This window comes from Pseudomonas sivasensis (assembly GCF_013778505.1).
In the GTDB taxonomy this organism is placed as follows: Bacteria; Pseudomonadota; Gammaproteobacteria; order Pseudomonadales; family Pseudomonadaceae; genus Aquipseudomonas; species Aquipseudomonas sivasensis.
This window is the reverse complement of sequence record NZ_JAAOWU010000001.1, coordinates 681,010-736,301: the sequence shown is the minus strand read 5'-3', so window position 1 is coordinate 736,301 and position 55,292 is coordinate 681,010. Positions and strand designations below refer to the sequence as shown.

Here is a 55,292-nt window from a genome sequence, read left to right as displayed (position 1 = left end):
AGAGTGTGGCTAGGGTTGCCCATGGTGGCGTGTCACAAAAAGAGATGGAAATACGTTAACCCAGTCTGCAACCCTTGTCTGCCGGGGTCTTGTACGATTGTGCAGGCGATTGGCGGGGTCTATGCTCCTTGCTCGTCCCTGCGCTGATGGAGCTGCCCAATGGAAGTTATCAACCCCGCCTACGTGGCTCCCCTGGTCTCGCTGGCCCTGCTGTGGACGGTGGCGGTGGTCACGCCTGGGCCCAACTTCTTCAACACGGCACAGTTGGCTGCCAGTTGTTCGCGCCGCCATGGCGTGGTGGCTTCGGCGGGCGTGTCCACCGGCACGATCATGTGGGGGCTGGCGGGTGGCCTGGGCATCAAATCGCTGTTTACCGCCGCCCCCATGTTGTACCTGGCGTTCAAGATCATCGGCGGCTGCTACCTGATTTACCTGGGGCTGAAACTGTTCAAGCGCTCGGCACCGGCGATGGGCCAGAGCCTATTGCCGGATGACACGCGACGTTCGCTGTTTTCCGCCTGGCGCCTGGGGTTGTTGGGCAACCTGTCTAATCCCAAGGCCGCGTTGTTCGTCGCCACCATCTTCGCCTCCACCATGCCGCCGTCTCCGTCGCCGATGCTTTTGACCCTGGCGGTGATCACCATGGCCAGCTTGTCGTTCAGTTGGTATTCCTGCGTGGCGTTGGTGTTTTCAAGTGCGCGCATGGCCAACCTCTACAGTCGCTCACGCAAATGGCTCGATCGTTTTGCCGGCGGTTGCTACGTGTTGTTCGGCGCACATCTGGTAGCGAATCGCTGACCGCCCGTGGTAAGAAGCCTTACTTTCAACAGTGAGGCGAGTCATGAGCAAGGTGCGGGTGGGGATTATTTTTGGTGGTCGTTCGGCTGAGCACGAGGTCTCGTTGCAGTCGGCGCGCAATATTGTCGATGCGCTTGACCGTGCACGCTTTGAGCCGGTCCTGATCGGCATCGACAAGGCCGGCCACTGGCACCTCAACGACACCTCGAACTTCCTGATCAACCAGGAAAACCCGGCACTCATCGCCCTTAACCAATCCAACCGCGAACTGGCGGTGGTGCCCGGCAAAGCCAGCCAGCAGGTGGTGGAAACCTCCGGCAACGGCCTGCTGGCACACATCGACGTGATCTTCCCCATCGTCCACGGCACCCTCGGCGAAGACGGCTGCCTGCAAGGTCTGCTTCGCATGGCTGACCTGCCTTTCGTCGGCTCCGACGTGCTCGGCTCGGCAGTGTGCATGGACAAGGACATCAGCAAGCGCTTGCTGCGCGACGCCGGCATTGCCGTGACGCCGTTCATTACCCTGACCCGCAGCAACGCCGCGCGTACTTCCTTTGAAACTGCGGTGAATAAACTCGGCCTGCCGATGTTCGTCAAACCGGCCAACCAGGGCTCTTCGGTGGGTGTGAGCAAGGTTGGCAACGAGGCCGAGTACCACGCCGCCGTTGAACTGGCGCTGGGTTTTGATCAAAAGGTGCTGGTGGAATCCGCCGTGCGCGGCCGCGAAATAGAATGCGCGGTGCAGGGTAACGAAAACCCCGTCGCAAGCGGCTGCGGCGAGATCGTGGTGAGCAGCGGTTTCTACTCCTACGACAGCAAATACATCGACGGCCAGGCGGCCCAGGTGGTGGTGCCGGCTGATATCAGCCATGAAGCCAGTGAGCGTATTCGCCGCTTGGCCCTTGAAGCGTTTGACGTGCTCGGCTGCGCAGGCTTGGCGCGGGTCGATGTGTTTTTGACCGACGACGGCGAAGTGCTGATCAACGAAATTAACTCACTGCCCGGCTTCACCCGCATCAGCATGTACCCCAAGTTATGGCAGGCGGCGGGGATGAGCTACAGCGAGTTGGTGAGCCGGCTGATTGAGCTGGCGCTGGAGCGGCATGCGGGGCGTAAGGGCTTGAAGATCAGCCGCTAACGGATGGGATAAATACCTGTGGCGAGCCCGCTCGCCACAAGGTGAGACGTAGGTTCGTCAGGGTTTACGAGCAATCCAAGAATAAATCAACGTCTTCGCTTCCGCCGGGTGATGGGTTCTCCTGCGGTAGCTGGCAAACGTCGGCGAGGTGCAGTAAGTGCATACCTCGCTCACGTCGATCTGCTCTCGCTTGATACCCGCCGCTTGCAGCAACAACAACCCATAGCCGCTCAAGTCAAACCAGGCGCTACCTGCTTGCCTTGCATGGGGCGGGCTAATTTCCGGTGACCGCAGCGGTGCCGGTTGCTCCAAGCTCCACGGTGCCAGGCCGTGTTGCCACAGGTGCCCCTGGTCAATCTGGAACTCGGCGATAAACCCTTCGCTCACCTCATAACAGCACGGCTTGATCGAAGGGCCGATACCCACTTGCAACTGGTTGGCTGGTATCCCCTCGGCGGCAAAGCGCTGCATGACGTTGGCGATAATCCCGCGTTGCAGCCCCTTCCAGCCGCCATGTACTGCGGCGACCCGTTCGCCCGTTTTCGATGCGAACAGAATGGGCAGGCAATCTGCGGTGATCACCGCGATCGGGTGAGCGTGGTGCGTCAACACACCATCGGCCTCGATCGTGTTGGGTACCTGGCCCGCCTGCCATTCAATCACTGAGGCGCTGTGCACTTGCTTGCAGATGAACACGTCATCCGGGCGCAGTGGGTCATCTATCGAACAGAAACCGTGGTCGATGCCAGGGATGGCAGCGAGATTTTCAGCCTGATGCAAGGGATCACCTCCGTTCAATAAAGTCAGTCGCCGAGCGCTTCGCCTTCGCGTCGAGGGTCGGCGCCACCGCTCAGCGATACCTTGCCCTGGGCGTCCCGCTTGAGCACGATGGCCTGTATGCCGCTGGTCATGTCGATCTCGCTCAGTGCATGGCCCTTGTCCTTCAACGCCTGCTTCAGCCCTGGGCTGAACAAACCGGCCTCCAACTCGGTAGCGCCATTGCGACTGCCGAAGTTGGGCAGGCTGATGGCGGCTTGCGGGTCGAGGTTCCAGTCGAGCATGGCCACCAGGGATTTGCTCACGTACTCGATGATTTGGGAGCCGCCCGGCGAACCGACCGTGGCCAGCAACTCACCGCTCTCGCGGTCGAACACCAGGGTCGGCGCCATGGCCGAGCGCGGGCGTTTGCCGGGTTGTACGCGGTTGGCTACCGGCTGACCGTTTTCTTCGGGGATGAATGAGAAGTCGGTCATCTGGTTGTTGAGCAAAAAGCCCTGGACCATCACATGGGAGCCAAACGCGGCTTCCACCGTGGTGGTCATCGACACGGCGCCGCCCATGTCGTCCACGGCCACCACTTGGGAGGTGGAAATGCGCAGTGGCGAACGGTCCGGCGCATAGGCCACTTGTATGCCCGCAGGCTGGCCTGGCTTGGCGATGCCCATGCTGCGCTCACCGATCAGCGCGGCGCGTTGGGCCAGGTAGTTGGGCGCGACAAGGCCGGCGGTCGGCACCGGCGTAAAGTCTGAATCAGCCAGGTACAGCGCGCGGTCGGCGAAGGCCAGGCGACCGGCTTCGGCGATCAGGTGCACGGCCTCGGGCGTCGGCTCAAACCCGGCAGGCAACGCGCTTTTTATCGGTGTCATCGGTGCGATAGCCAGGCGCGGGTCGCGGGCTTCCAGGGCCTGCAACGTACCAAGGATCTGCGCGACCGCAACCGCGCCTGACGACGGCGGCGGCATGCCACAGATTTTCCAGCGTTTGTAGTCGGTGCACAGCGGTTCGCGCTCCTTGGCGGCGTAACCCTTCAGGTCGGCCTGGGAGAGGCTGCCCGCATTGCGATTGCCCTGCACTTTGCGCGCAATTTCATCGGCAATTGGCCCGTGGTACAGCGCGTCAGGGCCCTCGTTGGCGATGCGCTTGAACACGGCGGCCAGCGCCGGGTTTTTCAGCAGCGTGCCGGTGGCTTTGGGTGTGCCATCGGCATTCAGAAAGTAGGCGGCCATCTCCGGCGATTGCGCAATAAATCGGTCAGCCGCGATCAGGCTGTGCAAGCGTGGTGAAATGGCGAAGCCCTGTTCCGACAAACGAATCGCTGGCTCAAACAGCTCGGCCCATCGCAGTTGACCGGTCTTCTTATGGGCCATCTCCAGGGCTCGCAGCACACCGGGCGTACCCACCGAGCGCCCGCCAATCTGCGCGTCGGTGAAGGTCATCGGTGTGCCGTCGGCGTTCAGGAACAACCGCTCCGTCGCGCCTGCCGGCGCCGTTTCCCGACCGTCATAGGCGTGCACCTTTTTCCCGTCCCACAGCATGATGAACGCACCGCCGCCAATGCCGGAGGATTGCGGCTCCACCAAGGTCAACACCGCCTGCATGGCGATCGCTGCATCAATCGCCGAACCGCCTTTGCGCAACATCTCGCGCCCGGCTTCGGCGGCCAGCGGGTTGGCGGCGGCGGCCATATGGCGTTCGGCGTGTTGAGTGATCAGGTCGGTGCGATAGCCCGAGCCCAGCTCCGGTGCCGGCGGCTGTTCGTTGACCGGGGTGTGACAGGTCGCAAGGGCCAGGGCTGCGGCAATAACCGACAACTGACGGCGAGAAATCGAAAGCACGTGCTGAACTCCGTTCATTTTGAGAATGATCTGTTGTCCTTGGGGCAGCGGTTTACAGGTGCGTCGCAGTGAGCACTCCGTGTGTGGGGAGGCTGGGACACTAACAGTGGCAAAGGAGGGCGTCAAAAGCGGCCTACCCTGGGATAGGCCGTGTGGCTCAAGTGATCAGAAGTCCCAGCGGGTGGTCAGCATGAAGTGACGCGGCGCGCCGTAGATGGCGGAGTTATAGAAACCCACGTTGGTGTAGTAGTACTTATCGAATACGTTATTCAGGTTCAGCGTCGTCGACAGGTTTTTGGTGAATTGGTAGCGCGTCATCAAGTCCACCACCCAGTAGGACTCCTGGGAAAACGCGTCCGTCGTTCCTTTGGGACCGTTGTAGATGTCCTGCCACACCGTGTTCTGCCAGCGCAGGCCACCGCCGACGCTGACTTTGTCCAGATCGCCCTCGAGCTTGTAGATGGTGAACATGCTCACCTGGTCCTCGGGCTCGAAAGTCGAGATTTTTTTGCCGGCATCGTCGCGCACCACTTTGTGGGTGTAGCCGCCCTGCAACTGCCAGCCGGGGGCGATTTCGCCTGACAGTTCCAGTTCATAGCCCTTGGTCGTCGCGTCGGTGCCCTTGAAGGCAAAGTTGGGCGGGGTTGGGGTCTGGTTGTTGTATGCATCGTCGGGCAGGGAGCGGTTGCTTTCCTTGACTTCGAAGTACGCCAGGCTGGCGTTCAGGCGACCGTCGAGGAATTCGCCCTTGAGGCCCACTTCGTAGTTCTCGCCTTCGTCCGGGTCGATCAGCTTGCGGTTCCGGTCGAGGTTGTAGCTTTCCTGGGGCATGAACACATCGGTGTAGCTGACATAGGCCGACAGGTTGTCCGTGAGGTCATAGATGGCCCCGGCATAGGGAATGAAACGCCCGGTCTCTCGGTAGGTGTCGGTGGTGCCGGTCAGGGTGTAGTCGACCACGCGCCCGCCGAGCAACAGTTTCAGATCGTCGGTGAGGTTCCAGCGGGTGGTGACGTACATGCCGGTCTGGCGAATGGTGTCGTCGATGACTTGTGAGGCCACGCCCCAGTCCGGCTTGGCCAGGTTGCCGTGCCAGTTGAAGTAGTCGACCAGGTTGGCCGTGGGGAAGGTTTCGTCCCAATAGCCCTTGCCCTTCCAGTGGGCGGTGCTGATGGAGCCGCCGACCACCAGGTCATGTTCGCGACCGAGGAAGTTGAACGGACCGCTGAGGTACAGGTCGGCGGAATCGCTGGTGGTCTCGCCTTTGTAGCGCTGGGCGTTAATGTCGGCAGTGCCATCCGCTGCCGGCTGGTAGAACTGGATCGCACCCATCTGGGCATCGTAGCCATTGAGCTTGTGGTCCAGTTGCAGCTTGGTGACCCAGCCGTCGCCGAGGTCGTGCTCCAGGTTCGCGAACACCGTGCGGGTGTATTGCTGCCAACTGCTCCAGTCGGTGGCATTACTGAAAGACCGCTTGGCGTCGTTGAGCGCACCCGAATAGTTGAACAGCGGGAAACTGCCGGACCAGGTCGAACCTTTGGGTTTGCTGTCCTGATAATCGGCGCCCACGGTGAGCAGGGTGTCGGGCGATAGATCGAATTCGAGGATGCCGTAGAACACTGAGCTTTTGTTGGAGTAGCGGTCGATCCAGGACTTGTTGTCCTGATATGCCGCTACCGCCCGCCCGCGCACATTGCCGGTTTCGGTCAGTGGGCCGCTGACGTCCACTTCCGTGCGGTAGTGATCCCAGGTGCCCGCCGCTGTGGTGATATGGCCGAGGAATTCCGATGTGGGTTTCTTGCGTACCAGGTTGATGGTGCCGCCCAGGGAACCGGCGCCGCTGAGCAGGCCAGAGGCGCCTTTGAGTACTTCGACACGGTCATAGATCGCCATGTCGCTCAGGGTGTTGCCAGCCGAATAGGCCACGTTGCGCACGGCCGAGGGGATGCCGTCGTACTGGAAATTGTTGATCGAGAAACCGCGCGAATAGTAGTTGCTGCGGTCGGTGTCGTAGGCCGAAACGGTGATGCCGGGCGTGTGGCGCATCACGTCGTCAACGCTGTCGAGGGCGAAGTCATCCATGTGCTGGCGCGTGACGACGCTGATGGACTGTGGTGTTTCCCGGGGCGTCAGTACCAGGCGCGTAGCCGTGGCGATGGTCCCCGGGGTGTAGGAGCCAGTGCCTTCGGTGACGGTGCCCAGTTGGTTGCTGATCACCGTGGTGGTGCCCAGTTGCAAGGCCGCGCCGGGTTGTTCGGTGCGGTTCAGTATCACCGCGTTGGGGCCGTTGGGCTCGAAGCTCAGGGGCGTGCCTTTGAGCAGTTGGGCCAGCGCTTCCAGGGCGGTCATGCGGCCGCTGACGCCGGGCGATTCGACGCCCTGAGCGAGGTCCGCCGCGTAGGCAATTTGCAGCCCGCTCTGCACACTCAATTGATCCAGGGCATTGACCAGTGACTGACGCGCTATCGCGAAGCTGCGGGTGTCCGCCGCTTCGCGAGTGGCTGGCTGGCCTGCTGGCTCCACCGCAACCGCCGGGCTGCACGCCAGGCAGATGGCGAGCGCGAGCATGCTGCGGGCATGGGTCGGATTGAGTGTTGGAAAGTGCATGTGAGCCCCGTTAGAAATAGGAATGATTTGCAAAGGCAAAGTTCTTGACGGGTTGAACCTTCGAAAGCCGTAAAACTTTTCGAAGGTATCGGGGGCTCTGTGTCAGCGAATCACCAGGATGCCACCGGGCAGTCGCTGGGCGTGGGTGGACGTGACTTTACTCAACGCCTGTACGATCGCCAGGGGATCGTCCAACTGGTAATTCCCGCTGACCCGCTCACCGGCGGCGGCATCGTTGAATAACAGGATCGGCGCCGGGTAGTAACGCTGGATCTCTTTCAGCACCTGCACCAGTGGCGCGTTCTGGAATGACAGTCGCCCGTTGATCCAGGCCATCTGCCGTTCACTGCCTTCCAGGGACAGCGGTTGCAGTTGACCATCTCGTAGCTGTTGCCAGTTACCCGCCTGCAGCAGGCTCTGCTCGCCCTTGCGGTTGGCGAAGCGCACCTGGCCTTCGCGCACGGCGACAGTGACCTCCGAGTCTCGCTGGCTGACGCTGAATTGCGTGCCGACCACGGTCACGCTGGCCTCGTTGGTCTCGATGCTCAGTGGGCGTTTAGAGTCGTGGGCGGCCTCGACGTAGAGCTCGCCACGCAATAGCTTGATGCGCCGCTGGGCGCCGTCGAAGGTGGTGCTGATTGCGCTGTGGCTGCCCAGCACGATGTGAGAGCCATCTTCCAGGTCAAAGCGTTCCAGCTGCGCGACGTCGGTCATGTGATCGGCTTGCAGGCGCATCGGCACGTCGGCCATCCAACCGATGCCCAGTGCGAGCAACAGGGTCGCGGCGGCAGCCACAAAACGTGTCTTGGGAGGCTTGGTGGTTACCGGGGAAGGGGGCAATTCAAGGTCGACGGCGAGGTCTTTCAAGGCTTGTTCGAAGGCGCGGTTTTCCCACAGCGTCTCCACTTCGGCATAGGCGGTGGCGTGCAGGGGATCGGCCGCGCGCCACTGCTCAAAGCGCTGACGGGTGATGAGGTTGCGCGCACTTTCATCGCGCAGGGCGAACCAATCAGCCGCCTGCTCACGTACTGCTTCGGGAATGACGGGACGGTCAATCATGGTAGGTCGTTTGCTTGACGCAGGCAGTGAGGGCTTGGCGCAGGTCTTTTTCCACCGTACTCAACGACACCTGCAGGCGCTGGGCGATCTCGCCTTGGGACAGGTCGTGCAGTCGATGCAATACCAGGATTTGTTGCTGGCGTTTGGGCAAGGTAGCGAGCACCTGTTGAAACCGCTGCAGTTGCTGCTGGCCCTGAGCCTGGCTCTCCGGTCCGGGTGCCATTGTGGGCACCTCGACAACCAGGCTTTCGGCCAAGTGGCACTCGTAGCGCCTTTTACTGCGCACACTGCGCAAATGATCAAAGGCCAGATACTGCGCAGTTTGATAAAGAAACGGCTTCAAGTGTTCGATCGGGCGGGTGTACAGCGCCTTAGCTACCTTCAGATAGGTTTCCTGGGCCAAGTCCTCCGCCTGGCTCGAACAGCCGACGACGCGCGACAGCATACGGATTAACGCACTGCGCTGCCCGATGAAAACGGCGCTGAGTTTTTCCTGATCCCCTGGCGTCCCTGTCTCCATGGCCCCTGATACCTTGATGCTGCATTGCGCGGATAGCGGGCATACTAATGAGAAGCTGTCTCATTTGATAGGGTGATGGAAGATTTGTTTGTCTACGCGTCAGCCCAGTCGCAACACCATCGCCCCGGCGGCAATGATGCACGCGGCCACGATGCGGGCGCGGGTCAACTGCTCTTTGAGCACCAGCGCCGAGATCACCACGCCAAACAGAATCGAGGTCTCCCTGAGCGCCGCAACCGTGGCAATGGGGGCCGCGGTCATAGCCCACAGCGCCAGGCCATAGGACGCGACGGTTCCGAAGCCACCTATCACGCCGGGGCGCCAGTGACGCGCCAGATAGCGGCTGAATTCGCGTCGACGGCGGGCCAATGCCCATGCGCCGAGTGGGATGCCGGTCAACAGGAATATCCACAACGTGTAGGCCGCTGGGGCGCCGGATTTGCGCACACCTATTCCGTCGATGAGGGTGTAGCCCGCGATGACAGCCGCGTTAAGCAGCGCAAGGAGTATCCCTTTACGCTGACCGGCTGAAGGGGCTGCTGCCATGCTCAAAATACCGATGCAGATCACGGCAATGCCGAGCCAGGCAAATGCGGACAAGGATTCGGACAGCAGCCCTAAGCTCGCCGTCGCCACCAGCAACGGCGCGGTGCCCCGCATGATCGGGTAGGTCTGGCTCATGTCGGCAACGCGGTAGGTCGAGGCGACCAGTACGAAATACAGCACCTGGAATATCACCGACGCGCCGATGAAGGGCCAGCTTTGCGTCGCAGGCACTGCCAGGAACGGAATGACCGCCAGCGCGATCAGTGAAGCGAAGGACGCGATCATGCACGTGGTCAGCAGCTTGTCGTCACCCCCCTTGACCACTGCATTCCACGTGGCATGCAGCGCAGCGCCCAGCATGATGATTACGAACACATCAAGGCTCATGAAGGGATGTCCTGTGGGGTTCAGCGCCGCGTCGTGGAGGTAGACCGTTGCGAGTATGCCTCAGCACTTTTCTACAGGCATAAAAAAACGGCCTACCTTTCGGTAAGCCGTTTTTAGTACTTGGTGGCTACACAGGGACTTGAACCCCGGACCCCAGCATTATGAATGCTATGCTCTAACCAACTGAGCTATGTAGCCAAGTGGCGCGCATTATTCGCGCAGAACGGGAATGCGTCAAGCATTTTTATTAAGATTTTTTCTACGCTTTCAATTGTTTATCGAAAATGGCCGTGTTGGCTGGCCGTAGGCGGCGTCTACACAGGTATGGGGCTGGGCAACGTGCGGATGATTGCCGGGGGATTGCTCGGGCGGATGTTTGGTTTTACCGGAATGGCGGCGCTGCTGGGACACCGGGCGGATGCTCATGACATCAAGTGGGTTTACACACTGGGCTCGGTCTTTGCGCTGTTTGGGAGGTTGGCGCTCTTTCTTGCGCGCATGCAAGAGGTCTGATTCGGTTGGGCAAATATCCCTGTCGCCCAACGTTTGGCTAGTCAGCCAGATTTAAGGTTGAAAAGGGTTGTGGGTGGCGCGCTTGAGCTGTTCGCGTGCACGCGACAGACGGGAGCGAACGGTGCCGATAGGGATATCCAATACGTTGGCCGTATCCTGGTAACTGCCGTCGGTTTCCAGCGAGGCGTACATCGTCTTTCGCATTTCCGTCGGCAAGTGGTCGATGGCGCTCAGCGTGTTCTCCAAGCGGCGGTTGATCTCAAATTCCCAATCCAGGTTGTTGGTTTCCTCGTGGCCATGCCACAACGACTCATCAAATTCGCAATGTACGGGTTTGGCGTACATGCGCCTGAAGTGATTGCGGATCAGGTTCTGTGCGATGCCGCACATCCAGGTGCTAAGCGAAGCATTCCCGCAGAATCGCTCGCGGTTGCGCCAGGCTTCCAGGTACGTGAGTTGCAGAAGATCATCCGCATCTTCCGGATTGAGTACGCGCTTGTGAATGAAACGTTTGAGTTTTTTTTGCTGGTCGTCTGTCAGGTGAAGCATGAATTGAGGTGAGCTGCCAACGAGCTGAGCTAAAGCTCCGATAGGGATATTCATGATTTTTTTCCTTAGGGTAGACGCAGTCGAGCGGGAGTCGACAGCACCCTTTAGCACTCCCTGTGCCAAAAGAAAAAAATCGTAAGTTATTGATTTATTTATATAAATATTTTGAATCGTGACGATTTCACGCAGTACTTTGCATGGAGCACGGAAGGCTCGTGCAAATTTTTTCACACGCTGTGTGCGATCAGATTTCGATGGAACCGTATGCATAGGCACTGCCACAGAGGGACACACTCTCTCCCTGTACTGGCGTGCCCATGAAAGTTGAATCCAACAACGATGTGCAAACAATCCGCCCCTTGGATCAAGCGGTTACCAGCCCCTCCTCAGTGCCTGTGCCCGCGAAGGGCGTTGATGAGATGGGACATATTTTCAATCAGGAGGTGGAGCTCAATAGCCGGGCGCTGAGCGGGCGGAAGATGGGGTTGCGTGTGTCCCCGGTTGAGCAGCTTGTGCAGCTTTATAATCAGTTGGGCCATCCGGCCCAGAAGAGCATGGCTTCCATTTCACGAAGCATCATTGAGCAGTTGCGCAAGAGCGTCAGTACTGAGGAATTGGTCAGCCTCGCGGGAGGTGACCCAGCACGTGCGTTCGTAGTGCTCAACTACGTGACGGCCCAGGCAGACAGCGAAGTGCGTCCGTCCGAGGCTGCATTGGCACGCGATGCCATTGCCCAGCTGCAACTCCGGTTCAAAGGGGAAATTCAGGCAGGCCTGAACATTGCTACGGCGTTGCAGGCAGCTGTGGCCGACCCGCATGAGCGCCAGAAACTGCGCCAGCTTTACTACGCCAGTGTGGTCACGCGCCAGTCCTTGGCAACCATGATGCAGGCTTTGCTGGGTGATTACGGTGGCGAGCGGTTTCGCGACGTGCTCAACGCGATGCGTAAGGCCTTGGCGGATGATCTGGCGGCCCTGGTGTCGTCAATGCCCACACCTTTGTTGCGCACTTTGCTGCTGGGTCTGCAAAGCTGCGGGCAGTTGAGCGCGGTGTTATCCGGTTGTCACACGTTGATCCAGCGTTTGAGTATTGAGCATGACGCCGTGAGCTTGCTGCAACGCATACTGGGGTACGCCGGCGGCGGTATCTCTGTCGATGAAATGCTGCGGTTGGGAAACGATTTGGGTGGCGGTCCGGTTGACCGACAAATGGCATCCCTCAATGCGCTCTACCCGCTGTTTCAGCAGTTGCCCTTGGCCTTGTGGCCCGACAAGCGGGTCCGTCAGGAGTCCCTGCAGATTCTTTTGACGCTGATCGGTGAGTTGGACCGAGCCGTGCGTGGCCCCTTACGGTTTTCCGGTGAGCCGAGGCCCATGACGTGACGGCTGTGTCAGCCGTCAACCGTATATTGCTCAAAGTGGCACAGCGCGCCGAGGTGTTGGGCGCTGTGGTGGTCATGGCCATCGTATTTATCTTTATCGTGCCGCTGCCCACCTGGCTGGTGGACATTCTGATTGCCCTCAATATCTGCATATCGTGCCTGTTGATCGTTCTTGCGCTCTACCTGCCGGGCCCCCTGGCATTTTCGTCCTTCCCGTCGATCCTGTTGTTGACCACCATGTTTCGATTGGCACTGTCGATTGCAACCACGCGTTTGATCCTGCTGGAGCAAGACGCCGGCGACATTGTCGAGGCCTTCGGCAATTTCGTGGTGGGAGGCAACTTGGCGGTGGGGATGGTGATTTTCCTGATCCTTACCCTGGTCAACTTCCTGGTGATCACCAAGGGCTCGGAGCGGGTTGCCGAGGTTGCGGCGCGGTTCAGTCTGGATGCCATGCCGGGCAAGCAGATGTCCATCGACAGCGACTTGCGTGCCGGTCTGATTGACGGCGCGCAAGCACGAGACAAGCGGGAGCAGTTGTCCCGTGAGAGCCAATTGTTCGGCGCCATGGATGGGGCCATGAAGTTCGTCAAGGGTGATGCCATCGCGGGGTTAATCATCGTTGTGGTCAACCTCTTGGGCGGCTTCTCTACGGGCATGTTTCAGCACGGTTTGAGTGCGGCTGATTCGATGGCGTTGTATTCGGTCCTGACCATCGGCGATGGCCTGATTGCGCAGATTCCGGCGCTGCTGATCTCCCTGACTGCCGGCATGATCATCACCCGTGTTGCACCGGAGGGGCGCAAGGGCGTCAGCAACATGGGCGCTGAAATCGCCCGGCAAATGACCAGCGAGCCCAAGAGCTGGATGATCGCTTCGGTGGGGATGCTCGCGTTTGCGATAGTGCCCGGCATGCCTACCGGGGTATTTGTCTTTATTTCGCTCATAACCGGCAGCCTTGGGTATTACCTGATGCGCCAGCGTCAACGACAAGCGCAACCCGCGTCCGAAACCAGCGAAGCCGTGCGTCCTGAGGAGAACGGAAAAGAGGACTTGCGCGGGTTCGACCCGTCGCGCCCCTACCTGTTGCAGTTTCCGCCAGTTTTGCGTGGAACGCCGGAGGTGATGGAGCTGATTCACGGGATCCGCCAGTCTCGAAATGCTCTGGTTGCCAATATCGGCCTGACACTGCCGCCCTTCGAAGTCGAACTCGATGACTCGCTGGCCATCGACGAGATGCGTTTCTGTGTGCATGAAGTGCCGATGGTCAAGGCGTCGGTTGTCAGCCTGCTTGCCGTTGATCGTAACGCGTTGAAGGGTGAGCATGAGCACGGAGTACGGGGGCTGGCTGAGCGTGATGAGCAGGAATGGATCTGGCTGGAGCCGGATGATCCATTGCTTGATGATCCGCAATTGGAGCGTTTCACGGCGACAAGCCTGATCCTTGAACGCATGAAGCAGGCCATGATGCTCAGTGGGCCTCAGTTCCTGGGGATCCAGGAGAGCAAGTCGATCCTCAGTTGGCTGGAGCACAACCAGCCGGAACTGGTGCAGGAACTGCAGCGAATCATGCCGCTGTCACGGTTCTCGGCAGTGTTGCAACGCCTCGCCAGCGAAGGGGTACCGCTGCGGGCTGTGCGACTGATCGTCGAATCGCTGATCGAGTACGGCCAGCATGAGCGTGAGCCGGAAGCATTGGCTGACTATGCGCGAATTGCACTCAAGGCGCAGATCTTCCACCAGTACAGCGAGGCCGACGGTCTGCATGCCTGGCTGCTGTCACCACACACTGAAAACATCCTGCGTGAAGCATTGCGACAGACTCAGACGGGTGTGTTTTTCGCGCTTGACGACGACAACAGCGCCGCGTTGATCAACCTGCTCAATCAAGCTTTTAGTTTGAGGGCCAAGAGCAAGAGCGTGATGTTGGTGGCGCAGGACCTGCGCAGCCCCTTGCGGACGTTGCTGTTGGAAGAGTTCAACCATGTCCCGGTGCTGTCGTTTGCCGAGTTAGGGAGTACCTCAAAGGTCAAAGTGCTGGGGCGCATCGATCTGGGCCAGGACGAACTGATGCGTGGTGCGGTGGCATGAGTACTTGGCCATGGCCAGCGTGGAGGTTTTGAAGATGTTTGAGCTACGTGTGCTTGACGGGCTGCGCCAGGGCGCTGCGTTGCCGTTGTTTGGGGAGCAGTGGAGCATTGGTTCCCATGCGGACGCTGACCTGGTTTTAAACGATCCGGGCGTAGTCGATCAGCATGCGCGCTTGCGGTTTATGGACGCCGAGTGGTTGGTGCAGGCCGAAGCGGGGTTGCTGCAGGGGCCTGAGGGGCAGCTACTGGCCCAGATCGCGAACCTGGAGCTGAACTCACCGTTTTCAATGGGGGGCGTGCGCCTGTGTGTCACCTTGGCCGAGCAGCCCTGGCCCCCGGTAGCAGCACCAGTCGCAGCACCTGAACCGGCACTGATACCGACCGAAAATGCGCCGGAGTGGGAGCTGAAGTTATCGTCGATCTCCCACTCGCAGCAAAAGCGTTTGATCAGCCTGGTGTTAGTGCTGGCGGTCATCATCATTGTGGTTGGCATGGTTTCCACTGGGGAGCGCGAGGCACAGGCGTCCTTGAAGGCTCCTGTGGTTCAAAAGCACGAATTGGCATCGCCCTTCGAGGTGCGCCAGCAGTTGCTGAAGATGCTCAGCGAGCGGGAGTTGGGTCAGCGCGTCAGCTTGCAAGTGATCAATGGCCAGGTCGCGCTCAATGGCGATGTCTCCCAAGACGAAGTGGAACTGGTGACGCGCATGCTCAGCCGTTTTGGTGAGCAGTTCGACAGCTCGGTGCCGGTGATCAGCCGTGTGCGTGTGCGTGATAACGCACTTCCATTCAGGATTGTTCAGATCGTCGGAGGGCCGAACGGTCACGTTCTCTTGGAAGAGGGCATTCGACTGTTTCTTGGGGACGAAGTGGAAGGGTTGCGACTGGTGCAGATCGATAACGGCAAGGTGGTTTTCGATGGCGAGCAGCGTTACGAGGTGCGCTGGTGAGTGAAGATATGCAGGCACGTCTCCACGCCTGGCAGCAGCGCCAGGCCCAATCACTGATCAGCTTTGCTCCGGTGACGATGCGTGGCCGAATCCAACGCGTCAACGGCATGCTGCTGCAGTGTCGGCTGCCCCACGCGCGCATCGGTGACTTGTGCCAAGTGGAAAAAAATCCAGGCGACTCCATGCTCGCCGAAATCATTGGTTTCGATCAGCAGGACGCGGTGCTCAGTGCCCTGGGAAATTTGGAAGGCGTACGGGTAGGTGCCAGCGTGGAGCGCCTTGGGGTATCGCACCGTGTGCGCGTCAGCGAGGCACTGTTGGGCCAAGTGTTGGATGGGTTCGGACGGCCGATTACAGGGCAGGGCGTGAGTGCGTTTGTCGAGACTGACTTACCGGATACCAGCGCGGTGTTGTGTGAAGCGCCATTGCCCACCGAGCGACCGAGGATCAGCCGGGCGCTGGCTACCGGCGTGCGTTCGATTGATGGGTTGTTAACGCTTGGCGAAGGTCAGCGTGTCGGTCTATTCGCTGGTGCGGGCTGCGGCAAGACCACTTTGCTGGCCGAAATCGCCCGTAACGTGGAGTGCGATGTCATCGTCTTCGGCCTGATCGGTGAGCGGGGGCGGGAGCTGCGCGAGTTTCTCGACCATGAACTGGATGAGCAACTACGTGCCAAAGCCGTGCTGGTGTGCGCCACCTCCGACCGATCCAGCATGGAGCGCGCTCGTGCCGCGTTCACGGCCACGGCGTTGGCCGAGGGGTTTCGGCGCAAGGGGCAGCGGGTATTGCTACTGATTGATTCGTTGACTCGTTTTGCCAGGGCGCAGCGCGAAATCGGCCTGGCTGCCGGTGAGCCCTTGGGCCGTGGAGGTTTGCCGCCGTCGGTGTACAGCTTGTTACCACGGTTGGTGGAGCGCGCCGGGTTGACCCGTGAGGGCGTGATTACCGCGATCTATACCGTGCTGATTGAGCAGGACTCGATGAATGATCCGGTCGCTGATGAGGTTCGCTCGCTACTCGACGGGCATATCGTGCTGTCGCGCAAATTAGCCGAGCGTGGGCATTACCCGGCGGTGGATGTACTGGCAAGTCTTTCGCGGATATTGAGCAACGTCGCGCAACCCATGGATATCCAGGCGGGTACGGCATTGCGTCGTTTGTTGTCGGCGTACCAGCAGATCGAACTGATGCTCAAATTGGGGGAGTACCAACCAGGCAGCGATCCTTTGACCGATTTGGCGGTGGACAGTCGTCAGGCGGTCGATGGCTTCCTGCGCCAGGATCTGCGTGAGCCGACACCCATGCAAACGACACTGGAGCAACTCAAGGATCTGACCACTCATGTCCCCTTCTGATGTGCACCTTGGTGAAGTCGAAATGCTGCGGCGCCTGCGCAGGCATAGGGCTGACCGGGCCGAGCGCGCCCTGCGTGAGGCGAAGCGAGCCCAGCAGGCCCTGCTCGCACATATCCAGCGGGCTCAGGATGCGCTTGAACAAACGCGGCAAGAGGAAGCCCGCAAGAGTGCTCAATTGTTCAGTCAACATCAGGGTCAGGTGCTGAGCCTGAAGGCTCTGAAATCGTGGGGTGCGAAGGAGCGATCCCTCTCTGCTAGCACCCAACGGGACATGGGCCAGTTGGAGGCGTTACGCAGCCAGCAGGGTGAAAGAGAAAGTCGCGTTGGCAGCGCCCAGAAGCAGGTCACCGAGTGCCTGCGGCAGGTAGAAAAACTTCAGGAATTGTCCCGTTTACTTGCTGAGGAACCGACATGACCCAGGTTTCAAATAAACCCACGGAGCGCCCACGTCCCCGTGAGCCACGCGAAGATGTTGAGCCACGCGCGACAGGAGGTGTGCCTCTGGAACTCGGGCGAGTGTTCGCCCAACTCTTTACCGACGACGGTAATGCTTCTGGGGCGGGGGCTTCCTTGTCCAGCAAGAAGGCGTCGTCTGACATTGCCATGATCGTGGCACTGACCGAGCAACTGGCGCCTCGTGTGCAGCTCGCTTCGCATTGGCCGTTGCAGGCGGTTTTGTACTTGCCTCGCTTGGGGCGAATCAACGCCAGCGTGCGCCGTGAGCAGGGGGGCTGGGCGATCGAGTTGGAGGCGGAACAGGACGCTACGGCGCGCTGGCTCAGTGGCGTACGCCAGCAGTGTGAGGGTCGCCTCGCAGGAGAGCTGGGCCTTGCGGTGAGCCTGCGTCTGCCTGTCGTCGGTTGCGCATGCTGATGCCGGCACTGACAGTTCCCTTGATGAATGGCGATACGGTTGCCGCCCGCCGTCGATTGGGGCGCGGGCTAAGCCTGCCGTTTCAGGTTGCCGGGCAGGCCGGCGAGTTGCGGCTTGAGCCGGGGCGTGCGCCTGCTGGCGGTGGCAAGCCTGTGTGCTTTGAGACGGCGTGTGGTGTGCTGGCGCTCGATGAAGCAGGGCCGTTGCTCAGCCTGATGAGTGAGTGCCCGATGACCTTGGCCCAGTTTGGCAACGATCCGGATTCCTGGTTCTGGGCGTTGTATCAGTACCACCTGAGCCCCGAGATACGGTCGTTGCTGGGTTATGTGCGCTTGCTGGAAACGGATCGCCCCACGGAGTTTGGCTGTCGGCTCAGCGTGACCCTGGGAGGCTCCCGGGTCGGCGGTTACGTTTGGCTGAACTGTGAAAGCTTTCTGGCCTTGTGTGAGGCCGGACCTTGGCGTGCCATTGCTGCGCCGATGCCGGCGTCTTTTCAACTGGCCATTGCCGTCACCCTCGGGTGCATGAAGTTACCAATTGCACAACTACGCAGCCTGCGAACCGGTGATGTGTTGGTGTTTGAGCAGAGTTTTTTCCAAGCTCAGGGCACCGGTTATGTACAGGCTGGCAGGCAGCGGCTGCATGGCTGCATTGACGACGACACCAGGCAGTTGTGTCTGACTGTTACATCTATCGAGGACACGTCTGTGGACGAAGATTTTGCACCCCCCCACCACTCGGGACATGAGGAAGAGGAGCCCGTGATGGATGTATTCGGCAATGAGCCGTTCGATGAGTTAAGCATGGCACTGAACGTACGCTGCGGAACACTGAACCTGACCTTGGGGGAACTGCGTAACCTCGCGCCCGGCTCGGTGCTGGGCATTGCCGGTTATGCTCCCGGTATGGCCGGTCTGTATTACGGCGATCGGCCCATTGGCGTGGGCCAGTTGGTGGAAGTCGACGGGCGCCTGGGGTTGCAGTTGTCCCGTGTGATGTTCGGCCCATGACGCTTCAGGGGATAGACCCCCTTATCCTGGCGGTATTTCTGGGGGCATTGGCGTTGATGCCCATGCTGCTGATCATCTGCACATCGTTTTTGAAGATCGTCATCGTGCTGATGATCACCCGCAACGCTATCGGTGTGCAGCAGGTGCCGCCAAGCATGGCCATCAATGGTATTGCGCTGGCGGCCACGCTGTTCATCATGGCGCCGGTTGGCTATGAGATTGCCGAGAGCGTCAAGGTCTCACCCCTGGACATGAGTAACGTGCAAACGTTTCTGCAGACGGGCAGTGAGGCCATCCAACCGTTGCGCGCATTTATGCTGCGCAATGTGGATGCAGATGTATTGACGCATCTGCAGGAAAACACCACGCGCCTGTGGCCTGAGCAAATGGCGCGGGAGGTGCAGCGCGAAGACCTGATCCTGCTGATTCCGGCGTTCGTACTGTCGCAGCTGCAGGCAGGGTTCGAGATCGGCTTCCTGATCTACATTCCCTTCATCGTGATCGACCTGATTGTCTCCAACCTGCTGCTGGCACTGGGCATGCAAATGGTCTCGCCAATGACCATTTCCCTGCCACTCAAATTGCTGTTGTTCGTGCTGGTGTCCGGCTGGTCGCGGTTGCTCGACAGCTTGTTCCTTTCCTATCTATGAGTGGCGTATGGAACCGATCGTGCTGTTCAAGCAGGGCATGTTGCTGGTGGTGGTGCTGTCGGCGCCACCGTTGATTGTGGCTGTGGTGGTGGGGGTGCTGACATCCCTGGTGCAAGCACTGATGCAGATCCAGGACCAGACGCTGCCGTTTGGCATCAAGCTGGTGGCAGTAGGGATCACATTGATCCTGACGGGACGCTGGATTGGCGTGGAGTTGATCCAACTGATCAATTTGACCTTCGACATGATTGGCCGCTCGGCCCTGAACTGAGGTCTCGCCTGTGTTGCTCTATCTCGACTACCTGCCCAGCCTGGTCATCGGCATGGCACGTATCTACCCCTGTTGCATCCTGGTGGCTGCGTTCTGTTTCCAGCATATACGCGGCATGCTCAGGCACGTCCTTGTGATGGTCATGGCGCTGATGCCGGCGCCGGGCATTCACGCAATGTTGGAGGGCCAGGACTACTCGGCGATGATACTCGCGGCGCTGATAATCAAGGAGGTAGCGCTGGGTTTGTTGCTGGGGGTGCTGCTGGCGATGCCGTTCTGGATGTTCGAAGCGGTGGGCGCGCTATTGGATAACCAGCGCGGGGCCTTGGCGGGTGGTCAGCTCAATCCTTCACTGGGTCCGGACGCCACACCGATTGGACATCTGTTCAAGCAATTGGCGATTTTTCTATTGATGGTGACGTTGGGCTTAGGCGCATTGACCCAGGTGATCTGGGACAGTTACCTGATCTGGCCACCCACCGTGTGGTTTCCACTCCCTGCACCGAATGGCATGAGCGTATTCCTCGGCCTGCTTGGGGACACCTTCATGCATATGATGCTCTACGCAGCACCCTTTATTGCGGTGCTGCTGTTGCTGGAGTTCGGCATTGCGCTGCTGGGGGTCTACAGCCAGCAGTTACAGGTGAGTACGCTGGCACCTCCCGTGAAGTGTCTGGCGGGTATCGGTATTCTGCTGTTGTACTTTGCGCTGCTGCAGGACCTGATCGTTGGACGTATGAGCCAGTTGGGTGATCTGAAACACTCGCTGGGCCTTTTATTTAAGGCCTCAATGCCATGAGTGATTCGGGGGAAAAAAAGCACCCGGCTTCAGCCAAGAAATTGCGCGATCAGCGTAAAAAAGGCCAGGTTGCTCAAAGTCAGGATGTGGCCAAGTTGCTGGTGCTGGCCGCCATCAGTGAAATTGCCTTATTCACCGCCGAGAGCAGCTTGCAGCGTTTCCAGCAATTGATGGTGTTGCCGATCTCACGTCTTGATCAGCCCTTTGTGCGGGCGCTGGAAGAAGTGCTGTTTGAAGGCCTGGTGGTGTTTTTCTCATTCGGCCTGTTGATGGCCGGCGTAGCGATTGCCACCAAGCTGATCAGCAGTTGGATGCAATTCGGTCTGCTGTTTGCCCCGGAAACACTGAAGCTCGATTTCAATCGCCTCAACCCGATCAGTCAATTCAAGCAATTTTTTTCTGCCCAGTCGCTAATGACGCTGTTGATGAGCATCGTCAAAGCCGTGCTTTTGGGTGTGATCGTGTATGTAGTGGTCTGGCCTTCTCTTGGGGCGTTGATCAACCTTGCCAACAGCGATCTGCAAAGTTACCTCCTGGCACTGATCGCATTGTTCCGCTACCTGCTGCATGCCTGTCTTGGGCTATTGCTGATACTGGCAATTCTCGACTTTACATTGCAGAAGCACTTCTTCGCCAAGCGCATGCGCATGACGCAAGTCGAGGTTGTCAAAGAGTACAAGGACATGGAAGGCGACCCCCATGTGAAGGGCCAACGTCGTGCATTGGCGCAGCAATTGGCCCAGGAAGAACCGAAGGTCAAGCTGCCCAAGCTGGAAGAGGCCGATATGTTGGTGGTCAACCCGACCCACTTTGCAGTCGCCTTGTATTACCGCCCCGGCAAGACACCGCTGCCGTTGTTGGTGAGCAAAGGTACGGATGCCGTGGCCCGCCAATTAATTGCGCAGGCGAAGGCCGCCGAGGTGCCGGTCATCCAATGTGTATGGCTGGCCCGGTTGCTCTACACAAAGGAGTTGGGCGCAAGCATTCCCCGTGAAACCTTGCAGGCTGTGGCGCTGATCTACCGCACCTTGCGTGAACTTGATGATGAAGCCAAACGCGAAACCTTGGAGTTGCCAGAGTTGGAGCGGCGCTGATCAGCGACCGGAACTTGAGTCCAAGGCTTCGAGATTGGCCAGCGATAGCATCCGGCTGAGGATCCTGTCGAGCGCGTTACGCGGTGCGGACAGTGCGTGCCAGATCACCAAGGTGTGTTGGGCGTCGAGGTAGATAAAACAGCCATCAAATACGACGGCCTGCTCAAAGCGCCGCTCCAGCATCCGCTGCAATTGCCCGGCCTGCAACGCTTCACGCGCCACCTGCAAAGCCAGGCCCGAACGCTTGCCTGCGTGCAGTGCACAGGCCGTGATACCGGGAGCGAGTGCCAGGTGAGCGGCAGCGCCGCTCACCAGGTTGTCCAGAAATACCTGGCGTTGAGTGTCGGGCATTTCTTGGCGACTCACCGTTCCAGCGAGATGGTCTGGTAGTCCGCCCGTTCCCCGGCGGGGCCAGGTTCGGCGCGCATCTGAGGTGGCCACCAGATCACCATCTTGTCTTTGCTCGATTGAGGGCGTGAGCAGGAGTCGCCCTTGCAGGTGGGCGTGCAGCCGGCGACGAGCAGTGCCGTGCCGATCAGGGTGACGCACAATAGGCGATGTTTCATGGTGTGGCCTTCGGAGCAGGAGTGATCAAGGAGGGGCGGGGCACGCTGAGGTGTTCATCCTTCACCACTGGGCGCATGGCGATAAATACCTCGGCTTCTTCACCCGGCTTCAGCCAGGCACGCGGCCACACGCTCACAGCCAGGGTCTGCGGCGTGCTGCACTCATTTTCGTCAATACGGGCATAGCGCTTGGACTGGTTGCTCAGCACTACCACCGCCACGTTGTAATCCGGGCCGGTGTACCACTGGCTGCGTTCGTTGTTCAGTGCCAGGATGTCGCGGGTGCTGCACAAGGTGTTCAGCCCCAGTGGCATTGGCGCAGACTTGAAGCCCTTGGGGATTTCACCACTGACCATATGCGCCAGTGTGCTGATGATATCGCTGCGCTTTATCACGGGCGGGTGAGGGGCATCGCGCCTGGCCAGAGGTGCAAGGGCCGCTTGCAATTCGACCTGGTCCGCCTGGGGCAGGTAGCGAGAAGGGTCTGCTTGATCGCCAATGACGCGCGGAGTGAGGATGAACAAGCGTTCACGCCGGTTGTTCTGCCGTTCGGTCGACGAAAACAGCGCCTTGCCTATGAATGGAATATCGCCCAGCAAGGGCACCTTGTTGCGCTGGTCACTGCTTTCGGTGACGTGGAAGCCTCCGACCACCAGCGAGCGTTTTTCCTCCATGACCGCCTGGGTGCTGACCTTGCCTCGGCGCACATCCAGATTGCCGGGGGACGGGTTGGTTTCGTCGAAATTACCGTCTTCAATATCCACCGCCAGGTGGATCTGGTGACCGCCACGGCTGGTGATGACACGGGGAACAACCTGGAAACTGGTGCCCACAGTGACCGGTAAAATGGTGGCATTCTCTCGACCCGGTGTCAGGTATTGGGTGCGATTGAAGTCAATTACCGCCGGTTGGTTTTCCAGCGTGAGAACGGAGGGGTTGGACACCATGCTTGCCAACCCTTTGGCTTCCAGCGCGCGTATATCCGCGTAGAAGCGCTCGCGGTTTTCAATCGACAGCTGCGACGAAGTGCCCGGAGCCATATTGACGCCGCCGCGGAACCGACTGTTCTGAAAGCCCCAGTTCACCCCGAACTCTCGCAATTGCGTGCGCTCGATATCGAGAATAATCGCGTCGATTTCCACCAGCTTGCGCGCGACATCGAGTTGGGTGATCAGCTCGCGGTACATGGCCAGGCGTTCAGGCAGGTCGTAAATCAGCACGGCGTTGTTGCGCACATCGGCTTCAACGCGAATTCGGCTGCCAGGCGCCGCAGCGCGCGGTGTGAGTGCGGGGGGAGCGTCCAACGGCGCGGTATGGCCGTTTGCACCCAGCATTTGCCCCAGCAACGGATTGCCCAATCTTGGGATGTTCGGCACGAGGGGCGCAGGCTGTGACGTGGAGCTCTGATTCAGTCGATTGAGGGTCGAGTTGGCGCGCGGCTCCAGTAACCCTCGCAAAATGCTCGCCACCCCCGGAATGTTGAGTTTCTCACCGCGATAATCCACTTGCCGGTCCGTTGCATTGGCAAACTTGAGCGGGAAGCTCAACACACTCTGTTTTTCATCCGGCGAACGACGCTGACTGCTGAACTGTTTGATTTGCTCGATATAGCGACGAGGGCCAGATACGAGTACTACGCCGTCTTCTGGTAACTCACCCCAACCGAAGCGGCTATCGAGCAAGCCGATATCCGTGAGCGCTTGCTTGAGATCGGCAATGGTCTCGGAAGAGACTTCCAGGCGCGCAGACTCTTGCTGGTCCAGCGTGCTGATATAGAGGGTGTTGTTGTACATGTACCACTGGAAACGGTGTTCCACCCCCAACCTGTCGAGCATCGATTGCGGGGTATTAGCGCGGATCTTGCCATTGACGTTGCCCTCCAGCAGCCCCTCGACTTGCAGTTGAGTACCAAAGGCTTGAGCGAAATCGACGAGCACGTCACGCAAGGGCTTATGTTCTGCCTCATATGCGTAAGCGGTGTTTTTCCAATCGGAAGGGATGGCGGCCAATGCGGTGTGTGCCGGGATCAGCAGCCAGGAAAGCAAGATAGCGTTACGCCAGGGAAATTCTTTGGGCGAAGCACGGCGTAAGCGACTGTGCTCATGGTTCTTGTTATGCATTGTCGGTTCTCGGGTTAGTACGACAGTGAGCGTAGCGAGGTGGGTTTGAGGTTTTGAGTCGGGCGAGCAAAGCGCGCGACTGTGGCGCGCCAGGTGTCGCGTTGGTTCAGCAGGGCCTCAAGGCAACCGAGCACGTAAGCCTCTCCCTGCACACCTGGCAGTTTCTGAATCAGCCATAACGCGCCGCTGTCAGCTTTTTGAGCCAGTGCGCCATGGAAATGATTCAGGCTGGCCGCGCCCAGGCGCATCCAGTGCTGCAAGGTGGTGGTGTCTGCGCGGATTGAGGTCAGTTGAGCGCTAAGTAACAACGCGTCTCCCTGACGTTTCAGCATGATTTGGTCATCACCCTCAAACAAACTGAGTTGTTCTTTACAGCCGCTTAACCAGTCACGGACTAGCGATTGCATGTTATTGGAAACTCTCAAAAGTACTTTTGAGCAACATATGCGAAACGCGGTTATGTTCCAGATACGCCATTTGGGAAAGGGTGTTCTTGACGGCAAGTTCATAGAATAATTCAGCGTCAGCCCCATCTTTAGAACCGTTGCTTGAACTCTGCTTATACAGCTTGTGGGCAATACTGCTGCTTCTTGAAAGTTCTTGTGAAAGATTGTTGGAAAGACTCATGGGCGTTCCTTTGTCTTGGGTGGACGTGCATGGGTGGATCAATTGTTGTTAAGTAGCGTTGTGCAGGACGCCAGGCGGATGCAATTAAATGTCTATCCGGTATTCCTTTGCGTGATTGAAAAAAGCATCGAGCATCGAGTGCCAGCTAATACGGAAATCACCCTCATCGGTTTTCAATACAAGGGTCTGCGCAGGGATTGTTTCGTCGGGCTGAAGCTTCCAGAGTGTTGCCTGTTGATTGGCGAGACACTGTTTTATCTCCTCAATGTCCTGTGGGTGACAGAGCAGCGAGGCGTTGATCTCATGAATCTGGTTTGCCAGTAGTTGCCTCAGAAGGGCGGCCAGCCGCTCGGGGGGCACCGTGTCGTCAAGCAGGCGGCGAATCGCCTGGTTGGTGATTGATGTTGCATACACCTCCAGGTTGTCACACATCGCTTGACGGTCACGCTCCCAGCGCTTGAGTTGGGCGTCTGCGCGTTGCCAGACATCCAGGGACGCCTTTTCCAGCAGCATTTCGCATCGCTTCTCTGCCTGGATTACCAGTTCATCGGCCTGTGCCTTGGCGCGACTGATGAGTTGGTTAGCGTGTGCCCAGTTTGCAAGCTCTTCCCGGGGGATCAGGCAACGTGGCAATTCCGAAGCATCCTTGAGCAACTCAATGGTGTGTCGGCATAACATCGCTGTTTTCCTTACGCGTTCGGGTCAGGTGACAGGGGGGCGTTTGCCAATGTCGTCACGCGCCAGACTACGGCTTGCCATAGCGTGTTCAGTCGACTGCTTGCGTTTTCGAGTGAGACGGTACTTTTCTCAACCGCCTGTACGCGGTTACGGGGGAATCTCAGTCGAAGGCGCCGCCAGGTATCGGGCTCTACCCAGCTGGAGAGCAATTGCAATGGATCAGCATCGCGCGACAGCATGGTAGGGGGCAGCGCCTTGGATAAACGCATGCACCACAGGTGCTGACTCTCGCTCAACGGCGTCGCCGCTTCAGGGTTGAACGTGTCGTGAACCAGTGTCAGCGCCAGGTTGAGTTGTTCCGTTGAAGCAAGGGCCAGGCGAAGTACCGTCGGGTGAGGGGCAGGAGGCAAGCACGCAACAATGCCAGTGAGGTCGTCCGGCGCGGACCGCCTGTTGCGATAAAGCACTTTAATTGCGGGGTACTTGTCGCCCCTCCAGTCCTCGTGGGCGTGCCTCCAGGGGAACGCCCACCATTGAGCCCAGGCCAGATGTTCACTCATGGAGTGATCCAGCTCAGGTGTCATGAGAGGTGCCATCCTGTTCGCGGGCTATGCGCGGCTCTTGCGGAGGATGTTGGCGGCGGCTGAACAGGAATAGCCCGGCAACCAAGGAGGACGCCACGCCAAGCAGTACCGCGATAACACTGCCTCGCCAAAACCCAAGATCATCGCTTGGCACCAGGAAAGGGCCGAAATACACCAGCCGCTGCTGCTCTTGGTAGGTGGTGGCAGGTACAAAGATCACGCTGAGTTTTTGCAGGTTATCCACTGCAGTGGTCATGCCTGGAATGCTGCTCGCCACCATCCTGCGAACGCGCGCGCGAATATTATCGGGATCCAGCCGTGGGTCATGCTTAATGAATACTGACGCTGAAGCGGGCTGGACTGGTTCTCCCGGTGCGATGCGTTCGGGCAATACCACGTGCACCCGGGCAATAATTACCCCGTCAATGTTGGATAAGGTGGCTTCAAGCTCCTGGGATAAGGCGTAGATATAGCGTGCTCGTTCTTCCAGTGGAGTGGAAATAACCCCTTCCTTGCGAAAGGTATCGCCCAGCGTGGTTCGTGCCACTCTAGGTAATCCTGCGGCTTCCAATGTACGTACGGCACGCCCGATATCGGCGGTGTTAACCGCCACGACGACACCGTCTTTGGACGGGATTTTTTGGGCGCGAATATGTTTGTCTGCCAATTCCGCTACCACTTCATTGGCTTCTTGCTCAGAAAGCTGTCGATGAAGTTCAACGCGGTCGCTGCAACCGTTTAGCATGAATGCAAAAGTCAGAAGTAGGGCGGCAGGCAGGTATTTAGTCATGTTCACTATTGCAGGTTACAGATTTTGTCGATGCATTGGCTTGTCTTGCCAAGGCTCTTTACTAAAAGTTGGGTCGTTAGCGCTACATTAGAAAGTTCCTGCGGATACTCTCTGAACTTGTCAGCGTCCATCCCTTTACTTGATGATTTCAACGCGCGTGCAAGGCGATCTTTGGCATCTACGATATGTTTTGATGGCTCTGTCAGCATGGCCAATACAGTATGGTTGGCGGAGGCAGGCGTGTTTGATATCGAACCTTCGAGCATTGAGGTGAAGAAACCAACATCCGTACTAGAAGCCGAAGGTTCCCGAGTGACGCCCGTGTTGCTGTGAAGTTTGTTTGGCGTTGAAAAGTCAAATGCTTCTATCTGCATATAGGGCCTGCGGTGAGGTGTCTGAAGCAGGTTCTTGATAATGGCTGATGCCGCATTTATTACATCGACTCATATGACAACCTCCCCGGCTAATGAGCCAGGGAGGTAATCATGTTACGAGCGAATTTCTTTAGCCGCGGCGTACAAGCCCGAAATCATCTTTGATTTCAAACTTTCTTGGAACGTAAGCTCGGCGACTTCCTCTGCGCGTTCAGAAGCGGAACGGGAACCAATGCCACTCTGTACTCCATCGAGTTCACTGGACATCATGCTGTTGCCGTATGCGTATCCACCGTATGAACTGCTACCGGATATACCATTCATAATAAGACTCCGATTTGGATATTTTGAACGTTGATTCACGTGTCGTGAACCAAGCCCTGATGTCTGGAACTTTTTGTAACTTGAACCAGGCTTTGAATATGTGGCTCGCAACGCTAAAGCGTTCCTGATGTGTCTATGGCTAGATATTTCTGGATGATTGGAGTGCTGAGGGTAGAAGCATGGCCCCCTTACTTAGCCTTTAATGAGCTCTGTGTCCTCAAGCCAATGAGATGTCCAATTGTTTCATCCTGTAGTACAGCGTGCGCTTCGCAATACCCAACTCAATCGCCACGGTATCCACGCAGTAGAGATGGCGGCACAAGGACTCTTCAATCAATGCCCTTTCAATGTGCTGCAGGCGTGCCTTAAGGTTCATTTGGTTATCCTGCAACTGGCTCGACGACGTCGAAAGCGGTGGCAGGCCCAGCACGAATCTTTTGGCCGTCGAGCGTAGTTCACGAACATTGCCTAGCCAGGGGTGGCACAGCAGCTGTTGCAACAGCCCACCAGGCGGTGGCGGGGCATTGCATTTGAACTGGGCAGCTTCTTGTTGGATCATTTCCAGAAACAGCGGGATGATGCGTTCTCGCCTATCGCGCAGCGGCGGGAGCTGGATGTTGACGACATTCAGGCGAAAGTACAGGTCACGCCTGAAAGTGCCGTGCTCGACCATCTGATAAAGCGAATGCTGTGCGGACGCGATGACGCGCATGTCCACCGGTATAAAACGGGTTGAGCCCAAGCGCTCCACCCCACGCGACTCCAGCACCCGTAGCAGTTTGGCTTGCAAGCACAATGGCATGCTGTCGATTTCGTCGAGGTACAGGGTACCTAGATGGGCGGCTTCGACAAATCCGGCCCGTGATTGCATTGCCCCGGTATAAGCACCGCTGTTGACTCCGAACAATTGGCTTTCTGCGAGGCTTTCAGGAATAGCTGCGCAGTTCACGGCAACAAAATTACCCCGTCGTCCCGATAAGCGATGAACCCGTTGTGCCAATGTATCTTTGCCAGTACCGGTTTCCCCCAGTAGTAAAATGTCAATGTTGAGGGATGCCGTACTGTTAAGTGTATTTTCAATATCCGGGCCATCATTGAGTAAGATGGTCGATTCATTTTCCCCATTAGAGTGGGCCGGCATTAACTGGGCGCTCCATTGTTGCGAGTGTTTCACTGTTTAACGGCGTTATCCAGACGCCGATCGCTAAAGTGAAGCGTATAAGGATTATGATGTGCGCTTAAAGCGGGTATGTACTGCAATGGTGTAGGAAAACATCGTTGGTTATAGCTATTTAGTTGTTTGAGTGTTGTTGTATCTATAAGCCTGGGAAGTGAGTAGGGGGAATCTGATAATTGAGCGTGGGTGTTTTCTTTGTCTGAGTTTTAATCGTCGCCCACTAAAAAGCCGATGCATTGCATCGGCTTTTTTATTTGCGGCGGCTGCTTACACGTTAAAGCGGAAGTGCATCACGTCGCCATCCTTGACGATATATTCCTTACCTTCCAAGCGCCACTTACCGGCTTCCTTGGCACCGGCTTCACCTTTAAATTGGATGAAGTCGTTGTAGGCGATCACTTCTGCGCGGATAAAGCCCTTTTCAAAGTCGGTGTGGATCACGCCAGCAGCTTGTGGCGCGGTGGCGCCGACCTTGACGGTCCAAGCGCGGACTTCTTCGACACCAGCGGTGAAGTAAGTCTGCAGGTTGAGCATTTCGTAGCCGGCGCGGATCACGCGGTTCAGACCTGGTTCTTCCAGGCCCAGGGCCTCGAGGAACATGTCTTTTTCTTCGCCGTCATCAAGCTCGGCGATTTCCGCTTCGATCTTGTTGCAAACCGGCACCACGATGGCGCCTTCTTCGTCGGCGATGGCCTTGACCACGTCGAGCAACGGGTTGTTCTCGAAACCGTCTTCAGCCACGTTGGCGATGTACATCACTGGCTTGGTGGTCAGCAGGTGGAAGCCCTTGATCACGGCCTTCTCGTCAGCGCCCATGCTTTTCATCAGGCTGCGTGCCGGCTTGCCCTCGGTGAAGTGCGCGATCAACTGTTCCAACAGGCCTTTCTGGACCACGGCGTCTTTGTCGCCTCCCTTGGCGTTGCGCGCGACTTTCTGCAGTTGCTTCTCGCAGCTGTCGAGGTCAGCGAAGATCAATTCCAAGTCAATGATCTCGATGTCGCGTTTCGGGTCGACGCTATTGGAGACGTGAATCACGTTCTCGTCTTCAAAGCAGCGGACCACGTGGGCGATGGCATCGGTTTCGCGGATGTTGGCCAGGAACTTGTTGCCCAGGCCTTCACCTTTCGATGCGCCGGCTACCAGGCCTGCGATGTCGACGAACTCCATGGTGGTCGGCAGTACACGCTTCGGGTTGACGATCGCTGCCAGAGCGTCCAGGCGTGTATCCGGCATCGGCACGATACCGCTGTTAGGCTCGATGGTGCAGAAGGGGAAGTTCTCAGCCGCAATACCGGACTTGGTCAAAGCGTTGAACAAGGTGGATTTGCCGACGTTGGGCAGGCCGACGATGCCGCAATTGAATCCCATGGTGTTTCCCCTCGGAAAAAAGTCAGGCCTTCTGGCTGTGCAGGTTTTTCATCGCGCGGTTCCATTCACCGGCGAAGATATCCGGCAGCACGCCGAGGGCAAAGTCGATGCTGGCATCGAGTTTTTCCTGTTCGGCGCGTGGCGCACGACCCAGGACGAAATTTGAAACCATACTCGCAACGCCTGGGTGGCCAATGCCGAGCCGCAGACGGTAAAAATTATTCTGATTACTCAACTGCGCGATGATGTCGCGCAGGCCGTTGTGCCCGCCGTGCCCGCCGCCAAGCTTGAGCTTGGCTACGCCGGGTGGCAGATCCAGTTCGTCATGGGCCACCAGGATTTCTTCGGGTTTGATTCGAAAGAAGCCCGCAAGCGCCGCAACAGCTTGGCCGCTGCGGTTCATGTAGGTGGTGGGAATCAGCAGACGAACATCCTGACCCTGGTGCGAAAAGCGCCCGGTCAGGCCAAAATATTTGCGATCGGCCGCCAGGTTTACACCTTGGGCATGGGCGATACGCTCAACAAAAAGGGCCCCCGCGTTATGCCGGGTCTGTTCGTATTCGGCGCCTGGATTTCCCAGGCCAACGATCAGTTTAATGGCAGTCACGACAGGGGCCCTTCCTTTGGAGTTGTGGATAACATCGCCTGACCGGAGTGCGGCGAAAGTGGACGACAGGAGCTCACTTATCCAGAGATAAACTTCGCGTTATCGCCCGCTTTCTCGCTACGTTTCGGTCCGCGATGTTTCCTCAAGCTCCGATGCCGCAGAGAGCATTACTCTGCAGCGGTTTCGCCTGCTTCATCTTCTGCTACAACACGTGGCGCGTGGACGTTGGCAACAGCCTTGTCGTCGTTGTGAGCCAGTGCAACGAACTCAACGCCTTTAGGGGCCTTGAGGTCGGACAGGTGAATGATGGTGCCGATTTCAGCAGCCGACAGGTCGACTTCGATGAACTCAGGCAGATCTTTCGGCAGGCAGCTTACTTCCAGCTCGGTAGTGGTGTGGGAAACAACGCCACCTTTCTTGACCGGAGCTTCTTCACCAACAAAGTGCACAGGCACGATAGCGGTCAGTTTCTGGCCGGCTACGACACGTACGAAGTCAGCGTGCAGGACGTGACCCTTGGATGGGTGACGTTGCAGAGCTTTGATGATGACGTTTTGCTTTTTGCCGCCAACGTTCAGTTCGATAACGTGGCTGTAGGCAGCATCGTTTTCGAGCAGTTTGGCAACTTCTTTAGCCAGCATGCTGATGGATTCAGGGGCTTTTTCGCCACCGTAAACTACAGCTGGAACCAGGCTTGCGAGACGACGCAGGCGGCGGCTCGCACCTTTCCCCAGGTCGGAACGCACTTCAGCATTCAGAGTAAAATCGTTCATGTTGTATCTCCAAAATAACCACATTCGCCCCAGCGTTTGCGACCAGCGCTAAAGGCGATATGGGCAAAAAAGCCCCGCCCCAGCAGAATGCTGGGGCGGGGCGCTTTTCGTCAGTGAGGTGATCCGAAGGTTTGACCCTTAGCGGAACATCGCGCTGATCGATTCTTCATTGCTGATGCGGCGAACCGCTTCGGCAACTACCGGTGCGATATCCAGTTGACGGATACGCGCACAGGCTTGTGCAGCAGCGGACAACGGGATGGTGTTAGTCACCACCAGTTCGTCCAGCACAGAGTTCTCGATGTTCTCGATCGCGCGGCCCGACAGCACAGGGTGTGTGCAGTAGGCGAACACTTTTGCAGCACCGTGCTCTTTCAAGGCTTTCGCCGCGTGGCACAGGGTGCCGGCGGTGTCGACCATGTCATCAACCAGAATACAGGTACGCCCTTCGACATCACCGATGATATGCATCACTTCAGAGTGATTGGCTTTCTCGCGGCGTTTGTCGATGATCCCGAGATCAACGCCCAGGGATTTGGCAACAGCCCGTGCACGCACGACGCCACCAATGTCCGGGGACACGATCATCAGGTTTTCAAAGCGCTGGTCTTCGATATCGTCCACCAATACTGGCGAGCCGTAGATGTTATCTACTGGAATATCGAAGAACCCCTGGATTTGGTCAGCGTGCAGGTCAACCGTAAGAACACGATCGATACCTACCACGGTGAGCATGTCAGCAACGACTTTCGCACTGATAGCCACACGTGCGGAACGCGGACGGCGATCCTGACGGGCATAACCAAAATAAGGGATTACAGCTGTGATTCGAGTCGCTGAGGAGCGGCGGAAGGCATCAGCCATCACGACGAGTTCCATCAGGTTATCGTTGGTCGGAGCGCAGGTCGGCTGAATAATGAATACGTCTTTACCGCGGACGTTTTCATTGATCTCGGCTGTAATTTCGCCGTCGGAAAATTTACCGACAGAGATGTCACCGAGAGGGATATGCAGCTGACGTACGACACGTCGAGCCAGATCGGGGTTGGCGTTCCCCGTAAAGACCATCATCTTGGACACGCGCAGTACCTAGAGGCTGAGGGTAACCTGGATGAGTATTAGAAAATGGCAGGGGCGGCTGGATTCGAACCAACGCATGGCAGGATCAAAACCTGCTGCCTTACCGCTTGGCGACGCCCCTGTATCTGTTGCAACGAGTACCCAGTACTCGGTTCCTTTTAGAGCAGACTTTGCAGCTTGCGATGCAACATCGAAACGTTGCTTCCCTTTGCTACAAACCCTGTAAGGGTCTCTGTAAGAAGGGCCGAGACTTTATCAGCTTCAGCTTTGCTTGGGAAGCCCCCAAACACACAACTTCCAGTTCCGGTTAATTTTGCTTCGGTAAATTTACCTAACAAATTCAAAGCGTTACGTACCTCTGGATAACGCCTTGCTACAACCGGTAAGCAGTCATTTCGACTGTTTCCCTTGGGAACGGGGCGCACTTTAATGGGAGAAGAGTTACGTGTCAACAACGGATCTGAAAAAATTTCTGCTGTACTTACAGATACTTGCGGCACAAGCACGACATACCACGGCTCTTCGGGGTATTCCGGGGTGAGTTTCTCCCCTACACCCTCAGCAAAAGCGGCGTGTCCGTGCACGAAAACCGGGACGTCGGCCCCCAGCGTAAGGCCCAGCGCTGCTAAGCGATCATGGTCCCAACCGAGTTGCCATAAGTGATTCAAGCCCAGCAATGTCGTCGCGGCATTTGAGCTGCCACCACCGATTCCGCCGCCCATGGGCAAAATTTTATCGATCCAGATATCGATGCCCAACGAACAACCGGATTGTTCCTGAAGTTTTTTTGCTGCCCTCACGATGAGGTTGCTGTCGTGGGGCACGCCTTCGAATTCGGTGTGCAGTTGAATCACGCCGTCGTCGCGTACGGCGAAGGTGAGTTCATCGCCGTAGTCGAGAAATTGGAAAAGCGTCTGCAACTCGTGATAGCCGTCTTCACGACGACCGAGAATGTGCAGCATCAGATTGAGTTTTGCGGGGGAGGGCAGGGTCAGTTTTTCTACAGTCACGTTATTGCCCCAGCTTGCGCGGTTGCCAGTCCTTGATCACCAGCGTGACGTCAAGGTCAGTGCCATGCAGCTTGATACGCTCCGGCAGCCAGTAACCGCCCTGTTCGGTATAGCTGAGGTATTCGACCTGCCAGCCATCCTGCTCCAGCGAGGCGAGGCGGCTGTCGCCATTAAGGCTCAGTCGACTCTTGCTATCGGGCGCGGGCAAGCCACGCACCCACCACACAAGGTGCGATACGGGCAGCTTCCAGCCAATCTGTTCTTCAAGCAGCGCTTCCGGCGAAGTCGCCTCATAGCGACCTTGGTTGGCCACTTCGAGGCTGACCTGACCCGGGCGACCCGTCAGGCGAGCGGCACCACGGCCCAGCGGGCCCGACAAACGAATGTCGTAGTAGTCCTGGCGTTGCAGCCAGAACAAGGTGCCGCTGCCCGAGTCCTTGGGGGCGCGAACGCCGACTTTGCCTTCGATCTGCCAGCCATCGATGCTGCTGAGCTGATCCTTATGCTGTTTCCATTGCGCCGGGTTGCCCTGGCCTTCAACGGATTCACGGGTGCCTACGCCCGCGCAACCGGCGAGCAGGGCAATAAGACTGAAGACTACAACGTGGCGCAAGAACATAAGCTTAAAGGGTCTCGGATCCGGTCAGGCGCTTGATGGTGCCGCGCAGGATGGGGCTTTCGGGTTGTTCCTTGAGGAATTTTTCCCAGATTTGACGTGCTTCGCGCTGCTTGCCGTTGGCCCACAGCACTTCACCCAGGTGCGCCGCGACTTCCTGATCGGGGAAGCGCTCCAGCGCTTGGCGCAGCAAGCGTTCGGCCTCATCCAGGTTGCCCAAGCGGTAATTCACCCAGCCCAGGCTGTCGAGTACGGCCGGGTCTTCCGGGTTGAGTTGGTGCGCTTGTTCGATCAGCACCTTGGCTTCGTCGTAGCGCGTGGTGCGGTCAGACAACGTGTAGCCCAGGGCGTTGAGAGCCATGGCGTTGTCGGGGTCGCGCTTGATGATCAGGCGCAGGTCTTTTTCCATCTGCGCCAGGTCATTGCGTTTTTCCGCCTGCATGGCACGGGTGTACAGCAGGTTCAAATCGTCGGGGAATTGCAACAAGGCTTGTTGCAGCAGTTTCCAGGCGCGCTCGCCCTGATTGTTGGCCGACAAGGTCTCGGCCTGGATCAGGTACAGCTGGATCGCGTAGTCCGGCTCGGCATCGCGGGCCGCGGTCAGGCGTTTTTCCGCCTCATCAGTGCGCCCGTTACTCATCAGGATGTCGGCCTGGCGCAATTGGGCGGGCAGGTAGTCGTTGCCGGGGCCAACCTGAGCGTATTCGAGCAGGGCAGCTTGTGGGTCGTTGCGTTCTTCCGCGATACGGCCCAGGTTCAAGTGTGCGGAGTCCACATGGCTTTCACGCTCGATCAGCTCTTCCAGATAGCCCTTGGCCTCATCCCAGGCCTTGGCCTCCAGGCATACCAGCGCCAGGGAGTAACGCAGCTCATCGTCGTCCGGGTATTGCTGGACCAGATTGGCGAACTGCACTTTGGCGTCCTCCATACGGTCCTGCTCAACCAGCATGCGCGCATAGGTCAATCGCAGGCGTTTGTCGTCCGGGTACTTCTTGATGCTTTTTTCCAGCAGCGGAATGGCTTCCTTGCCGCGATTGAGATTTTGCAGCAGGCGCGCACGCAGCAGGATCGGCGCAATCTCGCCATCGTCCGGCGGGTTCTGTTCCAGCAGCTTTAGCGCGGCGTCAGGCTCGTCGTCCTGTTGCAGCAACAGGGCCTTGCCGAAAATCAGTTGGCTGTTCTTGGGATGCTTTTGAAGCAGGCGGTCGAAACTCTTCATCAGGCCATTGCGCGTGTCCTGGTCGGTGTCGGCAGCCGACAGCGCGAGGAAGTCGAAATGGGTATCACCCTTGCCTTGCAGGACTTTCTCCATATAGACCATGGAGTCGTCATAGCGCCCGGCCCGCGCCAGTTGAATGGCTGCGGCACGTTGCGCCTCCAGATCGTCCGGTGCGTTTTTTGCCCAGATCAGCGAGGTATCCAGCGCAGCCTGATCGGCTCCCAGATACTCGGCGATGCGAAATGCGCGTTCGGAGATGCCTGGATCCTGGGTGTTGATGGCCTGGGTCACATAGTTATCCAGCGCAATATCGAAGCGATTGCGCTGGCCAGCCAGTTCCGCACTCAGCAGGCTGAACACCGTTTCTTCACTGAACGAGGAATAAACCTTGGGCTTTTCAGGGGCGGGGGTGCTGTCTTCTACCGGCGGCGTACCGTCCGACGACACGGGGGCCAAGGCCTGGCAGCCGCTGAGGAAGACAAAAGCAAGGAGCAACGCGGAGGATCTATTCATATAGGAAGAGGACGACTAACCTGCGGTCGGATCATCATGACACAAGCCTTCGGCCAAACATAACCGAGTCTCAGTTGATGCCTTTATAGACACAAGGCATTAGGACAATAGACGACGGTGGTTGTTCTGAATCTTTCGAAGTAGGACAATTGTCGGCTTCCCGACATCATCAGCGATATTGAATGGCCTTCCTCGCACTCGGTATTAACCACAAGACTGCCTCCGTAGACGTGCGCGAGCGCGTGGCGTTTACGCCAGAGCAGTTGGTTGAGGCCTTGCAGCAGCTCTGCCGGCTCACCGACAGCCGCGAAGCTGCGATCCTTTCGACCTGCAATCGCAGCGAGCTTTATATAGAGCAGGAACATCTTTCAGCGGATGTCGTCCTGCGCTGGCTGGCCGATTACCACCATTTGAGCCTCGACGACCTGCGCGCATGCGCTTATGTGCACGAAGAGGATGCGGCAGTTCGTCACATGATGCGTGTGGCCGCTGGTCTCGATTCGCTGGTGTTGGGCGAGCCGCAGATTCTGGGCCAGATGAAGTCCGCCTACGCCGTGGCGCGTGAGGCCGGTACCGTTGGTCCGTTGCTGGGTCGGCTGTTTCAGGCCACGTTCAATTCCGCCAAGCAAGTGCGCACTGATACAGCCATCGGCGAAAACCCGGTGTCCGTGGCATTTGCCGCCGTCAGCCTGGCCAAACAGATTTTCAGCGACTTGCAGCGCAGCCAGGCCTTGCTGATTGGCGCCGGCGAGACCATCACCCTGGTCGCCCGTCATCTGCATGACCTGGGTGTAAAGCGCATCGTGGTCGCCAACCGTACCCTGGAGCGGGCCAGCATCCTCGCCGAACAATTCGGTGCCCACGCCGTGCTGCTGGCGGATATTCCGGCTGAACTGGTGCGCAGCGATATCGTCATCAGCTCCACTGCCAGCCAATTGCCGATTCTGGGCAAAGGCGCGGTGGAAAGTGCGCTGAAGCTGCGCAAGCATAAACCGATTTTCATGGTGGATATCGCCGTTCCCCGGGATATCGAGCCCGAAGTCGGCGAGTTGGACGACGTTTACCTCTATAGCGTCGACGATCTGCACGAAGTGGTCGCCGAAAATCTCAAGAGTCGCCAAGGGGCTGCCCAGGCTGCCGAGGAGATGGTCAGCACCGGTGCCGAAGATTTTATGGTGCGCCTGCGTGAACTGGCGGCGGTGGATGTGCTCAAGGCGTATCGTCAGCAGGGCGAACGCCTGCGCGACGAGGAACTGCTCAAGGCCCAGCGTTTGCTGGCCAACGGCGGTAGCGCTGAAGAGGTGCTGATGCAACTGGCCCGTGGGTTGACCAACAAGTTACTCCACGCCCCCAGCGTGCAGCTTAAAAAATTGACTGCCGAAGGCCGCCTCGATGCGCTGGCTATGGCCCAGGAACTCTTTGCCCTCGGTGAGGGCGCGTCAGATAGCTCTTCGGATAAAAAATCGCAATGAAAGCGTCACTGCTCAATAAACTGGACGTGCTCCAGGACCGTTTCGAAGAACTGACCGCCTTGCTCGGCGATGGCGAAGTCATCTCCGATCAGACCAAATTTCGTACCTATTCCAAGGAATACGCGGAAGTTGAGCCGATCGTAAGCACCTACGGACAATGGCTGAAGACCCAAGCCGACCTTGAAGGCGCCCAGGCGCTGCTCAAGGACAGCGACCCGGACATGCGCGAAATGGCCGTCGAAGAAGTCCGCGAAGCCAAGGACAAGCTGATCGCGCTGGAAGGCGACCTGCAACGCATGCTGCTGCCCAAGGATCCCAACGACGGACGCAACGTGTTCCTCGAAATCCGCGCCGGCACCGGTGGTGACGAGGCGGCGATTTTCTCTGGCGACCTCTTCCGTATGTATTCGCGCTATGCCGAGCGACGTGGCTGGCGTGTGGAGATCCTGTCCGAGAACGAGGGCGAGCACGGCGGCTATAAAGAAGTCATCGCGCGGGTTGAAGGCGAGAATGTCTACGGCAAGCTGAAGTTCGAATCCGGCGCGCACCGCGTACAACGTGTACCAGCGACCGAATCCCAAGGCCGTATCCACACCTCCGCGTGCACCGTGGCCGTACTGCCTGAGCCTGACGAGCAGGAAGCCATCGAGATCAACCCCGCGGACTTGCGCGTGGACACTTACCGCTCGTCGGGTGCCGGGGGGCAGCACGTCAACAAGACCGACTCGGCGATCCGCATCACCCACTTGCCGTCGGGCATCGTGGTGGAATGCCAGGAAGAGCGTTCCCAGCACAAGAACCGTGCACGGGCCATGTCCTGGTTGTCGGCCAAACTCAACGACCAGCAAACCAGCGCCGCCGCCAATGCGATTGCCAGTGAGCGCAAGTTGCTGGTGGGGTCGGGCGACCGTTCAGAGCGCATTCGCACCTACAACTTTGCCCAGGGCCGGGTCACCGACCACCGGGTCAACCTCACCCTGTACTCCCTCGACGAGATTCTCGCCGGTGGCGTCGATGCGGTGATCGAGCCCTTGCTCGCCGAATACCAGGCCGATCAACTGGCCGCGATAGGTGAATAAATGACCATCATCGCCAGCCTGCTGCGTGCCGCTGATTTGCCAGACTCGCCCACTGCGCGCCTGGACGTGGAATTGTTGCTGGCGGCTGCCCTGGGCAAATCCCGCAGCTACCTGCACACCTGGCCGGAAAAAATCGTCAGCAGCGAAGACGCTCTGACCTTTGCCGACTATCTCCAGCGCCGCCGCGGGGGTGAGCCGGTCGCTTATATTCTCGGCCAGCAAGGCTTCTGGAAGCTGGACCTGGAGGTCGCGCCTCACACGCTGATCCCGCGTCCGGAAACCGAACTGCTGGTGGAGGCGGCCCTGGAATTACTACCGGCCACGCCAGCCAAGGTTCTCGACCTCGGCACCGGCAGCGGCGCCATCGCCCTGGCCCTGGCCAGTGAGCGCCCGGCCTGGCAAGTCACGGCCGTCGACCGTGTGCTTGAAGCCGTGGCCCTGGCCGAACGCAACCGCCAGCGTCTTCACCTGAATAACGCCACAGTGCTGAGCAGTCATTGGTTCAGCTCACTGCAAGGTCGCAGCTACGATCTGATCATCAGTAATCCGCCTTATATCGCCGACAACGACCCGCATCTGGTCGCAGGCGATGTACGTTTCGAACCGGCCAGTGCGCTGGTGGCGGGCCATGATGGTCTGGACGACTTGCGGTTGATCATCAACGAGGCCCCGGCCCACCTGAATGCGGGTGGCTGGCTGCTGCTCGAACACGGTTACGATCAGGCCTTGGCCGTACGTGATCTGTTGCTGAGCCAGGGTTTTGACGAAGTGCATAGCCGTCTCGACCTCGGTGGTCACGAACGCATCACCCTGGGACGTCGCCCGTGCTGACTGATCAGGAGCTGTTGCGCTATAGCCGACAGATTCTGTTGCAACATGTCGACATCGAGGGCCAATTACGCCTGAAAAACAGCCGTGCTCTGATCGTCGGGCTCGGTGGCCTGGGCGCGCCGGTGGCGCTGTATCTGGCCGCTGCGGGCGTGGGCGAGCTGCATTTGGCCGACTTCGACACCGTCGACCTGACCAACCTGCAACGCCAGATCATCCATGACACCGACAGCGTCGGGCAGACCAAGGTCGACTCGGCGTTGCGCCGCCTGACCGCCATCAACCCTGAAATCACGTTAGTTGCCCATCGCACCGCGCTGGACGCCGACTCCCTGGCGGCCGCAGTGGCGGCGGTAGACGTGGTGCTCGATTGCAGCGACAACTTCTCCACACGCGAAGCGGTCAACGCCGCCTGCGTCGTCGCAGCCAAGCCGTTGATCAGCGGCGCGGCAATTCGGCTTGAAGGCCAATTGTCTGTCTTCGACCCGCGTCGCGCTGAAAGCCCGTGTTACCACTGTTTATATGGGCATGGCAGCGACACCGAGCTTACGTGCAGCGAAGCGGGGGTGGTCGGGCCGTTGGTGGGGCTGGTCGGTAGCCTGCAAGCCTTGGAAGCCTTGAAGCTGCTTGCCGGTTTTGGTGAACCGCTGGTGGGCCGCTTGTTATTGATTGATGCCTTGACCACGCGCTTTCGTGAATTGCGGGTCAAGCGTGATCCCGGTTGCAGTGTCTGCGGGACGCAACATGGTTAAGGACGCGCCGATCGGTGTGTTCGATTCCGGGGTCGGCGGCTTGTCGGTGCTGGATGAAATTCAGCAACTGTTGCCCCACGAATCGCTGCTGTACGTGGCCGATTGCGGGCATATCCCCTATGGCGAGAAAACCCCCGAATTTATTCGTGAGCGTTCACGGCGGGTCGCTGAGTTTTTCCGCGAACGGGGCGCCAAGGCGTTCGTGATCGCTTGCAATACCGCGACCGTCGCCGCCGTAGCCGACTTGCGCCAGGACTATCCCGATTGGCCGCTGGTGGGCATGGAACCCGCCGTCAAACCTGCGGCTGCCGCCACGCGCAGTGGCGTGGTCGGTGTGCTGGCCACCACCGGTACTCTGCAAAGTGCCAAGTTCGCCGCGTTGCTCGACCGTTTCGCCACCGATGTGCAGGTGATCACCCAGCCGTGCCCGGGCCTGGTGGAGCTGATTGAAACCGGTGATCTGCACAGCCCGGCCCTGCGTCAGTTGTTGCACGGCTACATCGAGCCGCTGCTAAGCGCCGGTTGCGACACCCTCATCCTCGGTTGCACCCACTATCCCTTCCTCAAGCCGCTCCTGGCGCAGATGCTGCCCCCCAGCATCATCCTCATCGACACCGGCGCCGCCGTGGCTCGCCAGCTCAAGCGTTTATTGGGCGAGCGCGACCTGCTTGCCCACGGTGATCCTGAGCCTGCGCAGTTCTGGACCAGCGGTGATGTGTATCACCTAAGAAATATCCTACCGACACTGTGGAAATATTCCGGAGTTGTGCGAAGCTTTGGCGCGTGAAAATTTCGTGAAATATCGCCATTAGACGCTGAACTTCTGGCACTGCGTAGGCTTCTATAGCCAGATTGCTTGTACAAAACCATATAACTTCGTTCGGAAAGGATGTTTCTTATGAAGCGCTTGTTCTGTTTGGCTGCGATTGCGGCCGCTGTGGTGGGACACTCTTTTTCGGCGCAGGCCGCCGGGCTTGAGTTTGGCCTGGGGGCCACCAGTGATTCGACGCTCACCTATCGATTGGGGCTGACGTCGGATTGGGACAAGAGTTGGATGCAAAGTGATGTCGGTCGCCTGACCGGCTATTGGAGCGGCGCCTATACCTATTGGGAAGGTGATGACCGTGCAGGCGCCAGCAGCCTGTCGTTCTCGCCTGTCTTTGTGTATGAATTTGCCGGTCAGTCGGTCAAGCCCTACATCGAAGCCGGGATCGGCGTGGCGGTGTTCTCCCGTACCAAACTGGAGGACAACAACATCGGCCAGGCTTTCCAGTTCGAAGACCGCTTGGGTTTCGGCCTGCGCTTCACCGGTGGGCATGAAGTGGGCATTCGCGCCACGCACTACTCTAATGCCGGGATCAGCAGCAATAACGACGGTGTAGAAAGCTACTCACTGCACTACACGATGCCGCTGTAATTCAAAACCTTGTGGGAGGGGGCTTGCCCCGATGGCGGAGTGTCAGTCGCGGAATTTTCCAACTGATCCACCACTATCGGGGTCAAGCCCCCTTCCACATTGAGGTCGTCACTGGCCTTAGATCAGCGGTACGCCGTGGCGATTCCTTCGCGTTCGGTCAGGCACTCCGGTGCGCCCATCTCGAATTCCCGACAAATCAGCGGCCGACGCTCATAAATCGTGCACATCATCGTGTCCCGATCCAGCGCCGCGCACCAGCCGTCGTCCAGGCGCAGCATCACTTCGCCGCCCCAGTCGTCGGTGTCGATATAGCGCTCCGGCACGCCGGTGTCGGTGATCAACATGACTTCCAGCTGGCAGCAGCAGGCCGCGCACGTCGAGCAGGTGACGGTGGGCTCAGTGATTTGGGTGTGGGGGATGTTGGTCATAGGCGAGCAGTGTAAGGCAAGCCGGTCATTTGCGTATGAATGCTCTGACGGACGTCAGCGTGCCAGCCGGTGCAGCCCGACAAAAAGCACTGCCCAAAGCACGGCCAGGCCGGCCATTGTAGGGCCCAGGCCATAGCCAAATTGAACATCGGTCAATTGGCTCCCCGCGTAGTAGGACAACGGCCCGCCCATCGCGCCCAGCAGTGCGGCACGCCACCACGGCCGCGCGCTCCAGGCCAGGCAATGGCGCAGGGTGGTCGCCAGCAATGCCCATAGCAGCATCAACCAGAACGGAATCAATGGCCCCGGCTCGCTGAACTGGAAAACCCCAACGGCGCGCAGCAGCGTGTCCACTGCGGTGCCCACCAGCATCACGCTGATGATCAGTACACCGTCCTCGGCCCACGCACTTATCCACAGCAGGTGAACGGCCAGCACCGCCAGGCCAACCAGCAGCCATAGGCTGTCGCCGCCCAGCACACAGGCAAACCAGCCGCACTGGAACAGCGCGGCATTGGCCAGGGTTTTAAGCATTGAAGCGCCCGAGCAACGGCGGGTTGATGGCTGCCGGTTTGGCCAGCAGCAATTGCGCGGTGCCGATAGTGCGCTCCATAAAGCCACCTTCGCAGTAGCAGAGGTAAAACTCCCACAACCGCAAAAAGTATTCGTCATAGCCCAGCTCCGTCAGACGGCCGTGGGCGCGGCGAAAGTTCTCATGCCACAGGCGCAAGGTTCGCGCGTAGTGCAGGCCAAAGTCTTCCATGTGCAGCAGGTTCATATCGGTGTCGCGGCTGACGATCTGCAACATGTTCTGCACACTGGGCAAGGCGCCGCCGGGGAAAATGTAGCGCTGGATAAAGTCCACGCTGTTCTTGGCCTGCTCAAACCGTTGCTCACGGATCGTGATGGCCTGCAGCAGCATCAGCCCATCGCTCTTGAGCAAATGCGCGCACTGCTTGAAATAGGTGGGCAGAAAGCGATGGCCCACGGCTTCGATCATCTCGATGGATACCAGCTTGTCGTATTGGCCGGTGAGGTCGCGATAGTCGCTCAGCAGCAGCGTGACCTTGCCTTGCAAACCGAGGGTTTCGATGCGTTTTTCGGTGTAGGCGAATTGCTCCTTGGACAAGGTCGTGGTGGTGACCTTGCAGCCATAGTGTTGCGCCGCGTATAGCGCCATGCTGCCCCAGCCGGTGCCGATTTCCAGCAGGTGGTCGGTGGGTTTGAGCGCGAGTTTCTGGCAGATGCGTTCAAGCTTATTCAGTTGCGCCTGTTCCAGGGTGTCGTCGTCGCTCAGAAATTGCGCCGCCGAATACATCATGGTCGGGTCGAGGAATTCTTCGAACAGGTCGTTGCCAAGGTCGTAGTGCGCGGCGATGTTTTTCTGCGAGCCCTTGCGCGTATTGCGGTTGAGCCAGTGCAGACCTTGGGTGAACGGGCGTGCCAGCCGCGCCAGGCCACCTTCCATGGCGTCGAGCACGTCCAGGTTGCTGACCATCACACGTACCACCGCGGTCAGGTCCGGACTGCTCCAATAGCCGTGAATAAACGCCTCGCCGGCGCCGATGGAACCGTTGGCCGCCACCAGGCCCCACACCGCAGGGTCGAGGATTTGGATTTCCCCCAGCAAGTGCGCTTCCCGTGCGCCGAACACCTGCCGTTCGCCGTCCTCGATCACCACCAATTGGCCATGGCGCAATTGGCTGAGTTGGCGCAGTACGCCCTTGCGCAGCAGCGCACTGGTCACGCCGTTGACGTTCAGGCGGCTGGTCTTGACCGATAAGCTAGGGGATTTCATGGCGGCGATCCTTGGTATACCCGACTGCTGTACGAGAGGCGCCATCGGCGGCCCGGTGGGAAAAAATCGGTGTGCGTTTAAGAAACAGGCGTATCGCCTGCCAGTAAATGGCCAGGCAAGTCTTGGCGGTCATCCACGGAAATCGCCACAAGTAGCGATGCAGGCTGGCGCGGGTCAGCGCTTCCTTTTGCAGGCTCAAGGTGGCGTCGAAGACTTTCAGCTCGCCCTGCCAGTCGGCCATGTGCACGCCGAGCCTGTCTGCGGGCGGGCTGAAGCTCATGCGGTATTCCAGGTCGCGAGGCAGGAACGGCGACACATGGAAGGCCTTGGCCACCGCGAAATGCTGGTGCTCATCAGCGCCCAGGGCTTGGGCCGGCAGTACGTAGTGGTAGCGCTCGCGCCACGGGGTGTTGGTCACTTCACACAAGATCGCGGCCAGTTGCCCATCGGCCTCGAAACAGTAGAAGAAACTCACGGGATTAAAAGCCAGGCCCCAACTGCGGGCCTGGGTCAGTAGGCAGATAACGCCCTGAGGCGTATGCCCCAGAGCCTTGCCGACTTCCTGGCGCACGGCATCGCTCAAGCTCATGCCGTGACGCGTGAATTCACGCAGATAGTCCTGCTGACGAAAGCCGAAGGGCGCCAGGCGACTTGGTCCGGCCAACGGTGACAGTCCGAGGACTTCGTCTTGTTCGCTCAAATCCAGGTACAGCAGGCCGATGCGGTAGCGAAAGGCATGGGCCTTGGGCGCAAACCGTCGATGGGCAATCCAGCCGCTGTACAGGGCGCTGTTCACAGGGTTTCCCCAAAGGCCTGGGCCACGCGCAGCGCACTGACCACGCCGTCTTCGTGGAAACCATTGGCCCAGTAGGCGCCGCAATAAAACGTGTTGCGCACGCCGGCCAGTTCTTCCCAGCGGTTTTGCGCGGCCACCGCCGCCAGGCTGTATTGCGGATGCGCGTAGGTGAAGCGCGCGAGGATCTTCAGCGGGTTGATCATCGGCGTCTGGTTGAGGCTGACGCAAAAGGTGGTGGCGCTGTCGATGCCTTGCAGGATGTTCATGTCATAGGTGACGGCGGCCTGAGTCTGGATGTTACCGCTCAGCCGGTAATTCCAACTGGCCCAGGCCAGTTTGCGGTCGGGCAGCAGGCGCGTGTCGGTGTGCAAAACCACGTCGTTGTCGGCGTAGGGCAGGGCACCGAGAATCTCTTGTTCGGCCTGGCTTGGGTCGGCGAGCAATGCCAGCGCCTGGTCGCTATGACAGGCGAATACCACCCGATCAAATGCCTCGCTGCCGGCAGGACTGTGGATAACTACGCCTTGCTCGGTGCGCTCGACGTTATGCACAGGGCTGTTGAGGCGGATCTGCTCGCGAAAGCCGCGGGTCAGCGGTTCGATATAGCTGCTGGATCCACCTTCGATCACACACCACTGCGGCCGGTTGTTCACCGACAGCAAGCCGTGGTTCTTGAAGAAGCGCACAAAGAATTGCAGCGGAAAACTCAGCATGTCCGCCAGGGACATCGACCAGATCGCCGCACCCATCGGCACGATGTAGTGCCGCACAAAGCGCTCGCCGTAGCCGCCGGCCGTGAGGTAATCGCCCAAGGTCATCTCGGCACTGATGCGTTGCTCCTGCAGGTCCAGCGGTGCCTGGCGGTTGAACCGCAGGATGTCGCGCAACATGCCCCAGAAGCCCGGCGACAGGATATTGCGGCGTTGGGCGAACAGGCTGTTGAGGTTATTGCCGTTGTATTCGAACCGGGTTTTTTCGTCACACACCGAAAAGCTCATTTCGGTGGGTTTGAACGAGACACCGATCTGCCCCAGCAGGCGGATGAAGTTGGGGTAGGTCCAGTCGTTGAACACGATGAAGCCGGTATCCACTGCGTAGCTTTTGCCGTCGACGCTGACGTTGACCGTATGGGTATGCCCGCCGATACGGTCGCCCGCTTCGAACACGGTGACTTCGTGACTGCGGCTAAGCAGGTAGGCGCTGGTCAGGCCAGCAATGCCGCTGCCGATAATGGCGATCTTCACAGGTCGTCCTTTTTCGGTGGCGGGCTGCGCAGCATGCGTTTGCCGATGATCAATTGCGCGCGATTAGGCAGTTTCGACAGCGGCCACAGGGTGGCGATAAACAAGGCCGGGAAGGCGATTTCCAGTGGGCGTTTGTCCAGCTTGGAGAATATATGCCGAGCAGCCTTGTCGGCCGGCCAGCTCAGGGGCATCGGGAAGTCATTGCGCTCGGTCAGTGGTGTATCGACGAAGCCCGGGCTGATCACGGTGACATCGATATTTTCCGGCGACAGGCTGATGCGCAGGGACTCGAACAGATAACGCAGGCCGGCCTTGGACGCGCCATAGGCTTCTGCGCGGGGCATCGGCAGGTAGGTCACGGCGCTGGCGACGCCCACCAGATGCGGTGCACGCCCGACACGCAACAACGGCAGGGCCGCTTCGATGCAATAACTGCTGGCCAGCAGGTTGGTGCGCACCACATGCTCGATGATCGATGAATCAAACTGCTTGGCGTCGACATATTCACAGGTGCCGGCGTTAAGGATCACGGTGTCGAGCGAGCCCCAGACGTCACCGATGTGCTCGCCAATTTCGCGCACGGTCTGGCTGTTGGTCAGGTCACCGGCCACCACCAACACTTGGCCGGGGTAGCGTAGAGCCAGCGCATCCAGCGGTGCCTGGGTGCGAGAACTCAAGGCGACATGGGCGCCGCTGTTAAGCAGCTCCACGGCCAAGGCGGCGCCTATCCCACTGCTGGCACCGGTCAGCCAATAACGACGTGGCGACACTGCGTTCATCCCACTCTCCTTTTGAGCCAACTGACGACTCTGCCCAGCACGGGCAGGTGCTCGTAGAGCATGGCGCCGGCATCGAAGTAATCGCAGTGGCGGTACACCTTGTCCCGCCACATCAGGTGCGAGCATCCTTCCACCCGGATGACTTGGCCGTTGGCCAGGCGTGGGTGGCAAAAACTCATTTTCCAGCGCAGGTAGCCTTCGCCTTCGGCCACTTGGTCGAAACCGTGGAAGTCGAAGCGCAGTTGGCTGACGTTGCTGTACAACTCGGCGAAATAACTGTGCAACGCGGTCAGCCCATGGACCTCGTGCAGCGGGTCGGTAAAGGCAATGTCCTTGCTGTACAGGCTGTCGAGCAGGTGCAGGTTGTGCTTGTCCAGCGTGGCGAAGGTTTGGGCGAAGCGTTGCAGGAAGTCACTCATGTTCGACGACCGATTGACGTGAAGGCAGGCTACGGAAGGCGGCCAGGGCGCGCTCGCGGGACTTCTTCAAGTCGACAATCGAGCGCGGATAATCTGCCACGCCAAACAGACCACCGGCGGCTTCGGGGTTATGCACTTCCTTTTTATTCAGTGCGGCCAATTCCGGCAGCCAGTGCTTGATGAACACACCTTCGCTGTCGAATTTTTCTGACTGGCTCAGCGGGCTGAAAATCCGGAAGTAGGGCGCCGAGTCGGTACCGGTGGACGAGCTCCACTGCCAGCCACCGTTATTGGCGGCCAAGTCGCCGTCGATCAGGTGACGCATGAAGAAGCGCTCGCCTTCACGCCAGTCGATCAGCAGGTTTTTGGTCAGGAACATTGCCACTACCATGCGCAGGCGGTTGTGCATCCAGCCGGTTTCCAGCAATTGACGCATGGCGGCGTCGATGATCGGCAGGCCAGTGCGAGCTTCTTGCCAGGCTGCCAGATCCTTGGGCGCATCACGCCAGGCCACGTCCTCGGTCTCGGGGCGGAACGCACGGTGACGGGACACCCGTGGGTAGCCCACCAGAATGTGTTTATAGAACTCACGCCAGAGCAGTTCGTTGATCCAGGTGATGGCGCCGATGTCGCCACTTTCGAATTCGCCTTGGTTGCTCTGCAACGCTGCATGCAGGCACTGGCGCGGCGAAACCACGCCGGCAGCGAGGTAGGCCGACAGCTGGCTGGTACCGGGCTTGGCGGGGAAGTCGCGTTCGTCTTTGTAGTAGCTGATCTGCTGGTCGGCGAATGCATCGAGGCGTCGCCGGGCTTCGTCCTCACCGGCTGGCCATAGGGCACGCAGGGTGTCGCTGGGCGGCTCGAAGCCTGCGACGGTGGTCGGGACCGGATCGCTTTTAAGGTCGAGTTTGGCCTGGGCCTTTGGCGTGGGCACTAACTGTGGAAGCGCGCTGTGCAGCCGTGTGTAGCAGACCTTGCGGAACTGACTGAAGACCTGGAAGTAGGTGCCGGTCTTGGTCAGCACACTGCCCGGTTGGAAGAACAATTGATCAAGGTAACTGTGGAAGGTCACGCCCTCGGCTTCCAGCGCCTGGGCCACGGCGGCGTCACGACGGCTTTCATGAATGCCGTACTCCTCGTTGACGTGCAGCGATTGCGCCGACAGGTCCCGGCACAGTTCGCTGAGCACGCTGGGCGCCTGGTCCCAGGTGGCAGCTGTGCGGATCAGCAGGGGAATGTTCAGCTCGCCTAAGTCTTTGCTCAAGTGCTGCAGGTTGCGCAGCCAGAAGTCGACCTTGCACGGAGCATCATCGTGGGCCAGCCATTGCTCAGGCGTGATCAGGTACACGGCGGCAACCGGGCCTCGCTGGGTCGCGGCGGCCAAGGCGGTGTTGTCGTGTAGGCGCAGGTCGGTGCGCAGCCAGATCAAGTGCATTTAAATAAGTCCACGCTGTATCAGTAGCTGGTGGGCCGACAACACATCTTCGGCCACGAATAATTCAGGAGTGTCATGGGTTAATACGGCTAACTCCGCCTGATGGATGCAGACCGTTGGTCCGACGAGCAGCGTCGGGCGGCTGACGCCCGTGAGCAGCTTGGTCAGGCCCGGCAGGTGCAGGGCTTTGCTCGAATACAGCAAGACCGCGCGCGGTTGCAGGTGCTCGACTGCAAGGGCGAGCTCGCCGGCGGGCAGCGGCCAGTCAAACACTTCCACGGGGCAGTCGGCGCTGCTGGCCAGCCAGGCGCTGAGCCACAAATGCGGCTCCAGGGGCAGGTCGGACTGGTTAATCAGCAGCAGCGGCGCACCGTGCAACTGGCGATTGTTGTGGTAGATGCGCGCACCGAACTTGCTGCGCAGCCAGGACAGGAAAAATACCCGCTCCATCTGCGCGCCGAACTGGCCCTGCCAACGCTGCTCCAGCTCCTTGATCAGCGGCAGTAGCAGTTGCTCACACAGGGTGCGCGGCGGGTACAGTGCCATGGCCTGGTTGAAGGCATCGTCGACCCGGCGTTCGGTCAGTTCGCTGATGGCCTGTACCAAGGTCTGGCGCAGGGTGTGCCATTCATTCTGCGACGTATCGGTGTTGGCCTGGGCAGAGTCGATCAGGTGCTTCACCTGGCTGACCGGCACGCCGCGATTGAGCCAGGTGAGGATGGCGTGGATGCGTTGTACATGGTCGGCGCTGAACAGCCGATGGCCCTTGGGTGTGCGCTGGGGCACGATCAGGCCATAGCGACGCTCCCAGGCGCGCAGGGTCACAGCGTTGACGCCGGTCTGGCGCGCCACTTCGCGGATCGGCAGCCAGCCGTCTTCCAGGGCTTGAGCGATGTCTTCGCCGGGTTCGTCTTGCAGGGCAGCTTTCATGGTCTAGATCGCATTACGCAGGCTGAGATTTTCCGGGTGCGGTTGCAGGTACGCCTGCTGCGCGATGTAGCGGTCCGGGTGTTGGCGAAAGTGATGCTTGAGCAGCGTCAGCGGCACCACCAGCGGCACGATGCCGTGGCGGTATTGGCCGATGACGGTTTGCATTTCCTGCTTGTCATCGGCGCTGATCACTTGCTTGAGGTAGCCGCTGATGTGTTGCAGCACATTGGTGTGGGTGCCGCGAGTGGCGCATTTGGTCAGGCCGGTCATCAAATCGCTGAAGTAAGACTCGGCGAGTTCATTGAGGTCGGTGCCTTTGCCCATGCTGCCCAGCAGGTGACCCAGGCTTTTGTAATGGGCGGGACTGTGGGCCATCAGCAGGTATTTGTAGCGCGAGTGAAAGGCCAGCAGGCGGTGACGGGTCAGCCCTTCGGCCAGCAGCTTTTGCCAACTGGCGTAGACGAAAACGCGGGTCAGGAAGTTTTCCCGCAGCACCGGGTCGTTAAGTCGGCCGTCTTCTTCGACCGGTAGGTTGGGGTGGCGCGCGCAAAACGCCTGGGCATAGATGCCGCGTCCGCCACCGTCGACCGGTGTGCCGTTTTCGCGGTACACCTTGACTCGCTCCAGTCCACAGGACGGCGACTTCTGCATGAAGATGTAGCCGCACAGATCGGTATGTTCTTCAGCCATCTGCTGGCCGTATTCGTTCAGGGGCTGGGTCACGTTGAGTTCGCGGCGCACAGTGCCCACGGCCTGCGGATGGGCAGGGTCGCCAACCAGGCGGATCGGTTCGCGGGGGATGCCCAGGCCGATCGCAACTTCGGGGCACAGGGGCACAAAGTCGAAGTAGTCGGCGAGGGTTTGGCTGCAGAGCAGGGACTGTTTATGGCCGCCATTGAAGCGCACGTTCTCGCCTAGTAGGCAGGCGCTGATAGCGATCTTCGGTTTTGCGCTGCTGGACATGGCCAAACCTCTGCAAGATTCTTGTACAAGCGTTGATTTCTGTACAACTAATCTCATCATAGGTCTGAAGCTGTACAAGTCAAATTATTTGTACAGGTTTTTTTGCGGGGGACTATTTCCAGCCCATTTTCCATGCCTCGGCATTCTGCAAGGTCTGCCACGGAAGGCGTTCGCCGCGTTTGGTCATGATGGCTTGCAGCTCGATTTCCAGCACCGTGCCTTCTTCATCCCGAAACAGCTCGGTGACCAAAAAGTGTTTTTCCTTATTAAGGGGATGGGCTGCTGTCCACTTTGACAGCAGCAGCTTGGCGGGGTTGATGCGGTTCATTGCAGGTGCTCGATCAGGCGTCGCGCGGCTTCCTGGCCACTGAGCCAGGCGCCTTCCACTCGACCGGACAGGCACCAGTCGCCACACACGTACAGACCCAGGTCGGCATCGGCCAGCACACCGAATTCATGGCTGCTGGACGGCCGCGCATAGAGCCAGCGGTGCGCCAGGCTGAACGACGGCGCAGGCATGGCGCTGTGCAGTAACTCGGCGAAGGCGCCGTGCAGGTGTTCGATCACGGCTTCCTTGGACAGGTCCAAGTGGGCTTTGCTCCAGGCGCTGGTGGCGTGCAGCACCCAGGTGTCGAGGGTGGTGTCGCGTCCAGGTTTGCTGCGGTTACGCGCCAGCCAGTCGAGGGGGCTGTCCTGCACGAAGCAGCCTTCCATTGGCGTATCAAGGGGGGTGTCGAAGGCCAGGGCGATGGCCCAGGTGGGGTCCATTTTTACCCCTGCGGCGGCGCTGGCCAGCTTTGGCGCAGCAGCGAGCAGGGCGGTGGCTTGTGGCGCTGGCGTGGCGATGATCACGTGGCTGAATGGTCCATGATTGCCACCGTCAGCGTCGAGCAGGTTCCAGTGTTGAGTCCCTTGGAACACCTCGGTAATGCGGCAACCGAACTCCACCGGCAAGTCATCGAGCAGGGCACGGGTGATGGCGCTCATGCGCGGTGAGCCTACCCAGCGGATCTGCTCGTCGGGGGAAGGGGTGAGCTGGCCGGATTTGAAGTTGTACAACTGCGGTTTCCACTGCTCGGCCCAGCCGTTGCTTTGCCAGCGTTGCACTTCATTGACGAAGCGTCGGTCGCGGGCGGTGAAGTATTGGGCGCCCATGTCCAGCGCACCGGCATCACTGCGCTTGCTGGACATGCGGCCGCCACTGCCGCGGCTTTTATCGAAGAGTTGCACAGCGTGCCCGGCGTCTCGTAACGCTCGGGCGGCGGAGAGACCGGCGATGCCGGTACCGATGATCGCGATGGGGACAGTCATGGAGGGCCTCGTTCTACCGTTGGGTACAGACTACGCCGACACCAATAGCTGTACAATATTGTTTTTTGGTATAAGTTTTGGCGTACCTGAACGTGTGGCGTGGCCTATGGTTAAAGCTGAGGCTTAAACAACAGTCACGCACGATTACAAATTGATCCCTGCTTATAAAATAGACCAGTGATCGGCGGCGAACGTTACATGAGGAAGATCCCATGCACATTTTGCTGACCGGCGGTACCGGCTTGATCGGCCGCCAACTCTGCCAACACTGGCTCGGTCAAGGCCATCGCCTGACCGTGTGGAGCCGTCATCCCGAAGAGGTTGCCGCCTTGTGTGGCGCCGAGGTGCTGGGCGTTGCGCGCCTGGAAGAGGTGATCGGCGTCGTGGACGCTGTGGTCAACCTCGCCGGCGCCGCCATCGCCGATCGTCCCTGGACCCACAAACGCAAGGCGCTGTTGTGGAGCAGTCGCATCGGTCTTACCGAAACCCTGTTGGCGTGGCTGGAAGGTCTTGCGCAAAAGCCGGCGGTGTTGATTTCCGGCTCGGCGGTGGGCTGGTACGGCGACGGTGGTGAGCGCGAACTGACCGAGGCCAGTGGTCCGGTACAGGACGATTTTCCCAGCCAGCTCTGTATCGCCTGGGAGGAAACCGCCCAGCGTGCCGAAGCTTTGGGCATGCGCGTGGTTCTGGTGCGCACCGGTTTGGTATTGGCGGCCGAGGGCGGCTTTTTGTCGCGGCTGCTGCTGCCGTTCAAACTGGCGCTGGGCGGGCCTATCGGTAATGGTCGGCAGTGGATGCCATGGGTGCATATCAAGGATCAAATCGCCCTGATTGATTTTCTTCTGCACAAGGATGACGCCAGCGGTCCTTATAATGCCTGCGCCCCACACCCAGTGCGTAACCGCGAGTTCGCCAAGACCCTGGGCCAGGTACTGCACCGCCCGGCGTTCATGCCGATGCCAGCCTTTGCGCTGAAGGTAGGCTTGGGTGAGTTGTCGGGGCTGTTGCTGGGCGGGCAGAAGGCGATTCCCGAACGCTTGATGGCCGCCGGTTTCACTTTCCAGTTCACTGAGTTGCATACGGCTTTGGATGACTTGTCCAGCCGCCTCTAGAAATAGGATGTTGCATGACGGATCACGCGTTGTTACTGGTCAACCTGGGTTCACCGGCGTCCACTTCGGTGGCGGATGTGCGCAGCTACCTTAACCAGTTTTTGATGGACCCTTATGTGATTGACTTGCCGTGGCCGGTACGTCGATTGCTGGTGTCGCTGATCCTGATCAAGCGCCCCGAGCAGTCGGCCCATGCCTATGCGTCGATCTGGTGGGATGAAGGTTCGCCGCTGGTTGTGCTCAGTCGTCGCCTGCAACAGCAGATGACGGCGCAGTGGACACAAGGCCCGGTGGAACTGGCCATGCGTTATGGCGAGCCGTCCCTGGAAACGACACTGACGCGCCTCGCCACCCAGGGTATTCAGAAGATCACCCTGGCGCCGTTGTACCCGCAGTTCGCCGACAGCACCGTGACCACGGTGATCGAAGAAGCCCGGCGCGTGGTGCGAAGCAAGAAACTGAATGTGCGACTCTCGATTCTGCAGCCGTTCTACGACCAGCCGGAATACCTTGATGCCCTGGCGGCGAGCGCACGGCGTTATGTCGAGCAGGATTACGATCACTTGCTGCTGAGCTTCCACGGTTTGCCCGAGCGCCACCTGACTAAGCTCGACCCGACTGGCCAGCATTGTTTCAAGGATGCCGACTGCTGCAAGAAAGCCTCGCCTGAAGTGCTTGCCAAATGCTATCGCGCACAATGTTTCAGTGTTGCCCGCGATGTAGCCGCCCGCCTGGGTTTGCCGGATGGCAAATGGTCGGTGGCGTTTCAATCGCGTCTGGGCCGTGCGAAGTGGATCGAGCCCTACACTGAAGCTCGCCTGGAGGCGCTGGCCCAGCAAGGCGTGAAAAAGCTGCTGGTGATGTGCCCGGCGTTTGTGGCCGATTGCATCGAGACCCTGGAAGAAATTGGCGATCGGGGGTTGGAGCAATTCCGTGAGGCGGGGGGCGAGGAGTTGGTGTTGGTGCCGTGCTTGAATGATGATCCGCAGTGGGCGGCGGCGCTCAATACTTTGTGCGAAAGAGCGCCGTTGTCCCTATAGGCTGAGGCTCAAGCTGACGGTGAGATTGCGCGGTTCGCCGGGGCTGATCCAGTAGTTGCTGTAGGACCGCTCGTAGTACTTCTCGTCAAACAGGTTGTTCAGATTCAGGCCCACAGTCACGTTCTCGGTGGCTTTGTAGTGCGCCAGCAAATCCACGGTGTGGTAGGCCGGCAGTTCAAAACTGCTGCCGGCTTCACCCGAGCGGTCACCCACATAGGTGAACGCCGCGCCCACGTCTGAGCCGCGCAAGGCGCCGTCCTGGAATTCATACACCCCCAACAGACTGCCGCTGCGCTTGGCCACGCCGAGAATGCGGCTGCCCGCCGGAATGGCCTTGTCGCCCTTGGTCACCTCGGCGTCAATGTAGGCGAAGGCGCCGATCACTCGCACCGCGTCGGTCAGTTGCCCGGTCAGTTGCAGATCAAAGCCCTGGCTGCGAGCCTTGCCCATTGCACGGTTGGTGTTGGTGGCCGGGTCCAGGGCCAATACGTTTTCCTTTTCGATATGGAACGCCGCGAGGGTAGCGCTGAGGCGGTCGTCGAACAGCTCGCTCTTGATCCCAACTTCATAACCTACGCCTTCTTCGGGCTTGAAGGTTTTACCTGTCGCGTCCAGGCCGCTGTTGGGTTTGAACGAAGTGGAGGCATTGGCGAACACGCCGACTTCGGGGGTGAGTTGATAAAGCAGGCCGGCGCGCTGGGTAAGAGCGTCGTGAGTTTGCCGGCTCGGTGGGACATTTCGAGTGAAGTCGTCGACGGTTTGCTGGAAATGCTCGAAGCGTGCGCCGACCATGCCGCGTAGGCGATCGGTAAAGACGATTTGGTCTTGCAGGTTAAGCGCGTGGCTTTTGGTGTGCTCGAAAAAGTCGGTGCCGGAGCGTATGCCATTGGGTTTGGTTTGGCCGTAGACCGGGTTGTAGATGTCGATGGCGTACGAGCTACCGGGGCTGCCGGCGATGGCCGTCACGCGTTCCTTCTTGCGGTAGTCCTCGTATTCAGTGCCGATCAACAGTTCATGCTGCCAGCTGCCGACGTCGAACAGGCCGCGCAGTTCCAACTGGGTGATGCTGTCGTGCCAGCCCATGGCGCGTTCGCGGTAGCGGCGGTTTAGGGTATGGCCATCTGCATTGAGAGCTCGGTTTTCCGAGGCGTCGCCCCACAGGCTACCTTGTTTGTAGTGGCTGGCCAGGCGCAGTTTCCAGGCGTCGTTTAGGTGATGTTCGAGGGTCGCCTGGATGCGATTGTTGTGGTTGTCGATGTCACCGTCGTTGGGTTCGCCGAGGAAGGTTTCGCGTGACAGGCCGGGGGCGTCGACGATGCCACGGTCGAAGGTTGAGCTGTGGCGCACGAATTCACTTTCGACGAGCAGGCTGGTGTTTGGGTCCAATTGCCAACTGAACGAGGGCGCGACGAACACGCTCTTGCTCTGCACGTGATCGCGGAAGCTGTGGTTGTCTTCGACTGCCAGGTTGACCCGCGACAGCACGTGGCCTTCGTTGTCCAGCGGCGTGTTGACGTCGAGAGCGGTGCGATAACGGTCCCAACTGCCGGCACTGGTTTGCAGGGTAGTGAAGGCTTCTGGCTGAGGTTTTTTGGTCACGATATTCACGGTGCCCCCTGGGTCGCCACGCCCGTACAAACTGGCCGCGGGGCCTTTGAGCACTTCGATGCGTTCGATAGTGGCCGCGTCCGGTGTGCTCGGGTAACCACGGTTGGCGCTGAAACCGTCTTGATAGAATTCTGAGGTGGTGAAGCCGCGCACGCTGTATTCGTAGAGTGTCAGGCCGCCAAAGTTATTTTGCTTGGATACGCCGCCCGCGAATTCCAGGGCGCGTTCCACGTTGGTGCTGCCCAGGTCTTTG

Annotated in this window: 60 protein-coding genes and 2 tRNA genes (2 of these 62 only partly in view); 22 read left to right on the top strand and 40 right to left on the bottom strand. The window is 59.0% G+C overall.

Annotated features, from left to right (window positions below):
* Window positions 1-23 carry the start of an AraC family transcriptional regulator gene (locus tag G9Q84_RS03390; protein WP_122764703.1) on the bottom strand. Its footprint begins 787 nt before the window's first position, so 23 of the gene's 810 nt are visible here — the first part of the coding sequence; its start codon is at window positions 21-23; the stop codon falls past the left edge of the window.
* Window positions 24-159: 136 nt separating this feature from the next.
* Here G9Q84_RS03390 and G9Q84_RS03385 point away from each other — a divergent pair, with 136 nt between their 5' ends.
* Window positions 160-798 (top strand): LysE family transporter, encoded by a 639-nt coding sequence (locus G9Q84_RS03385; RefSeq protein WP_095183754.1) that lies wholly within the window; start codon window positions 160-162, stop codon window positions 796-798.
* 43 nt (window positions 799-841) lie between these two features.
* Window positions 842-1,936, top strand: coding sequence for a D-alanine--D-alanine ligase (gene ddlA, locus G9Q84_RS03380; protein ID WP_181642886.1), 1,095 nt, complete (start codon window positions 842-844; stop codon window positions 1,934-1,936).
* A 57-nt stretch (window positions 1,937-1,993) separates the two neighbouring features.
* Here ddlA and G9Q84_RS03375 read toward each other — a convergent pair whose 3' ends face one another.
* The 7 genes from G9Q84_RS03375 to G9Q84_RS03345 all read right to left on the bottom strand — a co-directional run bounded on the left by G9Q84_RS03375 (window position 1,994) and on the right by G9Q84_RS03345 (window position 9,868).
* Window positions 1,994-2,716 carry a purine nucleoside phosphorylase YfiH/LACC1 family protein gene (locus G9Q84_RS03375; RefSeq protein WP_181642885.1) on the bottom strand — a complete coding sequence of 241 codons (723 nt, stop codon included), beginning with the start codon at window positions 2,714-2,716 and terminating at the stop codon, window positions 1,994-1,996.
* 23 nt (window positions 2,717-2,739) lie between these two features.
* Window positions 2,740-4,569, bottom strand: a complete 1,830-nt coding sequence (ggt, locus tag G9Q84_RS03370; protein WP_181642884.1) for a gamma-glutamyltransferase — start codon at window positions 4,567-4,569, stop codon at window positions 2,740-2,742.
* Between the two features lie 147 nt (window positions 4,570-4,716).
* The gene (locus tag G9Q84_RS03365) at window positions 4,717-7,158 is read right to left on the bottom strand and encodes a TonB-dependent siderophore receptor (protein ID WP_181642883.1); all 2,442 of its coding nucleotides are present in this window, start codon (window positions 7,156-7,158) and stop codon (window positions 4,717-4,719) included.
* 102 nt (window positions 7,159-7,260) lie between these two features.
* Entirely contained in the window at window positions 7,261-8,217 is a 957-nt protein-coding gene (locus G9Q84_RS03360; protein ID WP_181642882.1) for a FecR family protein, read from the bottom strand.
* A complete protein-coding gene (locus G9Q84_RS03355) occupies window positions 8,210-8,737 on the bottom strand; it encodes an RNA polymerase sigma factor (protein WP_099601919.1) in 528 nt (175 codons plus the stop codon). Before G9Q84_RS03355 ends, G9Q84_RS03360 begins: the two co-directional genes overlap by 8 nt.
* Before the next feature lie 99 nt (window positions 8,738-8,836).
* Window positions 8,837-9,658, bottom strand: a complete 822-nt coding sequence (locus G9Q84_RS03350; RefSeq protein ID WP_338104068.1) for an EamA family transporter — start codon at window positions 9,656-9,658, stop codon at window positions 8,837-8,839.
* A gap of 133 nt (window positions 9,659-9,791) precedes the next feature.
* Window positions 9,792-9,868 (bottom strand) — tRNA-Met (locus G9Q84_RS03345).
* Here G9Q84_RS03345 and G9Q84_RS29690 point away from each other — a divergent pair.
* Window positions 9,836-10,183, top strand: a complete 348-nt coding sequence (locus G9Q84_RS29690; RefSeq protein WP_181642881.1) for a hypothetical protein — start codon at window positions 9,836-9,838, stop codon at window positions 10,181-10,183. The two genes, G9Q84_RS03345 and G9Q84_RS29690, sit on opposite strands and share 33 nt — an antisense overlap.
* Before the next feature lie 51 nt (window positions 10,184-10,234).
* On the opposite strand, the gene G9Q84_RS03335 is transcribed toward G9Q84_RS29690, so the two are convergent.
* Window positions 10,235-10,786 carry an RNA polymerase sigma factor gene (locus G9Q84_RS03335; RefSeq protein WP_032886085.1) on the bottom strand — a complete coding sequence of 184 codons (552 nt, stop codon included), beginning with the start codon at window positions 10,784-10,786 and terminating at the stop codon, window positions 10,235-10,237.
* A gap of 263 nt (window positions 10,787-11,049) precedes the next feature.
* Here G9Q84_RS03335 and G9Q84_RS03330 point away from each other — a divergent pair, with 263 nt between their 5' ends.
* The 11 genes from G9Q84_RS03330 to sctU are packed head-to-tail and all read left to right on the top strand — an operon-like array spanning window position 11,050 to window position 21,202.
* Window positions 11,050-12,114 carry a TyeA family type III secretion system gatekeeper subunit gene (locus G9Q84_RS03330; protein ID WP_181642880.1) on the top strand — a complete coding sequence of 355 codons (1,065 nt, stop codon included), beginning with the start codon at window positions 11,050-11,052 and terminating at the stop codon, window positions 12,112-12,114.
* Window positions 12,111-14,204, top strand: coding sequence for a type III secretion system export apparatus subunit SctV (sctV, locus tag G9Q84_RS03325; RefSeq protein WP_032886088.1), 2,094 nt, complete (start codon window positions 12,111-12,113; stop codon window positions 14,202-14,204). Before G9Q84_RS03330 ends, sctV begins: the two co-directional genes overlap by 4 nt.
* A gap of 34 nt (window positions 14,205-14,238) precedes the next feature.
* On the top strand, window positions 14,239-15,150 hold the full coding sequence (locus G9Q84_RS03320; protein ID WP_032886478.1) for an FHA domain-containing protein: 912 nt from the start codon (window positions 14,239-14,241) through the stop codon (window positions 15,148-15,150).
* The gene (locus G9Q84_RS03315; RefSeq protein ID WP_032886089.1) at window positions 15,147-16,505 is read left to right on the top strand and encodes a FliI/YscN family ATPase; all 1,359 of its coding nucleotides are present in this window, start codon (window positions 15,147-15,149) and stop codon (window positions 16,503-16,505) included. The genes G9Q84_RS03320 and G9Q84_RS03315 overlap by 4 nt, the downstream gene beginning before the upstream one ends.
* Window positions 16,492-16,920 (top strand): type III secretion system stalk subunit SctO, encoded by a 429-nt coding sequence (sctO, locus tag G9Q84_RS03310; protein WP_032886091.1) that lies wholly within the window; start codon window positions 16,492-16,494, stop codon window positions 16,918-16,920. Before G9Q84_RS03315 ends, sctO begins: the two co-directional genes overlap by 14 nt.
* On the top strand, window positions 16,917-17,378 hold the full coding sequence (locus tag G9Q84_RS03305; protein WP_032886092.1) for a type III secretion system HrpP C-terminal domain-containing protein: 462 nt from the start codon (window positions 16,917-16,919) through the stop codon (window positions 17,376-17,378). The genes sctO and G9Q84_RS03305 overlap by 4 nt, the downstream gene beginning before the upstream one ends.
* Window positions 17,372-18,388 carry a FliM/FliN family flagellar motor switch protein gene (locus G9Q84_RS03300; RefSeq protein WP_179179547.1) on the top strand — a complete coding sequence of 339 codons (1,017 nt, stop codon included), beginning with the start codon at window positions 17,372-17,374 and terminating at the stop codon, window positions 18,386-18,388. Before G9Q84_RS03305 ends, G9Q84_RS03300 begins: the two co-directional genes overlap by 7 nt.
* Window positions 18,385-19,038, top strand: coding sequence for a type III secretion system export apparatus subunit SctR (gene sctR, locus G9Q84_RS03295; protein WP_032886095.1), 654 nt, complete (start codon window positions 18,385-18,387; stop codon window positions 19,036-19,038). The genes G9Q84_RS03300 and sctR overlap by 4 nt, the downstream gene beginning before the upstream one ends.
* Before the next feature lie 7 nt (window positions 19,039-19,045).
* Window positions 19,046-19,309 (top strand): type III secretion system export apparatus subunit SctS, encoded by a 264-nt coding sequence (sctS, locus tag G9Q84_RS03290; protein ID WP_032886096.1) that lies wholly within the window; start codon window positions 19,046-19,048, stop codon window positions 19,307-19,309.
* Window positions 19,310-19,319: 10 nt separating this feature from the next.
* Entirely contained in the window at window positions 19,320-20,108 is a 789-nt protein-coding gene (sctT, locus tag G9Q84_RS03285; protein WP_095183765.1) for a type III secretion system export apparatus subunit SctT, read from the top strand.
* On the top strand, window positions 20,105-21,202 hold the full coding sequence (gene sctU / locus G9Q84_RS03280) for a type III secretion system export apparatus subunit SctU (RefSeq protein WP_122755555.1): 1,098 nt from the start codon (window positions 20,105-20,107) through the stop codon (window positions 21,200-21,202). Before sctT ends, sctU begins: the two co-directional genes overlap by 4 nt.
* Here the strand turns inward: sctU and G9Q84_RS03275 are convergent, their stop codons facing one another.
* The 18 genes from G9Q84_RS03275 to G9Q84_RS03190 all read right to left on the bottom strand — a co-directional run bounded on the left by G9Q84_RS03275 (window position 21,203) and on the right by G9Q84_RS03190 (window position 35,628).
* On the bottom strand, window positions 21,203-21,553 hold the full coding sequence (locus G9Q84_RS03275; RefSeq protein ID WP_181639237.1) for a transcriptional regulator: 351 nt from the start codon (window positions 21,551-21,553) through the stop codon (window positions 21,203-21,205).
* A gap of 11 nt (window positions 21,554-21,564) precedes the next feature.
* Window positions 21,565-21,768: an HrpT family type III secretion system protein gene (hrpT, locus tag G9Q84_RS03270; protein ID WP_095183767.1), complete on the bottom strand. Its 204-nt coding sequence runs from the start codon at window positions 21,766-21,768 to the stop codon at window positions 21,565-21,567.
* Complete coding sequence (gene sctC / locus G9Q84_RS03265) at window positions 21,765-23,888, bottom strand: type III secretion system outer membrane ring subunit SctC (protein ID WP_181642879.1); 2,124 nt, start codon at window positions 23,886-23,888, stop codon at window positions 21,765-21,767. Before sctC ends, hrpT begins: the two co-directional genes overlap by 4 nt.
* Window positions 23,889-23,902: 14 nt before the next feature.
* Entirely contained in the window at window positions 23,903-24,295 is a 393-nt protein-coding gene (locus tag G9Q84_RS03260; RefSeq protein WP_181642878.1) for a type III secretion protein, read from the bottom strand.
* Between the two features lies 1 nt (window position 24,296).
* Window positions 24,297-24,515, bottom strand: coding sequence for a hypothetical protein (locus G9Q84_RS03255; protein WP_032886104.1), 219 nt, complete (start codon window positions 24,513-24,515; stop codon window positions 24,297-24,299).
* Between the two features lie 84 nt (window positions 24,516-24,599).
* The gene (gene sctL, locus G9Q84_RS03250) at window positions 24,600-25,193 is read right to left on the bottom strand and encodes a type III secretion system stator protein SctL (protein WP_099601940.1); all 594 of its coding nucleotides are present in this window, start codon (window positions 25,191-25,193) and stop codon (window positions 24,600-24,602) included.
* An 11-nt stretch (window positions 25,194-25,204) separates the two neighbouring features.
* Complete coding sequence (locus G9Q84_RS03245; RefSeq protein ID WP_122680441.1) at window positions 25,205-25,753, bottom strand: type III secretion protein; 549 nt, start codon at window positions 25,751-25,753, stop codon at window positions 25,205-25,207.
* A gap of 13 nt (window positions 25,754-25,766) precedes the next feature.
* Complete coding sequence (sctJ, locus tag G9Q84_RS03240; protein ID WP_181642877.1) at window positions 25,767-26,567, bottom strand: type III secretion system inner membrane ring lipoprotein SctJ; 801 nt, start codon at window positions 26,565-26,567, stop codon at window positions 25,767-25,769.
* Between the two features lie 5 nt (window positions 26,568-26,572).
* A complete protein-coding gene (locus tag G9Q84_RS03235; RefSeq protein ID WP_099601941.1) occupies window positions 26,573-26,941 on the bottom strand; it encodes an EscI/YscI/HrpB family type III secretion system inner rod protein in 369 nt (122 codons plus the stop codon).
* Between the two features lie 541 nt (window positions 26,942-27,482).
* Entirely contained in the window at window positions 27,483-28,406 is a 924-nt protein-coding gene (locus G9Q84_RS03230; RefSeq protein ID WP_099601942.1) for a sigma 54-interacting transcriptional regulator, read from the bottom strand.
* Between the two features lie 303 nt (window positions 28,407-28,709).
* The gene (gene ychF, locus G9Q84_RS03225) at window positions 28,710-29,810 is read right to left on the bottom strand and encodes a redox-regulated ATPase YchF (protein ID WP_095183770.1); all 1,101 of its coding nucleotides are present in this window, start codon (window positions 29,808-29,810) and stop codon (window positions 28,710-28,712) included.
* 22 nt (window positions 29,811-29,832) lie between these two features.
* Window positions 29,833-30,417 carry an aminoacyl-tRNA hydrolase gene (gene pth / locus G9Q84_RS03220; protein WP_181642876.1) on the bottom strand — a complete coding sequence of 195 codons (585 nt, stop codon included), beginning with the start codon at window positions 30,415-30,417 and terminating at the stop codon, window positions 29,833-29,835.
* 167 nt (window positions 30,418-30,584) lie between these two features.
* Window positions 30,585-31,190, bottom strand: coding sequence for a 50S ribosomal protein L25/general stress protein Ctc (locus tag G9Q84_RS03215; RefSeq protein ID WP_032886113.1), 606 nt, complete (start codon window positions 31,188-31,190; stop codon window positions 30,585-30,587).
* Between the two features lie 138 nt (window positions 31,191-31,328).
* Window positions 31,329-32,270, bottom strand: coding sequence for a ribose-phosphate pyrophosphokinase (locus G9Q84_RS03210; protein WP_003171603.1), 942 nt, complete (start codon window positions 32,268-32,270; stop codon window positions 31,329-31,331).
* A 46-nt stretch (window positions 32,271-32,316) separates the two neighbouring features.
* Window positions 32,317-32,391, bottom strand: a tRNA-Gln gene (locus G9Q84_RS03205).
* A 37-nt stretch (window positions 32,392-32,428) separates the two neighbouring features.
* The gene (ispE, locus tag G9Q84_RS03200; protein ID WP_185159987.1) at window positions 32,429-33,232 is read right to left on the bottom strand and encodes a 4-(cytidine 5'-diphospho)-2-C-methyl-D-erythritol kinase; all 804 of its coding nucleotides are present in this window, start codon (window positions 33,230-33,232) and stop codon (window positions 32,429-32,431) included.
* Window positions 33,233-33,281: 49 nt separating this feature from the next.
* On the bottom strand, window positions 33,282-33,899 hold the full coding sequence (gene lolB / locus G9Q84_RS03195; protein ID WP_095183772.1) for a lipoprotein insertase outer membrane protein LolB: 618 nt from the start codon (window positions 33,897-33,899) through the stop codon (window positions 33,282-33,284).
* A gap of 4 nt (window positions 33,900-33,903) precedes the next feature.
* Window positions 33,904-35,628, bottom strand: coding sequence for a tetratricopeptide repeat protein (locus G9Q84_RS03190; RefSeq protein ID WP_032886118.1), 1,725 nt, complete (start codon window positions 35,626-35,628; stop codon window positions 33,904-33,906).
* Window positions 35,629-35,810: 182 nt separating this feature from the next.
* Here G9Q84_RS03190 and hemA point away from each other — a divergent pair, with 182 nt between their 5' ends.
* The 6 genes from hemA (at window position 35,811) to G9Q84_RS03160 (ending at window position 41,176) form a co-directional block, all read left to right on the top strand.
* Window positions 35,811-37,100: a glutamyl-tRNA reductase gene (gene hemA / locus G9Q84_RS03185; protein WP_032886119.1), complete on the top strand. Its 1,290-nt coding sequence runs from the start codon at window positions 35,811-35,813 to the stop codon at window positions 37,098-37,100.
* Window positions 37,097-38,179 carry a peptide chain release factor 1 gene (prfA, locus tag G9Q84_RS03180; RefSeq protein WP_032886121.1) on the top strand — a complete coding sequence of 361 codons (1,083 nt, stop codon included), beginning with the start codon at window positions 37,097-37,099 and terminating at the stop codon, window positions 38,177-38,179. The genes hemA and prfA overlap by 4 nt, the downstream gene beginning before the upstream one ends.
* Window positions 38,180-39,010: a peptide chain release factor N(5)-glutamine methyltransferase gene (prmC, locus tag G9Q84_RS03175; RefSeq protein WP_032886122.1), complete on the top strand. Its 831-nt coding sequence runs from the start codon at window positions 38,180-38,182 to the stop codon at window positions 39,008-39,010.
* Window positions 39,004-39,759, top strand: coding sequence for a molybdopterin-synthase adenylyltransferase MoeB (locus tag G9Q84_RS03170; protein ID WP_032886123.1), 756 nt, complete (start codon window positions 39,004-39,006; stop codon window positions 39,757-39,759). Before prmC ends, G9Q84_RS03170 begins: the two co-directional genes overlap by 7 nt.
* Window positions 39,752-40,546 (top strand): glutamate racemase, encoded by a 795-nt coding sequence (gene murI, locus G9Q84_RS03165; protein WP_181642875.1) that lies wholly within the window; start codon window positions 39,752-39,754, stop codon window positions 40,544-40,546. The genes G9Q84_RS03170 and murI overlap by 8 nt, the downstream gene beginning before the upstream one ends.
* A gap of 111 nt (window positions 40,547-40,657) precedes the next feature.
* Window positions 40,658-41,176 (top strand): acyloxyacyl hydrolase, encoded by a 519-nt coding sequence (locus G9Q84_RS03160; RefSeq protein WP_032886125.1) that lies wholly within the window; start codon window positions 40,658-40,660, stop codon window positions 41,174-41,176.
* 122 nt (window positions 41,177-41,298) lie between these two features.
* Here the strand turns inward: G9Q84_RS03160 and G9Q84_RS03155 are convergent, their stop codons facing one another.
* From G9Q84_RS03155 to G9Q84_RS03100, 12 genes are all read right to left on the bottom strand, one after another.
* The gene (locus G9Q84_RS03155; RefSeq protein ID WP_032886126.1) at window positions 41,299-41,604 is read right to left on the bottom strand and encodes a YkgJ family cysteine cluster protein; all 306 of its coding nucleotides are present in this window, start codon (window positions 41,602-41,604) and stop codon (window positions 41,299-41,301) included.
* A gap of 54 nt (window positions 41,605-41,658) precedes the next feature.
* Window positions 41,659-42,138, bottom strand: a complete 480-nt coding sequence (locus G9Q84_RS03150) for a DUF2878 domain-containing protein (RefSeq protein ID WP_032886128.1) — start codon at window positions 42,136-42,138, stop codon at window positions 41,659-41,661.
* Window positions 42,131-43,402 (bottom strand): SAM-dependent methyltransferase, encoded by a 1,272-nt coding sequence (locus tag G9Q84_RS03145; RefSeq protein ID WP_181642874.1) that lies wholly within the window; start codon window positions 43,400-43,402, stop codon window positions 42,131-42,133. The genes G9Q84_RS03150 and G9Q84_RS03145 overlap by 8 nt, the downstream gene beginning before the upstream one ends.
* Entirely contained in the window at window positions 43,389-44,198 is an 810-nt protein-coding gene (locus G9Q84_RS03140) for a DUF1365 domain-containing protein (protein WP_095183775.1), read from the bottom strand. The genes G9Q84_RS03145 and G9Q84_RS03140 overlap by 14 nt, the downstream gene beginning before the upstream one ends.
* Window positions 44,195-45,442: an NAD(P)/FAD-dependent oxidoreductase gene (locus G9Q84_RS03135; RefSeq protein ID WP_181642873.1), complete on the bottom strand. Its 1,248-nt coding sequence runs from the start codon at window positions 45,440-45,442 to the stop codon at window positions 44,195-44,197. The genes G9Q84_RS03140 and G9Q84_RS03135 overlap by 4 nt, the downstream gene beginning before the upstream one ends.
* Window positions 45,439-46,221, bottom strand: a complete 783-nt coding sequence (locus G9Q84_RS03130; protein WP_032886135.1) for an SDR family NAD(P)-dependent oxidoreductase — start codon at window positions 46,219-46,221, stop codon at window positions 45,439-45,441. Before G9Q84_RS03130 ends, G9Q84_RS03135 begins: the two co-directional genes overlap by 4 nt.
* Window positions 46,218-46,640 carry a nuclear transport factor 2 family protein gene (locus G9Q84_RS03125; protein ID WP_181642872.1) on the bottom strand — a complete coding sequence of 141 codons (423 nt, stop codon included), beginning with the start codon at window positions 46,638-46,640 and terminating at the stop codon, window positions 46,218-46,220. The genes G9Q84_RS03130 and G9Q84_RS03125 overlap by 4 nt, the downstream gene beginning before the upstream one ends.
* Window positions 46,633-48,075 (bottom strand): deoxyribodipyrimidine photo-lyase, encoded by a 1,443-nt coding sequence (phrB, locus tag G9Q84_RS03120; RefSeq protein WP_122764711.1) that lies wholly within the window; start codon window positions 48,073-48,075, stop codon window positions 46,633-46,635. Before phrB ends, G9Q84_RS03125 begins: the two co-directional genes overlap by 8 nt.
* On the bottom strand, window positions 48,076-49,005 hold the full coding sequence (locus tag G9Q84_RS03115) for a MerR family transcriptional regulator (RefSeq protein ID WP_095183779.1): 930 nt from the start codon (window positions 49,003-49,005) through the stop codon (window positions 48,076-48,078).
* A 3-nt stretch (window positions 49,006-49,008) separates the two neighbouring features.
* A complete protein-coding gene (locus tag G9Q84_RS03110) occupies window positions 49,009-49,968 on the bottom strand; it encodes a YbgA family protein (RefSeq protein ID WP_095183780.1) in 960 nt (319 codons plus the stop codon).
* 112 nt (window positions 49,969-50,080) lie between these two features.
* Entirely contained in the window at window positions 50,081-50,296 is a 216-nt protein-coding gene (locus G9Q84_RS03105; protein WP_181642871.1) for a TIGR02450 family Trp-rich protein, read from the bottom strand.
* The gene (locus G9Q84_RS03100; protein WP_095183781.1) at window positions 50,293-51,279 is read right to left on the bottom strand and encodes an NAD(P)/FAD-dependent oxidoreductase; all 987 of its coding nucleotides are present in this window, start codon (window positions 51,277-51,279) and stop codon (window positions 50,293-50,295) included. Before G9Q84_RS03100 ends, G9Q84_RS03105 begins: the two co-directional genes overlap by 4 nt.
* A gap of 212 nt (window positions 51,280-51,491) precedes the next feature.
* Here G9Q84_RS03100 and G9Q84_RS03095 point away from each other — a divergent pair, with 212 nt between their 5' ends.
* Window positions 51,492-52,391 (top strand): TIGR01777 family oxidoreductase, encoded by a 900-nt coding sequence (locus G9Q84_RS03095; protein ID WP_032886147.1) that lies wholly within the window; start codon window positions 51,492-51,494, stop codon window positions 52,389-52,391.
* Between the two features lie 14 nt (window positions 52,392-52,405).
* Window positions 52,406-53,431, top strand: coding sequence for a ferrochelatase (gene hemH / locus G9Q84_RS03090; RefSeq protein WP_032886152.1), 1,026 nt, complete (start codon window positions 52,406-52,408; stop codon window positions 53,429-53,431).
* Here the strand turns inward: hemH and G9Q84_RS03085 are convergent.
* Window positions 53,426-55,292 carry the 3' portion of a TonB-dependent siderophore receptor gene (locus tag G9Q84_RS03085; protein WP_181642870.1) on the bottom strand. The gene runs 239 nt beyond the window's last position, so only the last 1,867 of its 2,106 coding nucleotides appear in the window; its start codon lies beyond the right edge, outside the window; its stop codon occupies window positions 53,426-53,428. The two genes, hemH and G9Q84_RS03085, sit on opposite strands and share 6 nt — an antisense overlap.

Coding starts and splice junctions, on each gene's coding strand:
- G9Q84_RS03385 (WP_095183754.1), top strand. CDS start 160: ATGGAAGTTATCAACCCCGCCTACGTGGCTCCCCTGGTCTCGCTGGCC.
- ddlA (WP_181642886.1), top strand. CDS start 842: ATGAGCAAGGTGCGGGTGGGGATTATTTTTGGTGGTCGTTCGGCTGAG.
- ggt (WP_181642884.1), bottom strand. CDS start 4,569: ATGAACGGAGTTCAGCACGTGCTTTCGATTTCTCGCCGTCAGTTGTCG.
- G9Q84_RS03365 (WP_181642883.1), bottom strand. CDS start 7,158: ATGCACTTTCCAACACTCAATCCGACCCATGCCCGCAGCATGCTCGCG.
- G9Q84_RS03360 (WP_181642882.1), bottom strand. CDS start 8,217: ATGATTGACCGTCCCGTCATTCCCGAAGCAGTACGTGAGCAGGCGGCT.
- G9Q84_RS03355 (WP_099601919.1), bottom strand. CDS start 8,737: ATGGAGACAGGGACGCCAGGGGATCAGGAAAAACTCAGCGCCGTTTTC.
- G9Q84_RS29690 (WP_181642881.1), top strand. CDS start 9,836: ATGCTATGCTCTAACCAACTGAGCTATGTAGCCAAGTGGCGCGCATTA.
- G9Q84_RS03335 (WP_032886085.1), bottom strand. CDS start 10,786: ATGAATATCCCTATCGGAGCTTTAGCTCAGCTCGTTGGCAGCTCACCT.
- G9Q84_RS03330 (WP_181642880.1), top strand. CDS start 11,050: ATGAAAGTTGAATCCAACAACGATGTGCAAACAATCCGCCCCTTGGAT.
- G9Q84_RS03320 (WP_032886478.1), top strand. CDS start 14,239: ATGTTTGAGCTACGTGTGCTTGACGGGCTGCGCCAGGGCGCTGCGTTG.
- sctO (WP_032886091.1), top strand. CDS start 16,492: ATGTCCCCTTCTGATGTGCACCTTGGTGAAGTCGAAATGCTGCGGCGC.
- G9Q84_RS03305 (WP_032886092.1), top strand. CDS start 16,917: ATGACCCAGGTTTCAAATAAACCCACGGAGCGCCCACGTCCCCGTGAG.
- G9Q84_RS03300 (WP_179179547.1), top strand. CDS start 17,372: ATGCTGATGCCGGCACTGACAGTTCCCTTGATGAATGGCGATACGGTT.
- sctR (WP_032886095.1), top strand. CDS start 18,385: ATGACGCTTCAGGGGATAGACCCCCTTATCCTGGCGGTATTTCTGGGG.
- sctS (WP_032886096.1), top strand. CDS start 19,046: ATGGAACCGATCGTGCTGTTCAAGCAGGGCATGTTGCTGGTGGTGGTG.
- sctU (WP_122755555.1), top strand. CDS start 20,105: ATGAGTGATTCGGGGGAAAAAAAGCACCCGGCTTCAGCCAAGAAATTG.
- G9Q84_RS03275 (WP_181639237.1), bottom strand. CDS start 21,553: ATGCCCGACACTCAACGCCAGGTATTTCTGGACAACCTGGTGAGCGGC.
- hrpT (WP_095183767.1), bottom strand. CDS start 21,768: ATGAAACATCGCCTATTGTGCGTCACCCTGATCGGCACGGCACTGCTC.
- sctC (WP_181642879.1), bottom strand. CDS start 23,888: ATGCATAACAAGAACCATGAGCACAGTCGCTTACGCCGTGCTTCGCCC.
- G9Q84_RS03260 (WP_181642878.1), bottom strand. CDS start 24,295: ATGCAATCGCTAGTCCGTGACTGGTTAAGCGGCTGTAAAGAACAACTC.
- G9Q84_RS03255 (WP_032886104.1), bottom strand. CDS start 24,515: ATGAGTCTTTCCAACAATCTTTCACAAGAACTTTCAAGAAGCAGCAGT.
- sctL (WP_099601940.1), bottom strand. CDS start 25,193: ATGTTATGCCGACACACCATTGAGTTGCTCAAGGATGCTTCGGAATTG.
- G9Q84_RS03245 (WP_122680441.1), bottom strand. CDS start 25,753: ATGAGTGAACATCTGGCCTGGGCTCAATGGTGGGCGTTCCCCTGGAGG.
- sctJ (WP_181642877.1), bottom strand. CDS start 26,567: ATGACTAAATACCTGCCTGCCGCCCTACTTCTGACTTTTGCATTCATG.
- G9Q84_RS03235 (WP_099601941.1), bottom strand. CDS start 26,941: ATGCAGATAGAAGCATTTGACTTTTCAACGCCAAACAAACTTCACAGC.
- G9Q84_RS03230 (WP_099601942.1), bottom strand. CDS start 28,406: ATGCCGGCCCACTCTAATGGGGAAAATGAATCGACCATCTTACTCAAT.
- ychF (WP_095183770.1), bottom strand. CDS start 29,810: ATGGGATTCAATTGCGGCATCGTCGGCCTGCCCAACGTCGGCAAATCC.
- G9Q84_RS03215 (WP_032886113.1), bottom strand. CDS start 31,190: ATGAACGATTTTACTCTGAATGCTGAAGTGCGTTCCGACCTGGGGAAA.
- ispE (WP_185159987.1), bottom strand. CDS start 33,232: ATGCTGCACATTCTCGGTCGTCGTGAAGACGGCTATCACGAGTTGCAG.
- lolB (WP_095183772.1), bottom strand. CDS start 33,899: ATGTTCTTGCGCCACGTTGTAGTCTTCAGTCTTATTGCCCTGCTCGCC.
- G9Q84_RS03190 (WP_032886118.1), bottom strand. CDS start 35,628: ATGAATAGATCCTCCGCGTTGCTCCTTGCTTTTGTCTTCCTCAGCGGC.
- hemA (WP_032886119.1), top strand. CDS start 35,811: ATGGCCTTCCTCGCACTCGGTATTAACCACAAGACTGCCTCCGTAGAC.
- prfA (WP_032886121.1), top strand. CDS start 37,097: ATGAAAGCGTCACTGCTCAATAAACTGGACGTGCTCCAGGACCGTTTC.
- prmC (WP_032886122.1), top strand. CDS start 38,180: ATGACCATCATCGCCAGCCTGCTGCGTGCCGCTGATTTGCCAGACTCG.
- murI (WP_181642875.1), top strand. CDS start 39,752: ATGGTTAAGGACGCGCCGATCGGTGTGTTCGATTCCGGGGTCGGCGGC.
- G9Q84_RS03160 (WP_032886125.1), top strand. CDS start 40,658: ATGAAGCGCTTGTTCTGTTTGGCTGCGATTGCGGCCGCTGTGGTGGGA.
- G9Q84_RS03155 (WP_032886126.1), bottom strand. CDS start 41,604: ATGACCAACATCCCCCACACCCAAATCACTGAGCCCACCGTCACCTGC.
- G9Q84_RS03150 (WP_032886128.1), bottom strand. CDS start 42,138: ATGCTTAAAACCCTGGCCAATGCCGCGCTGTTCCAGTGCGGCTGGTTT.
- G9Q84_RS03145 (WP_181642874.1), bottom strand. CDS start 43,402: ATGAAATCCCCTAGCTTATCGGTCAAGACCAGCCGCCTGAACGTCAAC.
- G9Q84_RS03130 (WP_032886135.1), bottom strand. CDS start 46,221: ATGAACGCAGTGTCGCCACGTCGTTATTGGCTGACCGGTGCCAGCAGT.
- G9Q84_RS03125 (WP_181642872.1), bottom strand. CDS start 46,640: ATGAGTGACTTCCTGCAACGCTTCGCCCAAACCTTCGCCACGCTGGAC.
- phrB (WP_122764711.1), bottom strand. CDS start 48,075: ATGCACTTGATCTGGCTGCGCACCGACCTGCGCCTACACGACAACACC.
- G9Q84_RS03115 (WP_095183779.1), bottom strand. CDS start 49,005: ATGAAAGCTGCCCTGCAAGACGAACCCGGCGAAGACATCGCTCAAGCC.
- G9Q84_RS03110 (WP_095183780.1), bottom strand. CDS start 49,968: ATGTCCAGCAGCGCAAAACCGAAGATCGCTATCAGCGCCTGCCTACTA.
- G9Q84_RS03105 (WP_181642871.1), bottom strand. CDS start 50,296: ATGAACCGCATCAACCCCGCCAAGCTGCTGCTGTCAAAGTGGACAGCA.
- G9Q84_RS03100 (WP_095183781.1), bottom strand. CDS start 51,279: ATGACTGTCCCCATCGCGATCATCGGTACCGGCATCGCCGGTCTCTCC.
- G9Q84_RS03095 (WP_032886147.1), top strand. CDS start 51,492: ATGCACATTTTGCTGACCGGCGGTACCGGCTTGATCGGCCGCCAACTC.
- hemH (WP_032886152.1), top strand. CDS start 52,406: ATGACGGATCACGCGTTGTTACTGGTCAACCTGGGTTCACCGGCGTCC.